The 57,671-nt window shown below is 50.6% G+C and carries 28 protein-coding genes (2 of these 28 running past the window's edge); 7 read left to right on the forward strand and 21 right to left on the reverse strand.

Annotated features, from left to right (window positions below; genetic code table 11):
* Positions 1-832, reverse strand: partial view of an extracellular solute-binding protein gene (locus tag BM412_RS19120; protein ID WP_091221855.1) — the 5' portion only. It extends 779 nt beyond the left edge of the window; the window shows 832 of its 1,611 coding nt (coding positions 1-832); it begins with the start codon at positions 830-832; its stop codon lies beyond the left edge, outside the window.
* Positions 833-1,252: 420 nt separating this feature from the next.
* Between BM412_RS19120 and BM412_RS19125 the strand changes: the two genes are divergently transcribed.
* Positions 1,253-2,107 (forward strand): manganese catalase family protein, encoded by an 855-nt coding sequence (locus tag BM412_RS19125; RefSeq protein WP_091221858.1) that lies wholly within the window; start codon positions 1,253-1,255, stop codon positions 2,105-2,107.
* Between the two features lie 255 nt (positions 2,108-2,362).
* Positions 2,363-3,337, forward strand: a complete 975-nt coding sequence (locus BM412_RS19130) for a stalk domain-containing protein (protein WP_091221862.1) — start codon at positions 2,363-2,365, stop codon at positions 3,335-3,337.
* Between the two features lie 66 nt (positions 3,338-3,403).
* Here the strand turns inward: BM412_RS19130 and BM412_RS19135 are convergent, their stop codons facing one another.
* Positions 3,404-5,776: an immune inhibitor A domain-containing protein gene (locus BM412_RS19135; RefSeq protein WP_091221865.1), complete on the reverse strand. Its 2,373-nt coding sequence runs from the start codon at positions 5,774-5,776 to the stop codon at positions 3,404-3,406.
* A 403-nt stretch (positions 5,777-6,179) separates the two neighbouring features.
* On the opposite strand from BM412_RS19135, the gene BM412_RS19140 reads away from it, so the two are divergent.
* Genes BM412_RS19140 through BM412_RS19150 form a run of 3 tightly spaced genes read left to right on the forward strand, consistent with a single transcriptional unit; the run spans position 6,180 to position 9,810 of the window.
* Positions 6,180-7,619 (forward strand): spore germination protein, encoded by a 1,440-nt coding sequence (locus BM412_RS19140; protein ID WP_091221867.1) that lies wholly within the window; start codon positions 6,180-6,182, stop codon positions 7,617-7,619.
* Complete coding sequence (locus BM412_RS19145; RefSeq protein ID WP_091221870.1) at positions 7,616-8,716, forward strand: GerAB/ArcD/ProY family transporter; 1,101 nt, start codon at positions 7,616-7,618, stop codon at positions 8,714-8,716. The genes BM412_RS19140 and BM412_RS19145 overlap by 4 nt, the downstream gene beginning before the upstream one ends.
* Positions 8,713-9,810 (forward strand): Ger(x)C family spore germination protein, encoded by a 1,098-nt coding sequence (locus BM412_RS19150; RefSeq protein WP_091221872.1) that lies wholly within the window; start codon positions 8,713-8,715, stop codon positions 9,808-9,810. The genes BM412_RS19145 and BM412_RS19150 overlap by 4 nt, the downstream gene beginning before the upstream one ends.
* A gap of 36 nt (positions 9,811-9,846) precedes the next feature.
* Here BM412_RS19150 and BM412_RS19155 read toward each other — a convergent pair whose 3' ends face one another.
* Positions 9,847-11,931 carry a glycoside hydrolase family 43 protein gene (locus BM412_RS19155; protein WP_091221875.1) on the reverse strand — a complete coding sequence of 695 codons (2,085 nt, stop codon included), beginning with the start codon at positions 11,929-11,931 and terminating at the stop codon, positions 9,847-9,849.
* A gap of 290 nt (positions 11,932-12,221) precedes the next feature.
* On the opposite strand from BM412_RS19155, the gene BM412_RS19160 reads away from it, so the two are divergent.
* Entirely contained in the window at positions 12,222-12,716 is a 495-nt protein-coding gene (locus BM412_RS19160) for a pyridoxamine 5'-phosphate oxidase family protein (protein WP_091221878.1), read from the forward strand.
* 333 nt (positions 12,717-13,049) lie between these two features.
* Here the strand turns inward: BM412_RS19160 and BM412_RS19165 are convergent, their stop codons facing one another.
* The 13 genes from BM412_RS19165 to BM412_RS19225 all read right to left on the reverse strand — a co-directional run bounded on the left by BM412_RS19165 (position 13,050) and on the right by BM412_RS19225 (position 46,094).
* The gene (locus tag BM412_RS19165; protein WP_091221883.1) at positions 13,050-14,942 is read right to left on the reverse strand and encodes a heparinase II/III domain-containing protein; all 1,893 of its coding nucleotides are present in this window, start codon (positions 14,940-14,942) and stop codon (positions 13,050-13,052) included.
* A gap of 76 nt (positions 14,943-15,018) precedes the next feature.
* Positions 15,019-15,906, reverse strand: coding sequence for a carbohydrate ABC transporter permease (locus BM412_RS19170; RefSeq protein ID WP_091221886.1), 888 nt, complete (start codon positions 15,904-15,906; stop codon positions 15,019-15,021).
* Between the two features lie 21 nt (positions 15,907-15,927).
* A complete protein-coding gene (locus BM412_RS19175; protein ID WP_256256450.1) occupies positions 15,928-16,827 on the reverse strand; it encodes an ABC transporter permease in 900 nt (299 codons plus the stop codon).
* Positions 16,828-16,899: 72 nt separating this feature from the next.
* Complete coding sequence (locus tag BM412_RS19180; RefSeq protein ID WP_091221889.1) at positions 16,900-18,681, reverse strand: type 2 periplasmic-binding domain-containing protein; 1,782 nt, start codon at positions 18,679-18,681, stop codon at positions 16,900-16,902.
* A 110-nt stretch (positions 18,682-18,791) separates the two neighbouring features.
* Entirely contained in the window at positions 18,792-20,468 is a 1,677-nt protein-coding gene (locus BM412_RS19185) for a response regulator (protein ID WP_177245926.1), read from the reverse strand.
* A 4-nt stretch (positions 20,469-20,472) separates the two neighbouring features.
* Positions 20,473-22,275: a sensor histidine kinase gene (locus BM412_RS19190; protein ID WP_091221895.1), complete on the reverse strand. Its 1,803-nt coding sequence runs from the start codon at positions 22,273-22,275 to the stop codon at positions 20,473-20,475.
* Between the two features lie 183 nt (positions 22,276-22,458).
* Positions 22,459-24,612: an alpha-amylase family protein gene (locus BM412_RS19195; protein ID WP_091221897.1), complete on the reverse strand. Its 2,154-nt coding sequence runs from the start codon at positions 24,610-24,612 to the stop codon at positions 22,459-22,461.
* Positions 24,613-24,864: 252 nt separating this feature from the next.
* Entirely contained in the window at positions 24,865-27,342 is a 2,478-nt protein-coding gene (locus tag BM412_RS19200; RefSeq protein ID WP_091221900.1) for a glycoside hydrolase family 2 TIM barrel-domain containing protein, read from the reverse strand.
* 42 nt (positions 27,343-27,384) lie between these two features.
* Positions 27,385-28,515, reverse strand: coding sequence for a right-handed parallel beta-helix repeat-containing protein (locus BM412_RS19205; RefSeq protein ID WP_177245927.1), 1,131 nt, complete (start codon positions 28,513-28,515; stop codon positions 27,385-27,387).
* 68 nt (positions 28,516-28,583) lie between these two features.
* Entirely contained in the window at positions 28,584-29,774 is a 1,191-nt protein-coding gene (locus BM412_RS19210) for a glycoside hydrolase family 88 protein (protein ID WP_091221905.1), read from the reverse strand.
* Between the two features lie 308 nt (positions 29,775-30,082).
* On the reverse strand, positions 30,083-36,046 hold the full coding sequence (locus BM412_RS19215; RefSeq protein ID WP_091221908.1) for an InlB B-repeat-containing protein: 5,964 nt from the start codon (positions 36,044-36,046) through the stop codon (positions 30,083-30,085).
* 312 nt (positions 36,047-36,358) lie between these two features.
* Positions 36,359-37,141 (reverse strand): squalene/phytoene synthase family protein, encoded by a 783-nt coding sequence (locus BM412_RS19220; protein WP_177245983.1) that lies wholly within the window; start codon positions 37,139-37,141, stop codon positions 36,359-36,361.
* Positions 37,142-37,553: 412 nt separating this feature from the next.
* Positions 37,554-46,094, reverse strand: a complete 8,541-nt coding sequence (locus tag BM412_RS19225) for a S8 family serine peptidase (protein ID WP_091221911.1) — start codon at positions 46,092-46,094, stop codon at positions 37,554-37,556.
* Between the two features lie 375 nt (positions 46,095-46,469).
* On the opposite strand from BM412_RS19225, the gene BM412_RS19230 reads away from it, so the two are divergent.
* On the forward strand, positions 46,470-47,648 hold the full coding sequence (locus tag BM412_RS19230) for a helix-turn-helix domain-containing protein (protein WP_091221913.1): 1,179 nt from the start codon (positions 46,470-46,472) through the stop codon (positions 47,646-47,648).
* A 125-nt stretch (positions 47,649-47,773) separates the two neighbouring features.
* Here BM412_RS19230 and BM412_RS19235 read toward each other — a convergent pair whose 3' ends face one another.
* The 5 genes from BM412_RS19235 to BM412_RS19255 all read right to left on the reverse strand — a co-directional run.
* A complete protein-coding gene (locus BM412_RS19235; protein WP_091221915.1) occupies positions 47,774-51,388 on the reverse strand; it encodes a carbohydrate-binding protein in 3,615 nt (1,204 codons plus the stop codon).
* Positions 51,389-51,465: 77 nt separating this feature from the next.
* Positions 51,466-53,061: a glycoside hydrolase family 43 protein gene (locus BM412_RS19240; protein ID WP_177245929.1), complete on the reverse strand. Its 1,596-nt coding sequence runs from the start codon at positions 53,059-53,061 to the stop codon at positions 51,466-51,468.
* Entirely contained in the window at positions 53,061-54,983 is a 1,923-nt protein-coding gene (locus BM412_RS19245; protein ID WP_091221920.1) for a DUF8034 domain-containing protein, read from the reverse strand. Before BM412_RS19245 ends, BM412_RS19240 begins: the two co-directional genes overlap by 1 nt.
* Before the next feature lie 24 nt (positions 54,984-55,007).
* Complete coding sequence (locus BM412_RS19250) at positions 55,008-55,907, reverse strand: aldo/keto reductase (protein WP_091221923.1); 900 nt, start codon at positions 55,905-55,907, stop codon at positions 55,008-55,010.
* Positions 55,904-57,671, reverse strand: partial view of a right-handed parallel beta-helix repeat-containing protein gene (locus BM412_RS19255; RefSeq protein ID WP_091221924.1) — the 3' portion only. It continues 167 nt past the right edge of the window; 1,768 of the gene's 1,935 nt are visible here — the last part of the coding sequence; its start codon lies beyond the right edge, outside the window — the gene reads right to left on this strand; its stop codon occupies positions 55,904-55,906. The genes BM412_RS19250 and BM412_RS19255 overlap by 4 nt, the downstream gene beginning before the upstream one ends.

Consider the following 57,671-nt stretch of genomic DNA (forward strand, 5'->3'; position numbering starts at 1 on the left):
ACATCTTCTGAAGCAGTGATAAGGGCTCTTTCATTTCCGGCTGCACGATACCGCGCTGCACCTTGCCGTCTTTCTCGATCCAGTTGAGAGGGAACGCGTCATAAGCCCAGAACAGGCCTTGCAGGTTATAGCGGAAATCGCTATCGATTTCAAGTCCGAGCGTATCGGCTTTTCCGTTGCCGTCCGGATCATTCTTTACGAATGCCGTTGCAATATTGTAGACGTCTTCGATTGTTTTCGGGCGTTCGAGACCGAGCTTGTTCAGCCAATCCTCCCGGATCCACAGATGGCTGTAGCCATTCGTCGAAGGCATCTTGATTGGGAAGCCGTAAATTTTGCCATCATGCGTAACCGGCTCGAACACGCGCTTCGTTTCGCTCTCGATGATGCTCTTCAACAAATCGGATGCATACTCATCGTAGATGGAACCGATCTCTTCAACGGCTCCGGCTTCCATCAGCTGCTGCATGTCTGATGCTTGACCGACTTGGAAAATATCAGGAAGATCGCCGGAGGCCATCGCCAGTTTAAGCTTCTGATCGTAGGAAGTACTGTCGGACAGCATTTTGTAATCCACGGAAATGTTTAATTGATCTTTGAACAATCGTGTCCAGCGGTTGTCAGCAAGTTTTTCTCCGGTGTTTTTTTCCAGCTTTGCTACGTTCTCGTCGTTTGGATTCATGTTGCGGCCGAATGTGTACGTGATCGCTTCCTGAGAATCTGCGGTGTCCGATTCATTGGTTGTACCGGTATTGCCTCCGTTGTTCGAAGAACAACCGACAACGAGAACCATTACGAGTGCCAAACTGGCCATCCACAACTTTTTTGCCATTCCCAAGCCCTCCCCTAATTCATCCAAAGCCAATCTGTAAGATTTGACCGGCTCGCATCTGAAGCGCTTACAAGGTGCGTTCGCAAGGCTATACTACCAGATATTTACCATGTATACAATTATAATTTTATCTGTATTTGTATTGTATACAATAGCTCGAAACCCGCTTGTCGACTGATGTTTTCTTCGGTGGAACGGCTTCGAAAAAGCGTGAAACTTGTTGATTTTTCGCCAGATCTACATGCAGTCGCATCATGCAATTTCCGGCCAAAAAAAAAAGCAAGAATCAAGTTTGAAGCTCACTCGATTCTTTGCTTTATTAGCTCCATCCCCAGGAGCCGAGTTGGATATTATTCCACGCAGCTGGAAATTGTATCAGAGTAGTTCCACATTTCCGTTTACGAAGGAGTGAAGCTCAGCATGTACTACTACAAGGAAGAATTAATCAATATAATCGAACCGGACCAACCGGATCCGGCAGCGGCTAAAGTATTGCAAGAAGCGTTAGGCGGCCAATTTGGCGAAATGAGAACCATGATGCAATATTTCTTCCAGAGCTCGAACTTCAGGGGGAAGGATACGCAATTCCGGGACTTGCTTCGCGGTGTTTTCTTAGAAGAGATAGCACATGTCGAACTCGTGCAGAACACCATTAATCAATTGTTGAACGGAGCCGGGCTTTCTGTCCCAGGCAATGCCGGAACGGATGCGGCGCCAATTGACGAGGCGATCAAACATGCGAATCCGCATCATTTTATTATGGGTGCCAAAGCCTCATTGCCTGTTGACGCCGGCGGTAACCCTTGGAACGGATCATGGGTTTACAGTCATGGGAATTTAATTGCCGACTTGCTGAACAACGTTGTCTTGGAATCGACGGGCGTTCTTCAGAAAACAAGGATTTACGAGATGAGCTCGAACAAAACGTTCCGTGAGACGCTCGGATTTCTGATTGTGCGAGACAATGCCCATCAAAATGCGTTCGCGAAAGCATTGGAAACGCTTGGCGTCGAATGGGGTAAAACCTTCCCCGTTCCGAATTACGACATTAACAAATATCCCGAGTGCCGCAAATATGTAGACATGGGCTATCACAATGCCCAGTTTAATTTCAGGCTTGACCCGACGCGGATCGGTGAAATTTTCTCAGGCACTACCCCGAGCCGTAACGGAGGGCAGCTGTCGGTTACTGAGCCTCCTAAAGGCTTCCCGGTGCCTCAGATGCCTGACATGCCGAATGAACATAGCCCCGGCTTGTATGATATGAGCCATTGAGCAACGAAATAGTCCCAATAGTCCATAAAAAAGCCCGGTACAACTTCATTGTACCGGGCTTTTGCTTGCACCGGAATTTTCATTTCCTAAACGTAATTTATCTCTTCTCGGTCATCTGTACGCTCATAACGAATCCAACTCATCTCTTCGATACCCAGAATCTCCTTCCGTATCGGAGAATTCTTCCAAACTTTTTCGTGAGGTTACCCGTCATAGCTACGTGCATATCACAATAAGCTTACGGAGGTCATTATCATGAAGAAAAAAACCGTTATCGCTGCAGGATTAACCGCAACCATGACGTTAGGACTCGCTGCCGGCGTATACGCATCTGGGCAATTGACCCAAGTAAAAGCATTCTTAAATCCGTCCGTAAACATCAGTATTGGCGGGAGCCAAGTCGAATTAAATGAAGAGGACGGCTCGGCATTGACGCCGCTTATTTATAACAACCGAACGTATTTGCCCGTTCGCAGCGTAGCCGGACAATTCGGTTACGACGTGTATTGGGAAGGATCGTCACAGACGGCATATTTCACCCCAAACAGCGAGTTTCTCGAGTACCGTATGGATGAGCAATTGATTTTGGACAAATACGGCTACTCCTTGCAGATTCCAGCATCGTTTGGCGGCAAGCTCCGCCCGACGGTTTGGCCGGCCGAATCGATCGCGGACGGAATGAAGTCCGGAGCCTTGTCGGCGAATGCTCTTAGCGCGATCGACTTGCTTTACTTGCCGCAAGATGCAGCATCCCCTGAAGCACGGGTTATCGCTACCGTAGAGGTTGTTGATCAAGCAAAATGGAATGCGGCTGATGGCCACGATGCAATAGATTCGGTATTGGGAACCAAAGGCGAATATGTATATGTCCTACGTGGCGCAAAAGAGAATCCGTTCGGAGCAGGTACTGCAGATAACGCCGGCTACAAGGAGATCGTCGAACATCTATCGGCAAGAGGATATGATCTGGTCCTCTCTCCTGCCGCGTTGGCCAGTGCGGATATCGTTTCTAAGCTGGTCGGTTCCTGGACCGAATCGCGCAAAGGAACCGTGATGGAATTGACCGCGGACGGCGTCTTCTATCGTGCGGGCCAACCAGTAGGGAACTATTTGATCATGGACTCGTCCCATATCCGTATCGTTGCAGACAAATCCGTTAGTACGGTCGAGTTCATCGTAAACGGCGATACGCTTGAGATGGCCGGTCAAACGTTTACTAGAAATAAATAGACCCAAATGACAAAAAGGGTGCTTATCCTAACCGGATTGGCACCCTTCTTTATTGCTGTTTCTACTTTATTTAAAAATCAAGACTTTGCCGACCGTGCCATCCGCACTTTCGCCCACCACACGGAACTTTAATCCGTATGTCGGAATGTTACGTCCCGCATCGATTAGACCAGGGTTCGAGAAGTCCGCATCGTCATCAAACAATGGGTTGCGAGCCGTAAAATTGTCTTTCATCGTAATGCCTAACAGGTTTTTGTAATCCAAGAACATGGCATTTGTTTTATTCAATCCAAATGCAGCGTCATGGACTTGGTAACGAGAAGAAGCGACCGCTTTATCGCTCCAGTTCATTGCACGCTGATCCGCGTCGACAACGCCTAGGAATCCGTCGCCGGGGTGAGCGCCTGTCCAGTTATTGTCAAAGGTTTCATCCACATACCAAACTACTAGGCCTGGGTCATAACTCATGAGGCTTGCGCCGCGACGGATGTGCCCTAAAGCCGCATCCACCCCGTTATGGGATCTCCATTCTAATAGATAGTAATTTGTAGAGAAGTAAGTCCCTTTATCTTTTGCGAATCCTTGGAACGTAAACGCTGAATTACCTTCCGCGTCATCAGATAGAATCGTTTGGCCGTCAGATGTGAGTTGGATATCGTCCGCGTAGAATCCGCGTTGAGCGACATAGGGGTCTGTCCAATAGTTAAACTTAATGCTCACTTGTTTTCCTGCATATGCGCTTAAATCAAATGCTGCCGGTATCCACCCGCTTGATATACCTGTAATCCCGTGACCAGGATTTTGGTTGTTCGGGTCGCTGTCCTTCGTGATGTTTCCCTGAACGGAAGTCCAGACGTTAGTCCCTTCTTCTTTCACTTGAACAGAGGCATAATCCCAATCTTCTTCAATGTCGTACCAAGCTTGGAACGTTAAAGTCGGATGCGCGGCATTTGTCAGGTTAACCGTTGCTGTCATCGAATGTTCGATATCATTTCCTGAACCACTATAATATTCATAGGTCCCGCTTGTTGGAACATTCACGTGATTTTCTTTATCCGGTAAATTCACGCGTACCGCGTCATGGTTGGTTCCTTTGGTGGAAGCTTCATCCAGTAGAACCGTTGTTCCCGCGCTCGTTACATCGTTTGCATGGATAGTGGTTCCGCTAAGCCAGTTTCCGCCGTGTAATTGCTGCAGCATTTCTTTATCATACGGACTGAATCCAGATGGTTCTGTACCAGGAACGGCTCCTGCCCAGCTTCCTGCTGACATGATGGACCAATAGGCAACCGGTTCACCAGCACCGGTGTATTGCGTGTCATATTCATCCGGCAGGCCCAAATCGTGACCATATTCATGAGCGAAAACGCCTGCAGCCCCGTCTTCCGGTTCAATCGTGTAATCCCAAGCACCTAACAATCCACCAAAACGATTGCTGTTGGATTTTCCGCCCGGAACCGCGACCGGACCCGCAGCAAGTTTCGAGCGGTGTGACCAGATCGCATCCAAGCTTAAGCTTCCGCCGCCCGCTTCTTCGCCTACTCCGGAGTGAATGACCATCAAATGGTCAATGATGCCGTCCGGCTCATTGTAAATGCCGTTTCCGTTGTAATCGTCACGATCCCATACGTCGTAGTCGGCTAAGTTAATGGAAGGATCTTGAGCGGCTTTTTTAAGCGCTTCTTTCACCAGGCCCCTGGCGTTAATATCGTCGCCATCCGGCGTTGGATAGTTCGCTCCGTAGTACGCGGCTGGATAATCGGCTGTGTACCAGCCCGCTACCGTTCCTTCTACGGTATAGCTTCCGCCCGACTGGGCTTCATAATATTGCTTCATGGAAATCATATGTTCACCATTTGGCCCCGTATAGCCATTTGGTCCGAAAATCATCGTTTGGAAATGTTCATGGGTGTACTCTTCATAGAACATATCCGTTTCTTCTTTGGTAATGGAGCTTTTCGGGTAATCCGGGAAATCGATCGCTAATACCAGCACTTTATCCGTACGGATACCGCCGTTATAGACTTCTGCTTCAACGGTGTCGACCGTCGATTTTTTGGCTTGCCCTAATTGATTACCCTTGCCGTTCACCAATCCATTAGCGTTGGAATTTTTCGATTTATCTCTCAGCACTTCCAGAACATCGGAGTCGAACCCTTTTGGTTTTGCTGCTTGATTTTTCGCTTTTAAAAAAGCCGTCAACGCTTGTTCGGCTTCCGCAGGACTTGCATCCTTTCCGATCTTCCCTTGCTTTTTTAGCATCTCGATCAGTCTTTCGTCATTGGCCACCCCTAAATCAGTCGTTGTCCATTCCTGAATTGCTGCATGTGCTGCATCTGCTACCTGTTTATCCGCATGAGTACCGACGTTAAATAAAGTGCTTGCCACAATGGCACTGGCGGAGATACCAGATAGCAATTTCCATTTTGTTTTGGGCAATTCTTTTACCCCCTGGTTATATGAAATAGACTACTAGGTTAGTATACAGTAGACGCTTTGTAGAAAAATGCTGTGTGATGTCGAATATAAATCCCCCCAATTATGCTTCACTGCGCTTGCTCCATTAAAGGAACTCCCTATAAAACGATGTATTTATCTTAGGAAAAACAAAAAAATTCCCCCAACCTAGCCCTCTGAATTTATATCTTCGGGCGGAAGACGAAGGAATTAAATTGTGGTGGATGCGATAGTTGATGCTTGTTCATGTCTCAAGAACTATAGTATTGGGACTATGTTGATCATCTCCGTAAAGCACAGCACGAGCTCGACACATTGATCGTTTTTACATATTACTGGAATCAATGGTTAACCTAAGAAAATCAGTGGTAAGGAGGGACGATCTGTGAAGCCAAATCAAACGATTGATGAGACGGAGCAAACTTTCAAACAGTTCTTCTCCGAACAAAGCGATTTTCAATCGAAACAGCTGTTCATTGCGGGAACGGAGTATAGGCTGTTTTATTTCGACACGTTGGTTGATTCCTCCCTTATTCAAGATTTCATAATGAAGCCGCTGCTTCTCCGCCCCAAGGACCCGGTCCGCGACGTTGTGTCGATTCTCGACTATACGGAATCCGAGAAAACGGAGGACGCGATTAAGGCATTGATGTACGGTAAAGCCGTGCTGCTTCGTGGCGGAGAAAGTACGCTTTACCTGCTCGGAGTGGATTTAAAGAAGGAGCGCTCCATTAATATTCCGATTAATGAGCGGGTTCTACGCGGTGCGAATGAAGCGTTCATTGAAAATTTAGATACGAATATCAACCTGATGCGCAAGCTGATCAATTCGACGGATTTCATCGTAAAAACGTATACGGTCGGAAGGCTTTCGCAGACGAAGATAGCTGTCATGTATATCAAATCGATTGCGGACACAGCGATCATCGAAGAAGTGGAAAGAAGGCTCAGCAGTATTGATATGGATTATGTCGAGGCACCGGGATTTATCGACGAGCTGATCCGGGACAAGAAATTCACCATGTTTCCACAAATGCTGATTACGGAACGCCCTGACCGCGCACGTGCCTATATGATGGAGGGAAAAGCCGTCATTGCAACTGCAGGATCACCGGACACGATCATCCTGCCGGTGTCGTTCTGGTCTTTTTTCCAAAGTCCGGATGACTACCAAATTAGCTGGCTGTTAGGCACAATCTTTCGGCTTTTGCGTATCTGCTGCTTTTTAATTACGATCGGCCTTCCTGCCTTCTATGTATCCGTCAGTTCCTTCGATCAGCAGCTGCTGCCGATTAATTTCGTGAATACGCTGCAGAGCTCTCTGAAATACGTCACGTTTCCGCCGCTAGCCGAAGCGCTGTCGATGATGCTCCTGCTTGAGATTTTAAGAGAAGCGACGATTCGGCTGGCGAGTCCCGTCGGCCAGACGATCGGCGTGGTTGGCGGTATCGTAATCGGAACGGTCGTCGTGCAGTCCAATTTGGTTTCCAATACGGCAGTTATCATCGCCGCATTAACGGGGCTGGCCTCTTTTATCATGCCTTCGTACGAGATGAATAGCGCGGTTCGCTTGCTAAGCTATCCCGCGCTTATTCTTTCCTCGTTGTTCGGCCTGCTTGGGCTCGTCTTATTCTTCATGATCATTTTTATCCATTTATGCCAGATGGATACGATGGGGCTCCCCTATTATAAGCCTCCCTTCTCCTTCGGCGATATGAAGGATACACTATTTCGCGCACCGATTTGGAGCTTGAGTAAGCGGCCGGAAAAAACGGCATCGAAAAATCGAACAAGGATGCGGAATCCTAGGAGTTGGAAACGTTGAAGAAGGAAGCCAGCATTACCGGAAGACAGTTGTTCTCGCTCGTGGTTATGGCGCAGCTCGGAACCGAGGTATTATCCCTGCCCCATGTAGGTTCCGGAGTTTCCGGTCATGACACTTGGCTGTCGGTCCTGCTAAGCGGACTTGCCGCTCAAGTAGGCATCATGCTAATTTGGTGGCTCGGCAGCCGTTATCCGTCACGCAACTTCTTTGCCTATGTCCCGCTTATTGTAGGCAAACCGATTGGCTTTTGCGTCAATTTGGTGTATGGATGCTATTACGCCATTTCCGGGCTTCTGGTGACATTACTCTATACCGACATCCTAAAAAGATGGTTGTTTATTATTACGCCTACTTGGATCATCTTACTGTTGCTTCTTTTTGTATCCGGTTATGCGGCAACGTCGACGCTGAAGAAGCTTGCCTTTTTATCACAATCCTTTATGTTCTTTGCTTACGTCAGTTTTTTGCTAATCGTATTTAGCGCAATCTACGGCATTGACTTGAAAAATTTGCTGCCTGTTCTGCATCGCGGCTGGTATCCGGTGATGAAGGGAGCCTATACCGCCTTTAGCGCTTATGTTGGTTATGATCTGCTCCTATATGCCTATCCGTACGTGCAGACCAAAAGCAAAAAGAAGCTGCTTCTTGCGATGACGATGGCGAATGCCTTTACCTTAATCTTCTATGTTGCGGTCTGCCTGATCTGCTCCATGAGCTTCAGCGTGAAACAGCTCAACCTTATTCCGGAGCCGCTCGTTTTCATATTAAAAAACTATCGGCTTGAAATTCTGCAGAGCATTGATATCTTGTTCCTCATCTTCTATGTATGCGTGATTTCGTCAACGGTTTATGTCTATTTTTTCATGGCCGCTAAAGCCTTCCTGCATCTACGCAGTCAGGGTCTCGGCAAACAGCATGTTTGGGTATGGGCTATAATAAGCCTTTGCTTCATAGGAGGTTTCTTCATGACCAAACGCATGGACATTTTGAGCTTATCCTCGGTGCAAGATCGACTCTCCATCATTTTGATTGTTCTTCTGCCAGTCGTCCTGCTCATGATTTCCGGGCTTCGAGGCACCGGGAGGAGCCAAATATGAAGAAAGTGTTGACTGCGCTGATCTTCTGCCTGCTGCTGACAGGATGCTGGGATCAGGATAAGCTAAAGAACATGCTTTTTGTCGATGTGATCGGGCTCGATTACGCAGATAACAGCAAGCAGCTTAAGGCAAGCTTTGTTACTTCCTCGCTTGAGAATGCCAATACGGGGGGAGGCAAACCGAACAGCCTATATCTAGAGGCGAAAGGTGAGGACCTCTATGACGCCGTGAGATATGTAAATAAGCAAAACCCCGGCATTCTTTCCGTTCAGCAGACGAGACTGTATCTAATAAGCTCCAGATTCGCCAAAGATCAACCGCTGGACTACCTGAATATTGCCGGACAATTTCTAAATAATCCTACTTACGCCCATCTAGCATTGTATGACGGCGATATTTCGAAATTGCTGGAGAAGAAGAAAGTGAATGATCAAACCGTAGCCGATTTTCTGGTTGGCTTAATCGACGATGAGAATAAGAGAGGAACGTTCCCCAGAAACAAATTACTCAAATATATGTTCGAGGGAAGTGCGTTCATAAACGACTTTACGCTCACCCGATACGAGCCTTATGAGAACGGGGCTCGTCTTGCAGGTACCTCGTTGTTTCGGGATGGAAGGTATACCGGATTTAACTTGAATGCGGAGGATACCCTGCTAGCTTATCTCATGGATGGCGCAATAGGCAGAAGTCAACTCCTTGTCGGTAAAATCGGCGGAGAGAGTTATTCGATTCTGGTTAAGAATGCTAATTGCGATTACCATATTATCCATCATGATGGCCGCATTCGCGAAATTGAAATCTCGTTAAAATTGGATGTTAAATTAATTAAAAACGGACTTAAATTGAAGAAACACACGAACAAAATGCTCTCAGAGATGGAAAAGAAAATCGGAGATGACATCACGCCGAAGGCATCTAAAGTGATTGCCGCCTTGCAGTTGGCCAACTGCGACTCCCTCCAGCTCGGACATCGGGTTGCTGCCTATCATCCGATGCTGTATGAAGGAATGAACTGGCGGGAGGAATATCCGAAGATTAAGATAAAGCCAATCGTAAAGATTAAGATCCTCAATACCGGGATTTTGGATTAACGGTGGCCATGAACCATTTCAGCAGCAGCAAATGTATTAGGCAAGCTCGGTAATCTCGATTCCTGAAAGCTGTGCCTTTACTGAGAATCCGAAGCCCAGCTTCTTTCCGCTGCCGCTCTCCCCTTGATATATCAGATACTCGTCCAACAGAATAACGCATTTTGTCCGGGTCTGGCGCAGTTGAAGCGTATGCACGTCTCTAAAATCAAAGCATGCAGGCAGTTCTGCCTGCAGCAATACCTGACCGTTCGCACCCTCCACCTTAACTTCATGTTTCGCGCGGTCCAGCTTAAATGTACATTCCCGGCCGAGCAAACGGTTTGGCGTCTCTGACAGACACAGCTGGAACATGCCTGCCGAACCGCCATCCTCGAATTGGAGGTCAACACTGAACTGAAACTGCTTGCCGAGCAGCTCCTCTTCCATCCATAACAACGATGGTGAATCGGAGGCTGAGCAGTATAAAACACCTTCTTTGAGATGCCATGTGGCGGCATTATCTTCTTCCTCGTCCGTCTGAAGCATGCCGATGAAAGCTTCCATGGTTTTCGCGTTCAATTGCACATGCGGCGTGACGGCAACTCCGGCGAACTTCGCACGGGTGTAATGAGTAACCAGCCCTATACGTCCGGATGATACGGGGAACCGTCTTGTCAGCGCGGGCACATCATCCACGAGCACCTCAATTAGCTGCCCCACCTTGCTGATCGTAAGCTTATGGAACACCGAGTAGCAGAATTTCGGATCCAGCTTGGCCCGAACTGGTTCATCCTTCAAACCGTTCACCACCGAGAAAACGCTCAGTTCCTTCTTTCCCACATCCAGCAGCACTTGTGTATGATTGCGCAAATCGGTATAGCCGATATACGCGCCGTACAACCCGCCCATATGGTTGGCTTCCCACTTGAGGTTCAGCTCATATACAAAGTGATTAAACGAATCCGTTGACAGCGCCGTCCCGATTCCTACTAGACTATCCTGCAGCGCTTCGTAACCGCATGCCGACCAAACTCCTGAATCGATCCTCCATCCCGTGGACAAGCTCTCCACTTGTGATGTTTCGAACAGATCGCGGAATACAGGCATCGCCGGCGCATCCTGCGTTGTATGCGAAGGACCTGGCACCCACATCCTATCGCCCTTCCATAAGAGCGGATCGATCCGCATCTGGCGCTGCTCCTTATGGGGGATCAGCTGTTGACGGTTGTCCCGTCCGTGGTAAACGATCCAATCATCCACATTATTCGGGGCCTTTATTACGGAATGGTGACCGACGCCTTCAACATCGTCATTGCGGCGCATCAGCGGTTCGTATACGTGCTCGCTCGGAACCTTTCTCCACTCTCTCCCGGAAATGCCGCTGCCTTTGTCAGCGGTCATCGAATATCCGATGAAATAATAGGGCTTGGTAAAAGCATTACCGCTATACATGACGTACCCGAACCCCCGACGGTTCAGATAGCATGCGCCTTCGATCGTATGCCAGTTTCGGCCATCGCCAAACCGGTTCTCTTCGTAGATTTCCTCATCGAGCGTCGGTTTGACGACAAGCTCGGGCTTGCCCTCAGGCGTGAGAGGATCAAGCAGGCGATCAACGAGAATGACCGTTCCTGGACGGTCCTTATCGATGCCCATCGTATTGTTGTCCGAGTAGAACAGGAACAAGCGCCCTTGATCGTCCTTTACGACATGCGCATCGATGGTAAAGGTGTCGTATAAAGTCTTGACATAGGTATAAGGCCCTTCCGGACGGTCAGATGTCGCAACGAGCAGGTACTCGTAATGAGGATCGGTTTCGCCGAGGGCAACTGAGGATACATACATATAGAACACACCGTTAAGGTATATGACAGCAGGCGCCCAATAGCTCTCGCGATCAGGCAGCGAGAAGGCATACCCCAGCTGCTCCCAGTCGACGAGATTGGAGGAACGCATAACCGGCACGCCAGATCCTCCGGTAGCAAAACAATAGTACAACCCGTTGTGCTTCAATACATACGGATCGGGATGAACCGAGGCGCGAGCTCCGGCCGCTTCGGCACCTTTATACAGTGGATTCTCGTAAACTCCGGCATGCCCGGATAACGGTAGTCCCGTTGTCAATTTGCTTAATTGCTTCATGAATTTCCCATCCTTTCCTTATGCACTGCATACGAAAAAAAACGCAGCGTTCATTTCTCCCATCGAGGAGCTATTCCCTCCGAACCGATACCGGAAATAACACTCTTTCTTTATAGAAGCGAACGGGAGAAAGGCTGGCAGAATCCGATATGTTCAAAGTGTATACGATATTATCAACTTTGAGTAGAGCGAGGTTCTTCAGTGCGGATAATTGAATAAAGAGCAATATCGCTTGGCAAAAATAAAAAGCAGTCTAATGAATATGCGACATAATGAAAGGTGGCCTGAAGATGGAGCCAACTGCAAACAGCCAAGAAGCGACAGAAATAGTACGTGAATTAATCAAAGACATTGACATCGCGATGTTAACAACGGTATCGGAGGAAGGGTTGGTTTCCCGTCCCATGAAAACCCAGGAAGTCGAGTTTGACGGCAACCTTTGGTTTCTAACGAAAAAGAATACCGGAAAGTTCGAAGAACTGCTCCATAATCGGCAGGTCAACGTTTCCTATGCGGGAAAATCATTCGTCTCTATTCGAGGCGAAGCAGAACTCGTGGACAGTACCGAGAAAATAAAAGAACTTTGGAGTCCGGCATACGAGAAACTGCTGGAGTCAACCTATGACGATCCAAATCTCGTGCTAATTAAGGTAGTAGCCGAAACCGCCGAGTATTGGGATACTGGCAACAAGTTTAAGTTGACGAAGTTCCTGTTCAGTAGACTATTAGGCGGAAATACTGAAGGTACGGATATCAATCAGATCGTGAAATTAAACCATGCGTAATTTGCTTCAAACACGATTTAGGCGCTATTAATGCTTATAGGGAAAGAGGGTAGTAAATACGACATCCAGCAGTGGCCATCAAGGTGCAACCGGAATCGACGCATAACGAAGAATAAAAAAGCAGCAGTCAGTTGCAAAGGCTGGCTACTTCATCTTTAGCAACTGATCTGTTGGCAAAAAAAGGACTTTCTTCTCCATCTATGATGGGATGAAAGTCCTCTTTTTTACGTATGGGAAGGAACCCATTCTAAGATCAGCAGCCTTCATTTGCAGCGTGCCATTAGCAGTCGTGGAATAGCGACATCGAGAGCGGCCGCGATAGGCACGATCGGATCAGCCGCGATCGAGCGAGACGGCGATCGTTCTCTCGCCGGCAGCGACCGGCTGCCGTTCCTCCAGCACGATGCGATACATGCGGTCGCCCCAGTTTCTTCTCAGTCGGCTTTCCATGTCATCGATCTGCTCGATTCGCGCGCGAAGATGCTCGGCGTCGTAGCGGATGACCGCCTGTTTGCCCGGCGCATAAGTCAGCAGGATCTCGCCGCTGCCCTCGCCTCCGATTATAGGCTCGCAAGGTGTAATTAGCGAGTGGAACATCTCCGCCGGAGCGCCGTCCTTCATCGTAAATACGTCGCCAATCGTCACAGAGGGGACGCCGTCCCGATCCAGCCGAACCGTACGCTCCCAAGCCGCGATCCCTGCTTCCTCCGGATAAGCATCGGCAATATCCATTCGCAGCTCGGAGCGGCCGCCTTGCTGTGAGTATTCCGCATTGCGCGCCTTGTACCTCCCGCCTTCATGCTGCAGTACCCCACGCACCGTCGGCAGGTTATGGTACTGCGATTGCAAATACCAAAGCTCATAGCGCCGCGCGCTGAACGTCTGCGCCTTGTACTCCTCGGTGCCCAGATCGACGAGCAGCGGATAGCCGTCGGCGAACACGAGGAAGCTGCCGACGTCGTTATGGTTATGCGCCTCCCCGTTGTTGCCGCCTTTGGCCGCGACGTATAAGCCTTGCTCGGTGCCTTCCTGCTCCCTTGCGGTCATCACTTGGGTAACGCCGAACCAGGCATCCCGCATATAAGGCGCCTTCCATTCTTGCGCGAGCCTCTCCTTCTCGACGAACAAATCGCGCGTATAGGCATAAAGGTTAAACCAAATTCGCGTGCTCGGATCGCCGCTTGGCGGCATGCTGGCCCCGAGACGGACGAGCGACTCATCCCCCGCGCTAACGCCGTAGCGATATACGCCCCCGCCTCCCGGATTCGCCTTTGCATCGCAATCGGCGAAAGCGACGTAATAATCGCCATGAATGTGTACTTTGGGCATATAAGCGCCAATATCCTTAATGATCTGCTCCCCGAAAATGTCGAAACGTCCCTGTGACGCCAGCGACAGCATCTCCAGACATTCATAAAGGCCGCCCGCCGCCGCGATCCAATATGACGGTCCTTCATCGCAGCAGCCGTCTGCGGGATAAGTCGCGATGAACGCGTCGAGGCTTCGCAGCACCTTGGCGATTCCCGCGCTTCTGACCTCCGGATCCTCCTCGATGAGCAGGAATCCTGCCAGCACCGGGCCGTTGCACCACGGATTCCAGTTGTTGATCCGCTCGCCGGGCGTGAAGCCTTGCCACCAGTAATCGTCGTGTTCAAGGTAAGGCGTCAACACCCGCTCCTTCGTCTCCCGGACGATACGCTCGTTAATTCGCGGGCTGATCGCGTCGAACTTGCTACCAAGCAAATAGCGGGTCCATAGGAGAAGCCGCGCCGTTTCCACAGATGACAGCTCGACTCCGTATTCCGTACTGCTCGGGATGCTCTCTTGCTTATCGAATTCCTTCCAGTGGCTGCGATGGCCAGGAGGCACCCAGGTCGTCTCCTCGCAGATGGCGAAAATCCCGTTTAAAATTTGATCCATGTATTTGCTTTCGCCTTCCATGCATTCGGCGACGACGAGAATGCCGAGCACGCTTCTCCGTTCGAAGTAGGCGAGACTGAGGCGCGACAAGTCGCCGCTCGTCCAATAGGCGCGATAGTCCGATACCTTAAGTGCCGGCCACCCATATTCCGCATAACGGTCCGCTTGCCGCAGCCAGCTCTCTCTTTTCTCAGCGGAGATCGATCCCCAGCCTTCGCGGTCTTCCGCCTTCGGAAAAGGCGCGTAAGGCCCTTCTCCGAAGCCAAGCTCCTCAAGTCTTGACGAGCCGTAACGTTCATTTAACATCCTTCAATCTCCTCCCCTTCTTGAATAAAGAAAACCGCCCTGCTCCGAAGAAAAGGACGGCTTACCTGGCAACGCCTTACTCCTTGACGCTTCCAAGCGTCATGCCGCTCATGAAATACCGCTGCAGGAACGGATAGACGCACAGCACCGGCACCATGCCGAGGAAAATTTGGGCCGCGCGCACCGAGCGATCGTTCAACTGCGATAACAATAGAATCATCGCAGGGTCGGATATGGTAGACATATCCATCCGGACGACAATGGTCTGCAAGTAGCTGGCAAGCGGATAGTGGATCGGATCGTTCATATAGATGAGCCCGTGGAACCATTCGTTCCAATGCGTGACGATCGCGAACAGCGTTACCGTTGCGATCGACGGCATCGAGAGCGGCACGATAATGCGCCAGAGCGTCTGCCAATGTCCGGCGCCGTCGATGAACGCCGACTCCGACAGCTCCTTCGGCAAGCCCCTGAAGAAGTTGAGCATCAGAATGACATTGAATACCGGCAGCGCCCCTGGAAGGACAAGCGCCCATATGCTGTCTATCAAATGCAATTCCCGTACGACCATATAGGATGGAATTAATCCGCCGTAGAACAACATCGTGAAGACGAAAATCCAGGCATATCCCGTCCGGAACTTCAAGTTCGCCGCTTCCTTGGACAGCGGATAGGCCGTGAGGATCGTTAACAGCATGTTAATGGCGACGCCAAGCGCCACGCGCTGCGCCGATATGCCCATCGAGATCAGAAACTCATCCTTCCTCGCGACGAATTCGTAAGCCTTCATCGTGAAGTCGACCGGCCATAAGGTCACTTTGCCCGCTTCGATCGCGGCGGCCGAGCTTAAGGAAACGGAGAAGACGTTAACCAAAGGCAGTAGACAGATAAGAGACAAGACCACAAGCACCGTATAGTTGAAACCTACGAACAGCTTGCGACTCCATGTATAGGGTTGAATCATGACTAACCTCCTTGCCGCTTATCAGAAGATGCGATAATTCGCGAAACGGTAAGCCGCGATATAAGACAACGAGATGAGGATGAGCGAGATCACCGACTTGAACAGTCCAACGGCGGTCGCCACTCCATATTGGGCACTGGCCAGTCCGATCCGATATACGTAAGTGTCGAGAATGTCGCCGGTTGAATAGACGGCCGGACTGTACAGGTTGTAGACTTGGTCGAAGCCGGCGTTCAGAACGTTGCCGAGCGCGAGCGTTGTTAGCAAAATCGTGACCGGAAAGATCGCGGGAATCGTTACGTGAAGCGTTTGTTTCCATCGGTCAGCCCCATCCAGGACAGCGGCTTCATACAGCGAAGGATTGACCGCGGTGATGGCGGCCAGGTAAACGACCGTTCCGAACCCGAATTCCTTCAATACGTCTGTTCCCGCCAGCACGTAAGGGAACCACTTATCGTTGCCAAGGAAGAACACTTTATCAAACCCCAGCCACGCGAGAAATTGATTCATGATCCCGGACGTCGGAGAGAGCACATCCAGCAAGATACCGGCCATAATGACCCAAGATAGAAAGTGCGGCATATAAATGATCGTTTGGACGGAGCGCTTGAAGTACTTGATCCGGATCTCGTTCAGTAGAAGCGCGGTTATGAGCGGCGCGAACAGTCCGCCGACGATTTTCATGAATCCGATGAATACCGTATTCCTTAGAACATCCCTTGTTTCGGACAAGTGGTAGATATACTTGAAATGTTCGAATCCGACCCACTCGGAGTGAAAGATCCCTTTAACCGGAATAAAATTCTCGAATGCGATAACGATGCCGACCATCGGGCCGTAGCTGAATATCAACGCAGCCATCAGACCCGGAACGAGCATCAGATGCAGCGGCCATTCCAATCTCCAATTTCTGCGGCTCAATCGATTCCCCTCCTGCCATGATACAAAGAAAGGGTAGCGGCTAGCGGTTAGCCCCTACCCCCCTCATACGTCTTATCGAATCTGACCGCTTGCGTTGACTTCGTCGAGAATCTCCTGACCGCCGGATTTCAGCCAGTTTGCCGCCCACTCGTCGAAGTAATCGAGCGGCTTGGAGCCCATGATGATGGAGGTGATCATCTTGACTTCTTCGTCGCGAAGCGAAGGACCTTTGGCGATCATCGTCGTCGTCGGATTGCCTACGTATGCCGATTGGAAGACCTGGTTGTTGTCGCTGTACTGGCCAAGGAGGCTGAATACCCCGTCAGCAGACCAAAGTTTGTTCGCAGCCCACATGGTTTTGTCGCCGGCTTCGAATTTGGCCACCTGATCGTAATATTGCTTCTGTTCGTCGTTCAGCGTGGATGTGTCGCCGGATTGCTTAGCTGCTTGAACCGCGGCAGCCGCTTTCGGGTTGTTGCCCGGCATGCCTCCGCGTACCGGAGAAAGACCGAAGACGCCGAAGTCCTTGCCGTCTACCGTAACCGTGTGGTAATTTTTGTCGAAGTTTCCGTAGAGCTTTTCAATATACGTGTTCAACATCAAGATAGGAGCTTCCGGATGTTCGGCCTTCTTGCTTACGACATAGAAGTGCGAAGGCAATCCGGTCATGCTTTGCGAGAGCGCCGGCTGATCATCGGATGATACGAGCGGATAGATGCCCCAATCCGAGCCGGGAACGTCATTGTACATATTATTGATTGGCCAAGTCGGCACCCAGAACGCGCCGAACGTCATGCCGACTTTGCCGGATGTGACGAGCTCCGCGGACTTCATGCCGTCGATGACGCTGAATTCCGGATAGATCGCGCCTTGCTTGAACAGGTCGGCCAGCTTGCCGAGAGCGGTCTTCACTTCCGGCTGCGTGTCTGCCCACTGTGCCTTGCCGTCCGCGCCTTTAATAAAATTCAGACTCGTGGCCGAGCCCTTGGTCGGATTAAACGGATAGGCGTGGTAGCCGTTGAAGAAGCCGTCAAGACCGGACCAGCCATTGAATAGATTCAAGTCGAGGCTTAATCCGTACGTATCGTTCTTGCCGTTCTTGTCCGGATCCTTCTTCGTGAACGCCAAGGCGATATTAACGACATCCTCCATCGTCTTCGGTGCTTCAAGCCCCACATTGGCCAGCCAGTCTTTGCGAATATAGATGAGCTGAGTATCGGTGATATCTCCGCCGTCTGACGGAATACCCATGAGTTTGCCGTCCGCCGTTGTTGCCGCTTTGAGCCTCACGCCGTTGTTGGCTTCCATCGAGCCCTTCGTCATATCGGAAGCGTACGTGTTATAGGCATCGGTCAAATCGGCGATCGTGCCGGCTTCTACGAGAATCTGGAACTGCTGAGCGTCGACTTCCATGAAGTCCGGCATATCGCCGGATGCCATCGTTACGGCAACCTTGTTCTGATACTGCTCGGCGTTTACTTTCCATGCGTTCTTCAATTGAATGCCAAGATCTTCTTGGAACGTCTTGACCCAAATGTTGGAATCGTAGTCGTCGCCGGGCGGCAGCTCCGCGGCCGAACTGACAGCGCGCACCGTCGTGACTTCGATCGGCGGATCGTATTTGCCGGTTGGGCCGGTTGGAGTGGTTGCTGCCGGGCTTGCGTTTGCATTAGTGCTTGCATTGTTGCTTGCATTGTTGCTTGCGGTTGCGTTTGGCGTACTGTTCGCGTTCGAAGCTTTGTTGCCGTTGTTGTTGTCGCTACATGCTGTGACAGTAATCATGATAAGTAGTAATGAAAGTATGGCCGAGCCTTTCACTTTCGATTTTGCTTTCGCTTTCGTATTTGTCGACATCAGCTGCTTTCCCCCCTAAATTCTGCATCAAAATGTGCTACGCTTTCATTATGCAGTCAGAAAGGCGCCAAGAATATAATAAAGGAATTACATTCCTTATCCTTTTATATCTATTTCAGCGAATCACGGTATTCCTGAGGGGTCAACAAGGTTGCTTTTTTGAATAAACGGGTGAAATAGGACGGCGAATCGTATCCGATCCGCATGCCGACTTCATGAATTTTAAGCGCGCTCTCGCCGAGCAGCCGCTTCGCTCTATCGACTCTCGTCCTCGTGATATAGTCGCTGATGTTATGCCCCGTCTTCTGTTTATACAATCTGGAGAGGTAAAAAGGCGTCAAGTAGACGTGCTCAGCCAGACGGTTCAGCGTCAGATCCCCGTCGATGTTCTTCTCCACGTACCGATGAATCTGCTCCACGACCTCGCTCGTCTCTTGCTCGTTTCCACCATCCATGCGTTCGAACAACAAATCCGCCAGCTCGCGGAAGAAGTCGGAAGCTTCCCTCCACGAACGATGCTCCCGGATCGAGAACAGCTTGCCCGAGATGGCCTGTCCGTCGGCTGCACCCAGCGCCTCGAACCGATTCAAATGCGGGATGAAGATCGCGGCAAGCTCGTAGTACACCTCGAGCGGCAAGCCCGCCTCCAGCGTCGCCGACTCGCCTACGGCTTCCGAAATCCCGTCGAACAGCAGCTCGAATTTCGCCCGTTCCTTCTGCATCAAGTATTGGTCGAGCAGCCGGATGCGCTTGACCTTGCTTCGCGCTTCCTCGTCTCCGCTTGACTTCGCCCGGTCGTCCGACAGCAGCATCTGGCTGCCGAGTCCAAGCCCGCGGCCGAACAACTGCGACAGCCGCTCGTATTTAGGCGCAAGCATGTCCCATTCGAACGGCTCGCCGGAGACGACGAAGGAACACGTGAGCTTCAAGTAATGGCTGCAGGCGGTTTGCACGGATTCGAGCATCCCAAGCAAGTAAGCGTGCAGGGCGGCTTCCGGATTGGGATCCGAAGCGGAGCCTGCGCGCAGCTGCGGTTTACCGGCAATTGCCTGACGATACCCCGACTCCGTCTTCGGCTGCAGCAGCCAAATCAGCCGTTCGTGATCGCCTCTGAAGTACGTCAATTCAAATTCATGCGCGAAAAATTCTTCGAAGATGTTATTGATCGAATAGGCGAACAGCACTTTATCGCCTCCCGTCGCATCCTCGCGCCACCGGTCGATCCGGCCAACGGCCATGACGACCGGCAATTCGGGATCGAGCGGCACTTCGAACTGCGCGAACCGCTCTTTCCGGACGGCGAACGAAGAAGCCTCCCCTTCCAGCAGACCGGACAAATACTCCTTGCGCAGCGCCGGCAGGGCCAGCTTAAGCGACGAACGAGCGCTCTCGATCAGTCCTTCGTAGGTCACTTCCTCGTCAATGACGCGGATGGCTTTCTCGACCGAGGAGATGATCGGATCGTCTCCTTCCGTCTTCAGGACGTAATCGATCGCTCCCCCGCGGATCGACGACTGGATATAATCGAACTCGTTATAACCGGTTAGGAAAATCGACTTGCAGCGCGGCCAGAGACGCAGCACCTCCTTCTGCAGCTCGATGCCGTTCATCTCCGGCATCTCGATATCCGTCAGCAAAATGTCGATGCGCAGCTTCCTCGCGATCGCTGATGCTTCCATGCCATCAAACGCCTGATAGACCTCCAATGGATATTCGGACTGCAAGAATAGCTCGCTTAAACCTTCGACGATAATCGGCTCGTCGTCCACGATCAACAGACGGTACATGCTGTCACTCTCCTCTCGCGTCATTGGTATTTAAGGGTTCAGCAGTTTTGCTCAGGGACTGGGGCATCGGCAGCTTCAGCGTCGCTTTCATGCCACCCATTTCGCCGCGGGCGACGGAAACGCCGAACTCGCTGCCAAACCGAATGATCAAGCGGCGGTGAACGTTCAGCATGCCGGTGTACTCCATATCGGCTCTCTGATTCACTAGATTCGCTTCGATCGACTGTAAGTCGGCGTTCGTCAGCTTCTCTCCGTTATCCTCGACCGACATGAGCAATTTGCCATCTTGCTCGATCATCGTCACGGCTATTCTGCCGTCCCTGCGCTTGGTCTCGAGCCCGTATTGGTACGCGTTCTCGATGAACGGCTGCAGGATGAGCCGCGGAACGCGCATGTCGCCGCAACCTGCGGGCAGTTCGCCGAACTCCACGGTAATGCGGCTCTTGGCGAAGCGGATATTCTGAATTTCCACATAGGTGCGAGAGTGTTTAATCTCCGCTTCGAGCGGCACATCGTCGGAACCGTTGCGAGTAATATACTGAAAGTATTCGCCGAGGTGCTGGCTGAACTGGATGACGCTGTCATTATCGTTCATCTTCGCCAAGCGGTATAGAATAAAGTAAGTGTTGTACAAGAAGTGCGGATTGATCTGCGACTGCAGCTGCTTCAGCTCCGATGTCTGGGCGCGCAGCTTCTGCTCGTAGACTTCATGAATCAGCACCTTCAGATTGTCCGTCATCATATTGAACCGTTGGAACAAGTAGAGGAACTCATCGCGTGTCTTCGGCAGCGGAATCGGCTCCATCATCCCCGCCTCCACCTTGCGGAATCCGGTGATCATCCGATGCAGAGGCTTGCGAATGAGCTGATACAGCCAGTAAGAGTAAGCGACGATAAAGATGAGCGAGACGAACGACAACAGCCATAGCAGCATTCGGTATTTGTCGATCGGCCCGAGCATTTCGGCCGCAGGCACGTAGGCGATCAAATAGTAGCCGAACGTAGGCGAGCGCTTATAGGCGACAAAATAGGAGCTGTTTCCAGCCGAGATTTGCTTATAATCTTCGTCGGCGCTTCCCTCGGGACGGTTTTTCAAGTAATTCGAAAGTTCTTTCGTGAGTTCTTCGTCCGATTGGTTGCCCAAGATCCAGCCGTTCTTCGGATCGACCAGCATGGCCCCCGAATTCTTGTAGTCGGAGAAGTTATGCAGCGACTGCTTCATCATCTCCTGGTTGATCTCGATCGAGAGGGCGAAGGTTTCCTTCATATTCGGCAGATCGGAGCCCGGATAGGCGATCGCCATGAACAGCCGGTCTTTCCAGAAGTAATGGCCGACGCCCCGAAGTTTGGATACGGTAGCGACTGCCTCATAGTCGGGATTAATCGTGTCGCTGATCGTTTCGTCGCTCGATATCGTTCGCTTCAGCGTCAGAATATGAGCGTTTACGGTCTTGATGTAGAGGCTCGAGTTCTTGATCAGCTGCAGTTTTTCCTGAATCCGCTGCACCGTTTCCGTCCATACGCCGATCGTCATCGTATTGCTGATAAATGTGGCATGCTGGATATCTTTGTCAAGCGCGTATTGCTGCAGCAGCCCCATCATCCGCTCATTTTCGACCTCGAGCGAGTTGAGGTAGAAATCGACCTTCGACTTGAGCGATTTCGACAATTCCTCGCGGACGCTCTTCTCGCCCAGCTGGTTCATCCCGAGACCGATACCGTAGATCGGAACGACCACAAGCAGGAACGCAATGATCAGCTTCGGAAATATCGTCATTTTCCACTGTGGTTTCCGAAAAATTTTCATTTCGAGCCGTTTCTCCTCTCCGATGTCGAACAATCGTATGATAGTAAATCAGTCCCATCACCTAATTATAAAGCGCTTTCGACAGGAATACGACCATATATCTCCAACTCCAAGCGTTCGACTCTTCCGGAAAACACATGGCAAAGGGGCTGCCGCATGGCCAGCCCCTTTCGATTCATATATTTATTTTCGTATTAAAAGAACGCCGACGATCTCATTCAGGTCCATCTCGCTCATGCATAAAGTCACTTTTCCGCTATCATCGGAAGTCGAAACCTTTGTCGTTTCGCCCTCAGAGGTATGACGGAATTCAATAACGGCTTCGAAAGCTCCCTCAATGGTAAGAGTGCCAGGCGCAAACGGGATACAGGCCAGCTCCGAGCAATGTAAGATATCCTTATCGTCTTGTGCGATAAGCGCCCAGTCCCCCTTGAATCGGATACCGGACACTTGCGGAAAAACCTTCTCGTCGCCTGACGCATGTCGTAATGCGAGGGCGGTTATCCGGTCTGGGCCCGCATGCGATTCCACCCGACCCCATGACCGGATGGCCGGCTCGCGGCTCACATCTCCGAAATCGGCATCCAGCCATAATGGCGTCCATCCGCTTCCGCTCCTGCGCCACTTCTCGAGCGCAAGCCAGCGGAGCCGCTGCGAGGCGGTCATCGCTTTGCCGGTACGATCGGTAGCTCCGAGCGTCAAGCCGTTGGTGCCGACAACGGCCGTGTTGAGCAAAATCCGCTCCAACGTGTCCCAATAATAGCCTGTCGACGCATTGATCAACATGCCGCGGCGCGCCGCGAGTGCCGACCACATGCAGCGCTGATTGTGCCCGAGAGCCTCGTATTCAGCGCTGTCTCCAGCGTCTCCCAGATCATCGATATTGATTACGTCGAAATAATCGTGAAGCAGCGGATGCAGCCCATAATAAATAATCGTGATATCCGGCTTTGCTTCCTTAGCCGCGTCCGTGATGATCTTGAGCAGTTCCGTGCAAAGTCGTTCTCCCCGGAATTCCGGTCGACGCGGCACGCTTACGTCCGGTCCCGGCAAGCCATAGCCGAAGTCCAACTTCAACGCTACGGGATTCAACCGGCTCACGATCGACCTGGTCCGTTCCGTTAGAAACGACCTGGTCCGCTCCGAGCTGGGATCCAAGCAATAATGATAAGACTGGCCGTATATCGGATCGCCCGACCAGCGCCAGAGCCTCGGCTTCCCGTCCGCTCCGCAGAGCAGATCCTTATCGGTCAGACCGAACTCCTCAGGCCGGTCAATCCAGCCGATAGACTGCCATACCGCAATTTCGAAGCCTTCTTCCTGCATGTGCGCAAGATCTCGGTCAAACTCCGGAAACCGGTTATAGTCCGGAATTCCGCTGCTGTCGCAAGTCTCCCAATACTCGTCGAGTACGATCATATCGGCAGGAGCCGATCGGGAAATCCGTTCGGTAATGGCCCGCAGATTAAACTGCCCTTCCTTAAAATCGCCCCATGTGCATACAAACGATTTCGCATGAATGGACGATTTCGGAGCGTTGACCGGAAAGGTTTGATACAGCCGGTCGTAGGCATCGAATCCATTCGCTCCCCAGGCAAGTCTGAGCGGCTCGCTCCAGCTACGATTGAGCAGGTCAGGTGCTTTCCACAAATCCTCCCTGTATAAATACTGCATACAAGCGGTGGCGGACTTTAACTGCAACGATAGCGCCGCATCCGGGATCTCTCCGGGTCCGAACGACATCCATCCGTCACCGCCTCCCATCGCCGCGGCATACAGCGGCCTCGGGTAAGCAGCCGCATACGACGTACCCATCGCATCGCCAAAGCTGCCGAGAGGCAGCAGGGCATCGCCCATATCAAAAAAACGCCAAAAGCTGCGCGTCGGATTCGAACCTGCGCACGGCAGGCAGTACCCTTCCGCCTTCCAGTTCGGCCAGAAAGGCTTGGTCAGCGATGGCGCGGCCCTGCGCTGCATGTCCGTCATAAGCTTCGTTCCGAAATAAAGTGCCACGATAGAGGCCGGCCGATGCCATACCACTTCCAGACCGGCAAATCGGATTCCCCATGCTTCGGCAATCACCTGAAGGGAACCTCTGCCAAACTCGCCGAATTCAAGCGCGATCTGATAGCTAGAATCCGAAAAAGCTGACACATTCGAGGCAATCGCATCCGTATAAGAAGTCAATCCGGTTTCATCCGCCAACTCGAAAGAAGGAAGCAGACTTCCTTGCCACACGATGCGGCCGTCCCGTTCAAGTACGGCCTGATCCTTATCGGTTTTCCAACAAAACGACATCTGCTCTGCAGCGACTTGAACGTCCGGTAATTGTTTCACTTTATCCTCCCATTTCGTAACGCGTACGTATTTGCATCCTTCTATATTGAATGGTGGCTCAGGCCATGGATATAGGCTATAAATGACTTCTCTTGCATTTTCATATCCGATTCCCGGCTCAGGCTTTGATGCCGCGCTGTCGATTACATGACGGGAAAGCTAAGCGTAGTTTGGGGAATCGCCGACTATTGAAGAAAGGCACCCTAGCAGGTGCCTTTCTCATAGGTATGCGGTTCGCGGAATGCACGCAGCCTAGTCTGGCTTGACGCAAGGCAACGTCCAGCTCGCGGCTGCCAGCCCCGGAGCCGATGCCTCAATGCCAATCGTCCCCGGATCCCGTCCCGCCCGTACGACGGCTGCGGCGATTCCGCGGTAGGCACGGCAGCTCGCGGAACGGTAGCTCTCGCTGCTCGTCGCGTCCGCCGAGTAAACGCCGAGCAGGCTGCCGCTGCCTTGTACCGTGACGGAAATCGGATGTGCGGCGTCAGGCACAAGGTGGCCATCCTTGTCGACGACAAGGATGCGCAGCTCCGCGAAGTCCCTTCCATCGGCGGACAACCGTTCGGCGTCGCAGCTCAGTTCCAGCCGTGCCGCGCCTCCTGCGGTGACCAGTTGGTCCTCGCAAACGCGCCGCCCTTCGCTCAGGCCGACTGCAACGAGCGTTCCGGGAACATAATCGACGTCCAGCTCCATCGCGCGGTAACCTTCCGAATCCTTCGCCAATACCCCGAGCGAGCGTCCGTTCAGGAACAGTTCCGCCTCGTCGCAGTTGGTGAAAACATATACCGTCTTGCATTCGCCTTCGTTCCAGTTCCAATGAAACTGCGCATTCATGTAGGCTAACGCTTCACCGGCAGCGGGAACGGGTTGCTTGACGGCAAGCCGAACGAACGGCTCTTCGCTCCAGATGCTTCGGCGGTAGTGGTACTCTCCTCGCGCCGTGCCGACCGAATCGATGAGCCCGAACGCCCAGCCGCGTCGACCTCCTGCGAGTGCGGAGATATCGAACGTATTGCCCAAAGCGGAGTCTTCGCCGAGCACGTCGGCGCCTTCTCCCAAATAATCGATGCCGACCCACAGGAACTGTCCGATGACGTAGCGATGCTGCATAATGCGCTTCCAGTGCTCCGGCTCGAATTCCGTCTCTGAACCGAGCAGCGCAAGGTCCGGACGCTCCGCGTGAAGGCGTTCGTAGTACGCGTCGCCTTCCCGGCTGGCGACATAGTTATAGCCCGGCACATCCACCAAATCCATGATGCCTTCTCGCAAGCTCAGCAAGTGATTGCCTTCCGCGCAAACGGTAACGGGCCGGGTGTCGTCCTCCTCCTTGCAGATCTCGACCAATCTGCGCAAGATGGGGATTCCCTCGTCGAAGTAGAGATCCGGAATCTCGTTGCCCACGCTCCACATAATGACGCTCGGATGGTTACGGTCTCGCTTAATCATCGCCCTAAGGTCGGTCTCGTACCATTGGTCGAAGTAGAGCGAATACCCGTAGGTGTTCTTGCCGTACGGCGAGTCCGAGTAGCCGCGGTCCCAGCCTAACCGCCATTCGTCGAACGCTTCGTCCATGACCATCATGCCGAGGAAATCGCACGCATGGTAAAATTCCGTCGGAAAAGGGTGATGCGACGTGCGGACTGCGTTGCACCCGGCTTCCTTCAGCATGGCCAGCCTGCTCGCCCAAGTACGCGTCTGAACCGCACCGCCGAAAATCGCCGCGTCCTGGTGCAAGCAGACGCCTTTGATTATCGTTTCGATTCCGTTCAGTTCGAAGCCCTCGGCGGTAAACGATAACGTGCGAATGCCAAGCGGGGTCAGGACGTCGTCCGCCGGCTCGCCCTCGACGAACAGCACGGAGCGGAGCCGGTACAGGTTCGGCTGGTCCGGACTCCAAAGATCGGGTTTCAACACGCGCAGCCGCTGCTCGAACCGATGTTTGCCGAACTGCGGCACGATCGTCTCCGCCTCGGATACCGCCACTTCGCGGTCTTCCGGATCAAGAATCGTCGTTCTCAGCCGGCAGCTTTTGCTGATTTCGTTATTGTCCGCCATTCCCTTCCCTTGCCAGACAAAAGCATTCCACTTCGTCTCCGGATAACGCCCAACGGAGATGTTCGTTGCGACTGAGATTGAGGCGCCTTCCGGGTCGATGGACTCCGTTCTTGCGACAACGCCCCATATGTCAATGTGCAAGGGGGCGATGACAATTAACTGCACGCGGCGGAACAGCCCGTTTCCTTGATAAGATCTGCCGAACGGCTGCAGAGAAGCATCCACTTTGACCGCAAGGATATTCTCCTCCCCGGCGGGGAGAAGATGAGGCGTAAGATCATGCCAGAATGGCGTATATGCATAGGGATGCGTCCCGAGGCAGCGACCGTTCACCCACACCTCGGCGTTCATCGCGGCTCCGTCGAGCATCAGGTAACATTTCTCCGCATCGGCATGCCGATGCGAAGACGCGAACGGCAATCGGTACCACAAGACGCCCGAGCGAACGTACCCGTTCGCCGGATAAGCGGCGTCGAAATCCGATTCCGCCGAATCGTCGTGCGGAAGCTGCACGATCCGCCAAGCCGCGTCGTCATAGCCGGCCGCTTGCGCGCCCGGAGCGTCTCCCGCATGGAAGCGCCAATTTTCCTCCAAGGATGCAATGCTGCGGTAATCGGTGCCTTCAAGCATCCGCTCCACATACGAGATGGTAGATTCTATTCTTCTATTTGTCATGTTCCAAAGACTCCTTCGCGCGGTCTCTCAAGCCTACTCTCGCTATGCCGGGAAGCGATCTGCGCCTTCCGCCAGCCAGACGTCCCCCGTCTGCCGGCCCGCTCCCGTATCGCGGATAAGATTATCCTTCAATTCGTTGTCGATAGACCCGGCATTCACGAAGAATCCGAATCCGTCGTTGTCCTCGATCACGTTGCGGAGCCACTTGTTGCGATTCGCCCCGTTGGACGCATTCTCCGGGCGAAAATAGACGCCGCTATTCCCGTTGCCGCGAATGACGTTGTCGGCGAACCGGTTGTCGGAATCCTTATGTCCGATAGAGATCCCCGACACGGCGTTATGTTCCAGCACGTTGCGCTCAAATTCGCCGAACTGGACGCGCCAGCAGATGAACAGCCCCGCTGTACCGTTGCCGATGCAAGTATTATCCTTGACGCGCGAGGAATGCGAGCCGGCGCCGGGATGCAGCCCCGATCCTGTGCAGCCGCGTACGTCGCAGTGCAGCACCGAGATATTTTCGGTAATCTGCCAACTTATGCCATCGCCATTGAAGTCGCGCACGAAGACGCGCTCGATCATGCAGTCGCGTGCCTTCTTCAGATAAATCCCGCCCGCTCGGCAGCCTCCGATCGGCTCGTTGGCCGCCTTGTTGCCGTCGATTGCAAGGTCGCGCACGCGAACCTGCTCGACGTCCACCGCTTCGATAATCGGGCAGGCGTTCGTTGCCATGCCGCCGTCGTCGGCTCGGTAATCGCGCTCAAGATGCCGGTCGAAGCGCAGCACATTGCCATCCACCGCTGTAATGGTTGCCGTGCTTTCGTCCCAGCCCCATTTTTGCGACTCGTCGAATATTTGTAGCCCCATCCCTACGCGGAAGCCGCTGGCATCCGCCACCTCCACGCGCAGCTCCCCGTAGTCGGCGTCGACGATGAACGGGCTCTTGAAGCCGTCCGTCTTACGCAGCACCGTCTCTGGTCCGGCGCCGGCCAGCGTGACCCGATCCGTCAGGCGAATCGGTCCGTATATGTCATAAACGCCTTTATCCAACCGCACGATGCCTCCGCCGCGGCTGGTCGCTTCATCTACCGCCATCTGAATCGCCATCGACGTAAAACCCGGATAGTCGCTTTGCGAACCTCCCGCAGTCACTTCGATCGCGCGATTGCGCAGCATCGGATCTCGCAGCCCCATCTCTCTCATCCTCTCGGTTTCCTCGTTATATAATATTCCGATATCGTCGTCTACCAGAATAGCTCCTTGCGTCCCCGCAGCTTCGCGAGCGCTTCTACAAAGAAATAATCGCCATAGATCAGTGATTCATCGACAAACACACCGCGCGAGTAGTAACCGGTTGCATGCCTCAGCAGGCCTTCATGCTTGTCGCCCCAGTCCGCATAGCGGTCGCACAGCGACCGGACGATCCGCTCGGCCGATGTCCGGCACCAAGCGGCATCTTCGACTCCTGCTCCTCCGCCCTCTTCCATAAGCTCTGCCAGCTCCAGCAAACCGGACGCCGCGATCGCCGCCGCGGACGAATCTCTCGGCATCGACTCCCGGCCGGCTTCCGGCAGGAAGAAGTCCCAGTACGGAACACCGTCTTCCGGCAGCCGTGAAACGAAGAACCGAGCTACCCGCAGCGCGGCTTCGCGATACCGGGCCTCGCCCGTGTACCGATAGCTGAGCGCGAAGCCGTACAGCGCCCAGGAAGCTCCGCGCGCCCAAGCGGAATCCGCCGCGTAGCCTTGCCCGGCCAGCGACTCGATCGGCGCCCCGGTATCCGGATTGTAGCGGATAATATGGCAGACCGAATCGTCCGGACGAAGAAAATCGCGCAGGACGGAATCGGCATGCCGGATCGCGAGGTGCTTATACCGCGGATCCTTGATCTCGCGTCCGGCCCAATACAGCAGCGGCAAATTCATCAGGCAGTCAATGATCGCCCAGCCGGTATGATCCTCCTCGTCCCAGTTCGGCCAGGCGCGAATGAACTCGCCTTGCGGATTGTACCGTCCGGCAAGGAGATTGGCTGCGATGAGCGCATGCCGCTTCGCATCGGAATCTCCCCCGCGCCCTGACGCCTCAGCCAGACGATGCTGGGCAACGCTGCTCAAGCTGAACATGAAGCCGACGTCGTGATGCAGCAGGTCGTAAGTCTGCAGCGTCTCCGCGAGCTGACGCTCGCACGCTTCGGCCACGCGCCGTAGCTCCTCATCGCCGTTCTCGCGGTACGCAAGCCACAGCAGCCCCGGCCAGAAGCCGGCGACCCAGTCGTGCGTCAGCCCCTTAACGTATCGTCCGTTTGTCGTTCCGTTCGGAAAGGCCGCTCCGATCGTCCTGGCGCTCCGGCCTATTTTTGCTTCTGCCCGGCTCCAAGCCTCATCCGCCCAGCTCAAATCCCGTTCCAAACCGTGGTGCAACTTATGCTCCGTCATGCTTCCAGCCTTCCTTCCCTGACTGCGAAAGATTGTCCTAATTCTCCGGCTTTGCCGTATGTATTTATTATAAAATCACGGCGCTGCCGAACCTTATAGTAATATTTAAAGAATCGCTGTCTTTTCATAACCTTTTAACGGGTACCAATGGTGCGAGGGCGAAAGTGGGCTTTGAAACATAACGCGGGCTTGCGTGTTCGCGGGAGAAAACCTCCCGATGATCGCAAGCCCGCGTTTTTTTTCAACTGAATCCTTACCTTTACGGCCTAGCCTAACTTGAAGATCCCATGTAACTGTTTGCTCGGGCTCTAGTCATGGTAGAGGACGATGTTGTCAAAGTACCCTTTGCCGCCGGCGGCAGTCGCGCCGACCTTTAACATCAGCTGCACACTTCCGGTAACACTCGCATCGCAAGGACCGGCAGCCACAGCGACGTTGTCCAGATAGAGCGTAAAGTTCCATTTCGTGCCGTTGTGGGTAAACGCCACTTTGAAATGATGCCACGAATCTTTGGTATAATACGCATTCCCCCAAGTGTTCCACGGACGCAGATTCAAATCACTGCCCTGCGCCGGGCCGTCACTGTCATAAAACCTCGAGCTCCACCCGAGATAGAGCGCGTTTCCGGTGGTTAAGCCGCTGCCCATAAAGTCATATTCCAGGGTGTAGCCGACGTTCGGCCCAAGCGTAAACGCGGGGAATTGATACATGCTATTGCCGTCAGTCTGAGTGATCTCAAGCACCTTGCCTCCCACTCCGCCCGGTGCGGCAACAATTGCGCTGCCGGTGCCGGCCCATCCGAGAACCTCGCCGGGAGCGCTGCGCGAGTCAAAATTCTCCTCAAGCAGGACAGTTACCGGCTTTTCGCCTTGATAGAGCTCGACGTTGTCAAAGTAGTTATTACCGCCGGCCCCGCCGACCTTCAACATCAGTTGTTGGTTGAGAGAAGCCGCGCCATTCACGTCGTTTTCGTCTACGAGCACGCCATCCAGGAAGAGTCTTACGGTCCACTTCGCCCCGTTGTGCTTAAACTCCGCTTTGAAATGGTGCCACTCGTCTTTCGTATACGGCTTAGTGACCCAGCTCTGCCACATGCGCAGATGCAGCTTGCTCGAATCGCTGCCGCCGTCGCTGTCATAAAATCTCTCGCTCCACCCGAGATAGAGCGCATTTCCGGTGCTCGTGCCGCTGCCCCTAAAGTCATATTCCAAGGTGTAGTCGATCCCGGGCTCAAACGCGATCGCGGGGAATTGATACAAGCTGTTGCCGTCGGTTTGAGTAATCTCAAGCGCCTTGCCGCCTGCTCCGCCCGGAGCGGCGACAATCGCGCTGCCGGTGCCGGCCCATCCGGGAACCTCGCCGGGAGCGCTGCGCAAATCGTAGTTTTCTTCATACAGGACGGCATATGGAACCTCAAGCTCCTCAAACGCAGCCGTTACGACGGCATTCGCGCCCGGCATGAGGAATACGTGGCTGCCGCCGGTTATCGACTGCTCCACGTTGTTGATCTTGAGCCAGGACAGCGTATAGCCGTCGTCCGGGGCAATGGTCAAGGTGAACGTTTCGCCTTCGGTAGCGGTTGCCTTGTCCGCGGTGACCGAACCTCCGGCGATCTGACCGGGTACCGTGATGCCGTGCGGCGTCTTCACGACCTCTTGCTGACCCCGATAGAAGAAGAAGTTGTCATAGTACGCTTTGCCGCCTTCATCGCTAAGGTAGCCGTTCTTCAGCTTCACCGTCTGGCTCCCGATAGCGGTAGCGTTAGCAACGGGGCCGTTAGCCATAAGGACGTTGTCGATGTAGAGCGTAAACGACCATTTCACGCCGTCGTGCCTGAACTGCAATTTGAAATGGTGCCACGCGTTTTGGGTATACGTCTTCGCGCTCCAGGTGCTGGCCGAACGCACATTCATCAAACCGTCCACCGGGGCGTCGCCGTCGAAAAGCCTTTGGCTGTCGTTAAAATAAAAACTGGTTCCGTCGATTCCGCTGTCTCCCCTAAAGTCATATTCAAGGGTATAGTCGACGCCTGACTCAAAGGAGATTCCGGGCAATTGATACAGGTTATTGCCGGCGCCCTGCGTAATTGCAACAGCCTTGTCGCCTTCGTCACCCTGTGGACGGGCGACAATCGCTGCTCTGTCGCCGGCCCATGCTCCTCCGCCGACACTGTCTCCGGCGTCGAAATTCTCATCATACAAGACGGCGTATCCGTCGTCGGCCATGATCCCGACGAACGAAACCGTCACGGCGACATCCTCGTCCGGCATGGCGAACAGGTACTTGTTAGCGCCGAGACTGGTCAGTCCGGCAGCACTGCCGTTGACCTTGAGCGAGCCAAGCTGCATTTTGTATTCGGGTTCCGGAGCAACAGTGAGGGTAACCAGCTCGCCCTCTATCGCCTGAGCTTTATCAGATGTGACGTTTCCGTTCTCCATCTGGCCGATCGTAACGTTGTGCGCCGCAGGCTCCGGATTATCGCCCGTGGTCACCATGACGAACACCGGCTTTTCAGTGACTCTTACGGTCACCTTACCGCCCGATAGCTGAGACTTTATGGATGTGGAGGAACCGGTATCGCTATTGCGCACCAGCTCGACCAGCTTTACGTCCTCGATATCATCCAGAGGTAGTGCGGAAAGATCAAGCTCGTAATCGACATAGTTGCCGTCAATATCGCCCTTGGAGGTTCCCAGCCAGAGCGCATAGCCCTTGCCGTTATTCTTGTCTTGCTCGTCAATCCCGGCGTTCTCGTCATCGAAGCCGAACTGAAGCACGTTCAACGCGTTTTCGGGCGTGGTATTGTTATTGGTGAAGGCGTTGCCCGATGAATCCCACGGTTCTACTTTTTTGGTATAAGTGGGGGTCTCCACTTCCTTCTCGAAGCGCATATCGCCCAGCCAGTTGCGCATGGCCGTTACATAGTACCATGCGGGTTTCTTGGCGTTCGGACCTTCGCCCAGCACGTTTTGAGTATCCAGATACCCGCTGGTATTGAATTTACCGGCGGTACCCGTTCCTGAACCGCGCAGCATGAACTGCTGAGCACGATCCACGCCCCAGGACGCGAGGAGGAGGAATTCCCTGACCATCCAGCGGCCTTGTATCTCAAAACCGCCGACTACGTCTTGCATGGTTACCGGATCGTTCTTACCTGCGAAGCTCGGATAAAGAGCCGGATTCAATTCGAGCTCGGCGTTGACGCCGGGATAATAAGACTGATTCGCTTTGGCGGTGGTCGCCGTGCCTTGGGCGCTGTCCCAGCCCAGCTCGGAAAGCCACACCTCGGCGTTAGGATAATACAATGCGCGAAGATTCATGACCCACTTCATGCCGTATTCAAGAGGAACGTCCTGGTTCCACGTCTGTTTGGTCCACTGATCTTCTTCGGGCGCCACGCCGCCGATCGCTCTGCCGTTCGCGACGTCTTTGGAGTCGGGTGTGTAGTGGTGCACGTTCAGTACGTCTACCGGGAACTGCTCGAACCTGTACAGGAAGTTTTCCGGTTCCTCGGGATTTTCCTCTCCCAACAGGGCTTCCTCTCTGGTGTAGGGCTTGTTCTTCTCGGTATCGTGTTTCCTGAAGTACGAACCCCCCTCGAATACATAGTTGATATCAAGGTAATCGTCCGCGGTTCTGTAGGTCAGGAACCACTCTGTCATCTCTTCCAAGAACTTGAGGTCGAGGCCGCCCACGCCTGCTATGGACAGCTTGGCGTTGGGGTCCGCGTTCTTGATGCCCACGCCGGAGTAAGGCTTGCCGGTAGCTTCTTCTGTGTAGATGTAATTCCCGCTCCGGGACTTAACATCGATGTCCGTATCGTGTATCCACGACTTCATGGCGTTCATGTGGCCGTCGTAGTCCGCGCTCGTCATCGCCGCGAACTCATAGCCGCTCACGCCTTTAAGGTTCAATTCATTGCCGTTTTCATAAGTCTCGATCAGGTTCAACCCGATTTCCTTGGAGGTGCCGGGGGCGACGTGCACCAGATCCGGATCGATGGTGCCGCCCTCTTGCGTGCTCTTGGCGCTGCCGTATCTTGCCACGTGCTGCCATAAGCTCATGGCGTGGCCCAGATAGGAATCGGGATTCTCTCTGTCCCCATCGCCCTGGTAATTAGGCATGTTGTACGCGGGATCCGTTCTTTCGGCGTCTCCGACATGCAGGTTCTGCAGGCACAGATATACCAATGCGCCGGCGGCCTTCATATTTCTGTAGAAAGCGTCAAAACCGCCCCAGGTGTTGACGAACGCCACCAGCGGCCTTTCCGGATCGTCGATCATACGCGGATCGTTGTCGCCGGCGCCCGAGTCGTTTCCGACCATATATTCCGTCCAAGCCCAAGTGTGGTATTCCCTCGTCGTTCCGCTGACCGGGACGACGTTGCCACCAAGGTCGGGGTCATTAAAGAAGCTGTTGGTGCCGACAAACGTACCGAAATCAAGGTTGAATTCGGGTACCGTCTGAGGTTCTTTATCCCAGTCTATAGGGACGATATCCCTTTTGCCGGTATCCGCGATCAGCGGTTCTAGCGGCAAGCCGAGAATAACAAACTCGGAAAGGTTGACGTCGCGGTCGACCGTAATCGTATCGTCCGCGAAATTAACATATTTGTACGTACCGCCGCTCAGCTTTTCGATTTTGAGTTTCGAAGCGTTCTTAATCTCATTGTAGTTGTAGCCGCCGCCGAAGCTGGCCGGGCTGGCGAGGTCCATTCGCACCCAGCTGTCGTCATTGTTCATCGCGTAGGTGAACAGCTCCACATAATGGTCACCCACATAGGCGGACACCTTGACGGAACCGCCGGCGACCTGCCACTCGCTGGTTTGGTCCGCTATGGCGTCTGATGTGGGACCGTACTCCGCGCCGTCAAAGAACCAAATTTCCTGAAGCGTATGCTTCTGATTGAGTGCGATCTCCAGCTTGTTGCTGCCGCCCTCGCCCGTTCTCCATACGCTGTCGTTGGTCGCAAGCGCTTTCTCTTCGTCGCTGAGTACGGGCCGGTAGCCGGACGGACTCGCTGCGCTGATCTGCTCAAACGTCGTGAAGTCCTTGTAGTTCTCGTATCCGTCGAACAGCAGGTAAGGCGATCCGTCGCCCTCAGCTTTGCCGTCGTTGCCCAGCCAAGACCTCTGCACCGCCGCCACCGTGCTGCGGGTGATAGGCTTGCCGACCATGACGAAGCTCGAAAGGTTTACGTCGGTATCGAAGTTTCTGTATACGTCTGCTCCTTCCCACCAGTGGTATTTATCCTCGCTCACCTTCTCGATTTTGATTTTCGAGACCTTCTTGATTTCATCGTACGTGAGGCTGGTATGGTTGGCGAAATCGCTGAGATCGCTGAGATCCACCTGTACCCAGCTGTCATTGTTGTTCATCTCATAGGAGAACAGCAGCTCGTACCTCTGCGCGTCTTCCAGATAGCCGTACACATTGATAGACCCGCCGATGACCTCCCACTTGCTGCCTACGCCTTCAGGATCGTTCGGGACGTCGGGAACAGGATTAGCCGGATCCGTAAAGTTCCAATAAGCCGAGGGGCGGTACGCTCCGCCGTCAAAGAACCAGATCTCCTCAAGATCATGCCGCTGTTTAAGCTCGATCTCGAGGACTCTGTTCGTGTCCCATGCTCCTCCGGCTCCCGATCTCCAGACCTTGTCGGTATTGCCGTTCGGGATCAGCTTGTCCTCTTGGCTAAGTATGGGCCAATAGCCGGACGGACTCGCTGCGCTGATCTGCTCGAACGTCGTGAAGTCCTTATAGTTCTCGTATCCGCGGAATAGCAGATACGGGTTGCCGGGGGTCGTATCCTGACCTTTTTCGCCCAGCCAGGATCTTTCCACGCCGACGACCTCCGTGTCGCCAATGGTGATCCATCCGTCGTCGGTGACAGCGTTCGCCACCTTAACGGTCAGAGGGCCGGACTGGGAAATCAGGCCGCCTTTTTTGTCCTGCGCTTTGCTTATAAGCGTGTATTCACCCGGCTCGTTATATGCGGTATTAAATGTAAAGGTTTGAGAATTGCCTTTTTTGATCTGTTTGATGTCCCAGGTGTTCGCTCCCGCGACAATGCTGATATTGTTGTAGGTTCCCTTGCTGCCGTTATTGGAGGCGGTGACCGTATAGGTTACCGTTTCGCCAGGTTCCACGGATGTTTTATCCGCAGTCACGGACACGTCGATCCCCGCCGCTGTGCCCGCAAAAGCCGGAATCGGGATGCTCGTCAACATCATGACCACAATAATCATTACTGCCAATAGCCTTCGTTTCATCATTGTTCCCCCTTATTGAAATGGTGGTCCCAAGTGTGTCGGACAAAGTGCTCTTGTTCCAAGTTCCAAGTGGATGAACTGTAGATCCGGGCCGGAAACCTGCGAATATCCCTCCTTCCTCGCTCTCGATGACGAGCCCGATGCGTATAAGGTAACACACTCTATTGATGGTATATATTGTATTTCATTGCCTTTCGTTTACTTTTAATAGCTTTACGGAAATTAGAGACATAAACATCCGCGGCCTGATTTTATATAAAAAAAAAGAAGCCGGCGTATACCGACTTCTCATGCGATCGCTAATTCGTTTAATTAACCAGTCACACGGCTCACGATTTTTAATACTGTATCTCTTGTTAATTTGCTTCCGCCGGTAGCAATAAGGTTTACTGTAGCATGAGCTAATGCTAAAGGTATTTTACAAAATTTCGACGCCGGACCGTCTTTCAAGTCTGCCACGTAAGAATCGGCTTGTTGTAAATTGCGGCGCGTATATTGTTGCATCTCCTTAAATCCCCAGCCATCGGGAAAGAAATCAACCCCACGTTTAATATCCTCATTTCTATTTCGGAGAATATTGACGGCCTGCAGTCCTCGCCCGAAAGCAACCGCCTTCGTTAAATCGGATTGAGTGCCGTCATGCCATAACCAAAGTTCTGAAAGCATTTCTCCAACCATACCGGCCACGCTGTAAGTGTAACGATCCAAATCTTCTTCCGTATGAATAGTCCATCCGTTCTGAACCCATTCGGACATTTGTAAAGCCATCTTTGCGATGTACCGATTTACGATGGGTGCTCCTGAGGAAGGACAAAGAGCCACCCACTCATCGAGTTGCATCGTAACTGCTGGCAATGCTGCCCGATACGGCGATAATAATTTTCGTATGGCTTCAGTAATATGTGCGGTTTGGAATGCATCGTGTACTCCAATTAATAGGTCCACTTTCAATTTGTCGGAGATTTCTTCGTGATCCTCTATTTCATCTATTGCCCGCATACACAGATAAGCAGATGTCACGGCCTCCTTCAACCCAAAATCCATCTGGCTTATGGGAATGTAAAAAGTGCGACTCGTTTTTTTCAACATGGTCATTGCATCATTCAAGACATCGTTATTAATGATAATTCCCTCCAAGCATTGCATTAAAGTTACTGATATCATAATAACACAATCCTATTATAAAGGTTGCGGAGAACGTAGGCGGTACGGTAGGAAGAACTAGGCAGCTGTAGTATTGTAGTGTGCAGTAGTAGGTGTTGTGTCAGAATTACTGAGAGAATGAAAGTCAAAAACATTTCTTTATCAAGGGCGACTACTGAATTATTGAGACTGGTCAGATCATTTTCCAGCTAGAGAGGGCATATCGTCACAATTATTAAGAATATCATCTTTTCACTAGTTGATTAATTATGCATCGCTTCATGATACAACAAAATGCCCCCGGATTGACGGGGGCATTCGCGTGATCTGCTTATAATAACTTTGCATGTACCGTTTAATGCTTTTACAATTCCATACCTAGATCAAGAATCACGTTCAGAGCACGAAGGATCATCGTGACCGACTCAGCGCGGGATGCCGTAGCATTCGGTTCGAATTTACCGTCTCCCTTACCGCCGATAATTCCTGCATTGGCCAATTGATTGATAGGCTCTTCAGCCCAGCTTCCCTGCGTGTCTCGGAACTTCGAAGCGTCTGTTACAGAGCTGAGGTTCATCACCTTCGAAAGAATAGCTACGATTTCCGCACGGGAAATCTCGTTGTTCGGCTTAAAGGTGCCGTCACTGTAACCGTTAATGATGCCGTTCGTTTTCAGTGCAGCTATTGCGCCTGCCGCCCAGTTTCCTTCCGCATCGGCGAAGTTATCCAAACCTTTGGCAGTGATGCCCAAAGCCTTCACGAGCATGGTTGCGAACTCTGCGCGCGTAACGGATGCATTAGGATGGAACGAACCATCCGAATAACCGGTTACGAAACCGATCTGCGTAGCCAATGCAACGGCTTTCGCGCTCCAGCTTGTTGCAGCCTCGTCTGTGAATGTGATCGCAGGAGCGGTTGCAAGTTTGGATTTGATTGCTTCTACGAGTTTCACTGCATCGACAATGTCAGACTTCAATACTGGCTTTTCCGGTGTTGGAACCGGTGTTTCAGTTGGATCCGTTGGTTCAGTTGGATCCGTTGGTTTAGTCGGTTCAGCTGGTGGTGTTGGTGTTGATAGCTTAGACCATTTCGCATACAACATGGTATCCGCTGTTACTGTATCCGTTGCAAAGAGCCATGGAAGCGTACCTTCGACATCCCTATACCATCCTCCGAAAGCATAACCATCTCTTGCCGGAGTTGTTGGTTCTGTAATGACAGTGTTATATTCCACGGGAATACTGGCTACTGCACTTCCGCCTTGGCTGTCAAAGGTAACCGTGTAGCCATTAATTATCCATTTTGCATATAACGTTGTATCTGCTGTTATTGCATTCGTTGCAAACTCCCATGGAATTGTACCTGCAGCATCCTGATACCAACCTCCGAACGTATAACCCTCTCGTACTGGAGCTGTCGGTTCTGTGGTTACAGTGCCGTAATCTACTGCCACAGTATCTACTAAACCACCGTCTTGTGTATCGAATGTTACGTTAAATTTATGAAGCGTCCATGCTCCTAAATAAAGCGTTTTATCCGAATAGATGGAGTTTGTGAAATCCCATGGATTTGTAAGTGCTTCATCTGCGTACCAGACGAAATCATAACCGTAAACATCCGGTTGCGCGATTCTGCGGGTTACGATTTGATCTTGGACGGCAAACGGAGCATCGACCGGAAGTACGAAATGTACCGCATAGCCGTTAATTACACTTTGGATCAGCGAAACATCGGCATAACCTTCCGCGCTGATCATGATATTGAAATCTGCCGCTTTCGTGAAGAGACTCTTATCTAACGTAATCGTACCTGCAGCAGCATCTACACTATAAGTCGTGCTTTCTATAGGAGTACCGGCAATAGTAATGCTTGTAATTGCACGCGCCCAGTCAGCGTCGCTGAAATCAAGCGTAATGTCGTTACCGACAGCGTTATTCCAATCATCCGTTGTAACAAGGGACGCGGCTAAAGCATATTTGGCATATAGAGTCATTGGCTTCGTAACAATGCTTGCAAAATCAAATGGCACTGTTAAGTCTGCATCCGTATACCAACCAACGAACTTATAGTCGACCTTGAGCGGATCCGCCGGTCTTATTACGTTTCTCGTTACGATTTGAGATGCTATGGCATCACCGCCATCGGTTTCAAAATTCACCGCATAGCCGATGACTTGATCCACAACGATTGCATCTGCGTAACCTTCCGATGAAATCGCCACATTCACCTTTTGTCCAGCTGTAAACAGGGACTTGTTAAGCGTGATTGCTTGATCGGAGATCGTGTAGTCTGTATCGCGAACCAATTTTTTAGAACCGATACGAACTTCACTAATATTGTTTTTCCATACTCCGTCATCCGTGAAACTCAAGCTAATATCGCTGCCGACCGTGTTTCCAAGGACTTGCTTCTGGACAGTCGGAGGCGTTTTAATCCAATTCAGATACAAAGCTGCATGATCATTCAATGGTACATTAGCATTGAACATATTTCCTTTTGTGCCTGCTGCATCAAGATACAGCAATGGGCTTACGGAAAGAATGCCATTGGTTACATGTAATAATGGGCCGGATGTAACCGCCCCCGAATTGGAGTCAATTACTGTTGTCATATTCGGCAAGCCGGCTTTTCCGTTTACAAGCGAATCCCTGAAGTAGATGTCAGTCGGATTCTTCAACGTTCCGCCGTTCAAGTCGATATGACGTCTGTAACCAACCTTTACATCGTTGATCGACAGCGTCGTCGTACCGTCAATGGCTGTAACCTTCAATTGATAGCCGTTATTCGGGCTTGCTTTAACAAGACTCGGCGCTTCGCTGAATGCAAACATTTGACCTAGACTCGTTTGTCCCGCTTGTGCCGCCGCTGCTGCTGTAGCTGTCGTAAAGGAAAGCTTGCCTACATTACCATTCGCTACAAATTCATACGTGCTTGGATCTAACGTATACGTTGTAAGCGTCGAATCCGTTGTGCCATCACTCTTGATCTTGTAGAAGGAAGCTTCAATTTTCTGAATGCTCGCCTTGCTCGCTAACCAAGGAATATTGGCAGCATAATCCGTAATGCTAATATCCAGATTCCCTTCGCCAAGTACCCAACCTCTCCCGCTGACACCGCCATCCGTTCCGTCGAACTTCAGACCGTCCGGTTTCGCCGTATCCACAGGAGCATAGTTTTGTGTAAAGCCCATTTGCCATTTGGCATAAACGGTTACATCTGAACTTAACCTGGCAGCTGGATCCCAATAACTCGTACCTGCCGGATCGTTAAACCAGCCTATAAAGTTATATCCGGCTCTTGTTGCAGAAGGATTTTTAAGCGTCGAGTTCGCTACAAGGTCAACTCCGTTTCTGCTTTTTCCCGGCGTATGTCCAACCGCAATGGAATTAACCGGAGCACCGCCTTGACTGTCAAAATTAACGGCGTATCCAACAGGTTGCATAGCACTATAAATGGGATCAGAGCCTGCAGTAGTTAGCGGGTAAATCGTTCCCGAGTTGGCGCCTGTTGAATTGAACTCAAACTTATACAGCTGCGGCAAATAATTGGCTCCGCCCGGATTAATAGCCGAAGCTGCAACGACAGGTGTTGCATCGGTTTTAAATAGATCTGCCTTAAAAGTAATTTGCCCTGGCTGGCTGATGTCGTAATATTTATTGCCACTGCCATCCAACAAATTCGTGATATCTATTCCGGTCGTGAAGTTTTGTGTTTTCACCACGACTTTATTGATACCGCCACGCCAATCAGCACCACTTGCATCTTCTGTAAAGGTAAGGGTTAAGTCCTTGCCGAGATGGGCTTTGGCCGGATCGGTTACGATTGGAATGATAGGCGTCGGAATCGCTGCAGCCCCGATCGTAAAGCTAGCCGTTACATCTGTATACCCTGCTGCTTGAATCTTGACAGCATAATTACCGGCTGCCGGGATAATTGAACCCGGTAATGTAATCTTAGAAGGTACGAAAATTACACCTTTCATGGGATCGAAGTAATAATAGCCCGCTGTGATTGTTACTTTATCGGTTATATCTGAAGCGCCTAGCAGGATCTTCATAATCGCGCTTCTCCAAACAACGTCATCCATAAATACAGCGTTATTTGGTATTAATGAAATGGTCGCACCATTTTGCAAGTCACTAAGCTTTGGCAGTGTCGTTACAGACGTTGTTTGCGACGGACCTGCAAAATTAAGCTTAGCCAGTACTTCTTTCATACCATCACCTGCATTGAAGGAAATGGATCCTCCATACGGCGTTGTAATGGTAGTTGATTGTTCCACCGTAAGCTGTGGCGTCGGAGCCGTTATGATACCGTTATCGATTGCGTTCTGATTCACTTGACCAAAGTTTTTGAAGATGTAGTAGAAGTCATAATAGTCGATTCCATAACCGGAAGCGCCCGGTTTCTTCCAATACACATCGGCATTTCTATGGTCATTCAGGAATACTGTTCTGGATGCCAGATTGCCTGGTGTCGGGTTGTTAAGTGAGTTCAGGCTCTTGTAATTCAAATAAACCTCGGTTTCTGCAAGGAGATCCTTCATGTCAATCACATCATCGCCATTGACATCGCCGGCTAATAAAGAAGGCGTTTGGATAGAAGGGATATCCTTGTACTCCCCCGACATATAACCATACTTAGTTGAACCAATTACAGGGGTTTTAAGATAGCCCTTAAAATGTCCAGGCATTGAAATCTCAACGGAATATGGTTTATCGCTTACATCCATTGTAACGGCATAGGTACCGGTAATATTGCCTGAATATTCAATCGCGTTGTTCGTGGATGTAGGATTATCGGTAACAAACTGTTTGCCGGTTTGATCAGTAACCGTAACCTTTGCACCTGAATCCTTCGTAATATTTGTGAACGATCCGCTAAGCGTATTCTGTCTGAACGATTCAGCAAACAAACCGCCTGTGATCATGGATTGAGATTGTCGCAAATAAGGTATATTAGCTGCGAATGCCGGAACCTTGGTAGCTGCACCGGACATCGTCAATTCTGTAAATGCGACATCATATGACCATGGTCCGGAAATCGGATCAGGGCTTGTATACGTTACATCTGCTTCGATAATGTTCATATCCCCATCAAGAGCGCCAGCCGCACTAATTCCAGATAGCGTTACATCAGTGGACTTCCCTGCAAGCCGCGAATCTGAGTAAGGCTGACCAACAGTCAGAACAGTCGTAGGGTCAATTCCTTTGCTGAGCAAATAGTCTCTATATTCATCTGTAAGTTTGATGTTTGTAAATGTATAAAGATTACTATTAAACGTAAATTTACCGCCCGTCATGTTGACGGCATGCTTCAAAGCGACGGTGGATTTGAACGGTTTATAGGCATCAACCACAGTCTTATCTTGATTCTGGGTACCCATATCCGCATTTCCAGAAGATGTATAGGTGATATATGGCGAGCCTTTTTTAATGAAATAATACTGCTGCAAAGTAGAATCCGTATCTGCTGCACCGGCATAGTCGCTTGGATAAACCCAGAAATTAGTGCCTTGTGCTGTGAGGTCCTCTGGACTAACACCAAAATGGAAACGACCTTTCGAATCCGTCTTGAAGATTACAGTCGGCCAATAACTATCTTGGTAACCCCATACCGCATTCAAGCCTTGATCTACTGGCACGGGTGTTCGATTATCCTCTGGACTTCTTACCAAGGTTTCACCGTTATTCTTCATGATGTCGATGTTATTATCATAAACGGTTCCATAAAATCCTTGAATCTCTTGCCCAGGCTGATAGCCTGTCGGATCGATTTCATAAATCCCCGGCTTGGAATCACTGTCCATCTTAATCGTAGGTGCTGTCAAATCCACGTACAGCGTATCTTCTGCTGTGTAACGTTTGCCAGCTGTGTCCGTAGCAATCATCTCAACGGAATAAGAACCTTCCGTAATAGTCGCCGGTATGGTTGCTATTCCGGACTGATCTAGCGATGATCCGTCATAGGACTTGGTAAATGGAAGATATCTGCCTCCCTGAAGCATAGGTATAGGACCATAAATGACACCTGGACCTACCCCGCCAATACTCGCACTATTTTGAACGATACCTAGATATTTACCGCTCTTATCTTTCAATACCAGGTACATGTTTTCCATTGCACTATTAACAGAGAAGGAATAATACGAACCGCCGGATCCGGCTGTATCCGGGTTCCAGTTCCCGGTAATGGAGAAGGGAAGCGTAAAAGCCTTTATGTCTACACTCATACTGAGGCCTTTTTCAGCTACAGTAACCGTAAAGGGAACGCGGTAAGACTCCGATGAGTCAGCGGCGTTAACAAGATGAATATACCCTTCATAAGTACCATCAATCGCGTTTGAAGGAACTGTAATTTGGGCTGTTGTTTTCACTTTACCGCCTGCGCCAACCGTAATGGATGTCACAGATTTGCCTCCAGCAGCGAAATCAATCTTGACATCGTTGCCGGTCCCCGCACCTACCGGATGAGAAAGAGCAAATTTGGTGGTAATAAATTCAGTGCTCAATTTAAAGGTTTTACTTCCTGTACCCTTATTCGTTACGTCAAAATCTTTGGACGAAACCACGTCATCCGAGCCGTCCGTTGCACCCTCTCCTCTGCCTTTAAAGCCGAAGAAAAGGCTGCCCGTCAGATTATCCACTTGATGAATAGTCGTATAATCCGTGGGGGTATCATAGGTAGAAGCTTTTTCCAGCACTTGAATATTCACGTTAGCCTGAATAGCGCGAGCAGGATCGACAACGCCGGCACCTACTTGATATACGCTATACGTCTTCGAAGCCGTGTTCATATCCTTGGCTGTATTCATTAGAGCTGTCTTAACGTCGGCAGGACTGTAATCAGGGTGAGCAGCCAGAACCAACGCCGCAATCCCCGCTACATGAGGTGTAGCCATGGAAGTACCGGACATTTGCATATACTGATTCGTATAATCAGGCGTACCGGTGTCTTGTGGCTCGTAAACGTCGTATGGAGCTGTGGACAGAATGTCAACGCCCGGAGCGACGATATCCGGCTTAATCGTCCAATCCTTCACGGGTCCCGTGGAGCTAAAGCTTGCCAATTCGTCCCCATTCTTTACGAGCGGCGCATCCAATGCAGCCGGGAAAGTAATGGTGGCATGGTCGGGATCAGCCGCAATCGCCTTCGCGAGTGCTTCCCCCTGGACTCGCGTCAAGGAAACGGAATACGCATAATCCATACTCAGGCCTAAGTAATTCGGAATATAACCTTCTGTATCGGCATCATCAATATGATCCCAGATCATCATAGCTGCTGCGCCTGCACGATGCGCATTCGCGATTTTGGTCTGCATAAACTCGCCGCCGCGCTTAACAAGGGCGATTTTACCGGTCATTTCTTTTCCGCTATAGTCATCCATCGTACCTGGACCGACATCAACGATCGGAAGTGTCTGTCCTTTATATTGATCGTCGCTTTGAAGGAAGCTTCTTCCAAATAAACGAGCTTGATAAGACTTCGTGCCGTTCTTGAGGGTCATAACCGGAATATTTTCCGGATACGTACTGGCACCGACGGTTATTGCAAGCGCTGAAGTTCCCGGCGAGCCAACAGTAGCTTGACCAGGACCCGCATTACCTGCTGCAATTGCACAAACAACACCTTCGATTGTGGCGTTGGTAATGGCAATGCTTGTCGGATACATAGGATCGTTCACCGTATTTCCAAGTGAAAGATTGATAACATCCATATGATCTTTAACAGCTTGATCAATACCGTTCAATACACCATCCGAGGAACCGCTACCACCCGGACCTAATACACGGTAACCATAAAGATCAACCTTCGGTGCAACACCGTTAGCCGAATAGACAGCATTATTCGTTGTCGTATTCGCAGCTATTGTCCCCGATACATGCGTGCCATGTTCCGTTATGTAGTCCTTATAGTTCGCTGTAGGACTTACAAGCGGATTCGGTTGCTCCTTTGCAGCTAACCAATCCCGATAGGTGGTTTCCATAGGGTCTAGGTCATCCACGAACGTTACATTACCGGAAACATCGACTGTATTATTGACAAAGTCATGTCCGCCTTTATAAACGGGCTTTAAATCAGGATGATTGTAATCGATCCCGGTATCCAAGACACCCACTTTAATTCTTTCACCCTTGCGAGGGCCTGATTTAATAATACCTGTATGGCCTGCGGCTTGAAGCTTATCAATGCCCATCCAAGTCAACGCCGCAGTGGGCTTGCCAACGCCGACAGAACCGCCTGTATCTGCAGTGGATGCCGAGCTTTGTTCAGGTACATCGAATTGTACAACAGACCAAACGGAAGCAACTTCCGTATTTTCGGCAAGTTTGTTTACTTCACTTGCAGGCAAAGATAGAGATACGCCGTTAAATGCCTCGGAATATTCTCTGGTGATTCTCATACTCGTGTTGACAGATTTACCGCCAACGATGGATTTCGTGGGCTGTGTGTTTACAAAGCTTTTAAATTTCGCGTGCGAATCTTTCACTTTTTGTTGCGCTTCGGCGTAATCATTCGAAAATGCCGTGCCGTTTACCTTAGCACCGCCGCTGGCCATAGATTGCTTGATGATTTGGATCTTAGCCGGATCCACTTTGAATTGAACGATAACGTTAATCGGCTTGGAGCTGCGCAAATCCTTTGGATCCACATGGATTTTCTGTGCAATGTCCGATCCGGTCAATGTATTTATGCTCGCTTTTTGTTCGGGAGTTAGACTGGCGAGAATGCGATTTACTTCATCTGCATTAAATGTGCCAGTGCTTTGTTGCTGCTGCGGCGGCTCATTTGCATCTGCAGCATGTACGCGTGATAGACTTTGAGGCAGAACGCCGTTAAATAGCATTGCACCTAACGCAATTACGGACAGCACTTGTTTTGCTTGTTTTGATTTCATTTTCATGATGATCCTCCGTTTAACTATTAATTGCTTGTTTCGTGTCTCACAGTTTCCTGAATTTTCAGGTCCTTATAGCTATGGCGTTTCATTGACATAACAAAAACAATAAGATACATTCGCATATGTGAAATTCTAAGATGCGGATTACTCGCAAATCTCTCTTATTGTCCAAAGTTTCCTATTAAACTTTCGGTATGCCTTGAAAACACTCCATAAAAAGGCCCGCAGTTCCCCCTTCTCTAAGCTAAATAGAGTATACAATGTCGACCAAATCCGACTGGATACATATATAATGTTTTGGATACGAATTTAGCTGGAATATTTTATTATAGTAAAAGATAATGCGTTATCGCGTACATTAAAGGTGGTGTGCCCGTTTTGTCTCAACAAAACCTCCGGCAGAACGATTCCTTTATAGAAAAGTCAACAAGCTTAGCCATTTCGATCGGTACGAGCGCTTATGCTTTAGATGATCAGTTGCAAATTACGTTTGCCTATCAAAGCTCTGATATTTCCCAAGCGCCTGATAAAAACCAGAATCTCTCTATGCTGATCGATTCCCTGCGTTTGAATCGCCAGCAAATCGAAAAAACGTCGAATGGCATTAGCAGGTTTCCTCTAACCTTGAATCGAAGCTTTTTAGTTCTGAATTTTGAAGACAACACTCCGAATCCCTTCTTAGTGTTGGGGCCGATTGAGACAAAGAGCGCAGAGAGAGACAATCATATTGTCAATTTGATTTATTGGTTTTATCACCCGCAGGCAGAAACGGTTCCGTTTCCTTTGCCGTTTGGCATGCAATGGAATGAGGTCTCCAGACTAGCCAATCTATCGCTCGTCAATATCTATTATGAGAACGAATCGCTTTATCTCCCTGCCGAAGTATTCGCTTTAATCAAATCTAAAATGGTCGTCGGTGATAACAATGCGATCGAAGATATTTTCAATACCAAAATTTATGTAAATTACTTTATCCGTATCGTTCAGGCCAAAGCTGATCAATTACGTTCCCTTAAAAATCATTTCATATTAGCCTGCTCAGCCCTGTCGCAAGTTGCCATCGACAACGGCGTTGAATATACGTACGCCAGAACGATTTCCGAAGAATATAGCCGAATTGCAGAAACCTTTTCGTCCAGTAATGGATTTATTACGCTGCTTAAAGAAGTAACGATTAAATTCACCTCCGCCATTACCCAATTCTCCAGTCAGGTCCACTCGAATCTTGTCAAAGACATTATTCAATATTTGCGCTCTCATATGTTTGATAAGATTACGCTGGAAGATGTGGCTAAGAAATTCGATAAGAATCCATCCTATATTTCAAGTAGGCTGAAGAAGGAGACCGGCTTAGGGTTTAACGAAAACCTGAATTATCTCCGAGTTATGGAAAGCAAGCATCTACTGTTGCAAACGCGTAAATCCATCAGTGATATTGCTATAGCCGTCGGCTTCAATTATCAGAATCATTTTGCCAAAGTGTTCAAGAAGTTCGTCGGCGTATCGCCAATGGATTTCCGTAATAACCAATTAAAGGAGTCGAATCCCGCCCGATAGCGCGTCACCAAATGAAAAATATTCATTACCTTATCAGACAACAAAAGACCCCCATCGATATGGGGGTCTTCACATTAGCCTCTGTTTCACACGTCTTCATTCATGGTTTCAGTAAAAATCTGCTCTTAACTTATCTCAATATAATCCAAGTTGCAGCAAGCCTTCGTGCCATTTGCCGTTTTATCGGCACTGTCGATTTGCAGCTTGACACTACCACTGATCGGTAGACTAACAGTCAGTGTGCTGTAAGTGGACCAGCTCCCGGTTGAAGGAAATATTAACGTTTGTACCTTCGAACCATTGACGTACAAGCTTGCCTGGTTGGCGGTTGTGTTACCGTTCGAGAAACGGATGGAAAGTGTATTGCCTGAAACGACTGAAGCAAAGCTTACATAATCTCCCGTATTGTCAAAATAGCCAACATTTTTACCATTAGAAGCAGCCGCAAGATTTTCAATCGTTACACCACTCAGCGTCGCATTTTCTGCTTCATATCTGGTAGGCGTTCCGTTCGTGAAAGTGAACGTATCCAGATTACCATAACCACTACCGCTGCCTTTAGCCACGACATACAAATCATGAATACCGCTGGCACCAGAAACACCTATCGATTGGTTTGTATACGTCGTCCAGCTTCCAGTACTACTCAAAGTCATTGTTCCGATAACAGTTCCTGATAGACTGTCCAGACGCAATTCCAGCTGCTGACCCGCATTGGAGAGAGGAACGGCAATGCTCGCTTTAAACTGAGTCATACCTGAACCGAAGTCGACATTTTTGTAAGCTAGCCAGTCGCCGCCGTCAATCCAGCCGACGTAAGTACCAGTGCCACCGCTTGCCGTCTGCACTCCTTGTGAAGATGTGGAGCTTTCGAATTCAATCAATGATGCAGCTGGAACGACATTGTACACATTAAACTCACTCATCGCCCAATAATTCGTTGTACTGCTGCCGGTTTGCACGATTTTAATATATCTGGCTGATTGTGGGCTGAAGTTAACCTCCATCGTGCCGGATGAACCGGTTCCGCTGGCAATGGAGCTGCCCCAATTTGTACCGTCGTTTGACACATAAATCGAATAGGCAACCGGATAGTCGTTATTGAACAGATTCATTTTGATCTTATTGAAAGTTTGACTAGCCCCCATATCGACTTGGTACCACATTCCGTTTGTTTGCAAAGCCCCAGTTGACCAATAGGAGCCAACACTACCATCGAGTGCAAGGCCCGCCGGCGTATTCGAGAAGCTGTGCGATGCAGAAGCCGTCCAGCCGTTCCGATCCAATTGGCCTGATGCCAATGGTGCAGCGGTCACCAGAGATACATCGTCTATAAAAGCTGCATTTGCTGTTCCCGAATCCTTGTACAGTTTAATCGTTGCAATAGTATTATTAGGACCAGTTGTAAATGTGACAACTGGATGCGACATCGGCCACGTAGTACTTGTTACCGTCTGAGGTGTCACAGAAGCTCCGCCAAAGTTTTCAACCGTAAGGCTCACCGAGCTGCCTGCTACCGCCTGATCCATACGCATATAGGCAGCTGCTTGGTATCTTGTATTCGGCTGGAGCCCTGTAATCGTCTGCTCAACAAGATCACCTGTATTCAATTTAATCGAGTAGAACCCTGTTTCAACATTATGGCTCCAGCTAGGGCTTGAATGGAATACTTCGGCAGTGTTGCTGCCGCCTTTGGTCCAACCATTTAATGCATCGTAGTTTAAGGAACCGCCCCATAACGCGGACTCGAATCCGGAGTTATAAACTAAGTTTTTCATCGGCCAGCTGGAAGGCGTAAAGGTCGGTTCGGTCGGCGGATTCGTTAGATTGCTGCCTGCTGTCCAATCGCTGCCGCTATACTCGAATGCGCCTGCATCGGGAGCAGTTCCAACAAACCCGTCCGTAATACCCGGCAAAACGAATCCGTAATCCTTGGCTGGCGACGAAGATGTAAGATGGAAGTCGGCTGCTGCTGCATTAACAAATCCGGGGCTGCCATTGGATTCAATATTATTGTTTTTTGTTGCGTCATTCGACACAACGAAGGTTTGAGCTGAAGTGATATTGTTCACACCCTGCGACATATAAGCATGATGCGGGACGCTTCCTCCCCAGGACTGAATGTACATTTTCCCGGAGTTATATCCCGTATTATTCAATACGGAAACGAAATCGTTTGGATCATTGGATAAAATTGCGCCATTAGGGACGTTATAAATCACATTCTTAAACAGTGCCGCGTTGGAAGTCCCGTTATCTAGGTATAAGCCATACGTGGTTCCCGTGGAGTTATTGATAATATTATGATGAAATTCCGTGTTGCCTAGATCATTATTATAAGGATGAATGAAACCTCCGTCACTGTTGGAAACTTTGTTGTCGTCATAGAAGTGATTATATTGGAAAATGCTTCCGTATCCAGTATAAGCCACGGCTCCTGCTGCACAAGCATAAATGGAATTATGGCTGATCAAGTGGCCTTTCCCACTAACCACCATTCCTGAATTATTCAAGCTCGCATAAATATCGTTATTAAAGATCTTGCTCCCCTCTCCGCCCACTGCCACCAGCATCGAATCCGAGGTATTAATTGAACTGTTTTTCAAGGTGTTGAATTTGCCATAATGGTTTTTAACCGCACCTAACATAACAGCCGTATTAAAATTCTCACTGGCATCATAGAAAGGATAGTCTAGTGGAGGATTAGTATCGAACTTTATCCGATTAATATTTCCATACTTTGAAGTGATCCGGTCAATCGTGATGTGTTGCGCATCAAGTGCATTGACAGCGCAAGCAGTGAAGTTAATTCCCTGGATGGTAATATATTGATTCGTTCCAAGATCAAACCCGTTTTTTCTGGCTTTAAGTTCAACGGTATGATTTGCAGGAGAATCTCCGTTCGGTGCCCATAGATATAGCGTGTCCGTTGCTTTGTCGAGACTCCATTCTTTGGCGATATCAAGACCTACCCTTGCACCGGCCAGATAAAATTTACTTCCCGTATTCGCACCCCATGATGCTAGAGGGCGATATCCCGGCAGCATCCACGAATACTCATACCCCGTAGCTGGTAATCCCATTGGGTCATAACTTATTTTATGCGTTGCTGCATCGTAACCTGTAATTTTCCAACCCAGTACATCCCAACCATCGTACGTATCCCCTTTAATTACGCCGCCTGTCCAATCATTCGATGAACCGGGAATCGTATTCGAAGTGATATAGCCGTATCCGATCGTACCGTAGGACGCCCAGGATCCGGCATTTGGCCATCTAGCCAGATCCATTTCGTTTCCATCGACGAATACTTGCAAATCATAAACGCCTAACGGCGATGTAACGCCTGTCTTTTTATAGACATTTCCACTATCCAGCACCCATCCGCTTGTCCCTATCACATCCGCACCGCTAATCGTAACCGATTCATTATTATAGTTCATATAGGTAATCGGATTTCCAGGAGTACCCGAATTGGCAGGCGTCACTGACTCCCTATAAGTTCCGCCTCTTATTAAGACGGTATCGCCCGCTTGTGCAACACTAGCTGCTTTTTGAATGGTCTGGTACGGTGTCTGCAGTGTTGATCCGTTATTGGTGTCCAAACCATTAGCAGCATCCACATAATAAGTTGTTGGCGTAGCATAAGCACTTGAAATATGTTGAATAGAAAAATAGGAGGATAATATTACTAGACATATCAATACAGAGCATACCTTCTTGGCAATATACGTTTTCATTATGATCTCGCAACCCCATTCCACATCGTTTTGGTAGGACGGATCTTACTGAATCAGTTCAGCTACATTGCTTATTATCAGAGTGGCTGCATCGTAAAGGAGCTGAATTGAGCAAAACCCTCTGTCTCTCCGTATACCCCTTTGGCATAGAGGCCAATTCGCGGCGCAGTGAAGCACAAGAAGCGGTTGCTCCGTTCAGGGTACAGAAATTCCGCTGATAATGTGATGCCGGTTTCTTCGAAGACTAGGCCTTCTAACGAATAGAGCAGCGTAATGATCTGAGTTTTCGGCTCTAATCGGATTTTGAGCCAAAGCCGCTCGCCGGGCCGTATAGACAGGCGCCATGTTCCAAGCGTTGTCTTTAGCACTTTCACATATTGTCCCACCTCTAAATAGAGGCCTTCGTGTTCTTGATTCTCGTGCAACCGTTTCACGTCAAAAGACTGGCCCGCCGTCTGACCGAGCCCGTTTCGAACATTGAAGAACAGGAACGCATCTGTGTCCCGATACATCGTCATCCCCGCTTCCTCGCCCCTGCTCTCAGGGTGGAAGGCAACCGTGGCCGTCGCCTCAAATCCAAAACTCTGCCAGCGTCTCGTTACTATTAGAGTCGATTGGAGTGAGAATGGGATAAACGGTTTGCAAGCTATCCGAAGCCCTTCGGAAGACAAAGAATAACCTTCTTCAATAGGATGTCGTACCCATTCCCAATCGGGGGAAAGCTCGGTACCAGTAAACTGATCATGTAGATTACAAGTCGGCGCTTGTGCCACCTCGCTCTGCGACAGCACGATAGACACGCAGGGTTCACCTGCGTCTCCGACCGTGAACCATTCATCATCCGTCCATTGCACCGGCTGAAGGAACGTCTCCCTGCCAAGCGGGCAAAAGCCTCCTGGCGTTAATGGTCGTCCTCCGAGATGGAACATCCACCAGTTGCCTTCCTCATCTTGAACAAGCTTGCCATGTCCCACCCGCTGTATTGATTTCTCGGAGTCACGCTGCATAAGCACAGGATTATGCGGACAAGGCTCATAAGGCCCCCAAATCGAGCGGCTCCGCGAAAGCGTTTCCATATGTTCGAAAAAGGTACCCCCTTCAGCAAGCATGAGGTAATACCATCCGTTTCGTTTCAAGATATGCGGCGCTTCAGGGGCAGCGCCTCCCGTTCCCGGCCACACCTGCTTAGCTTCACCGACGAGGCTGGTACCGTCATGCTTCATTTCATGCACCCAGCCGCCGCCGAACACTAAATAGCGCTTCCCATCGTCATCGTTGAAGATCGACGGATCAATAAAATGATGATTGAGCATAGTCACCTCACTGTAAGGCCCTTCCGGTCTGTCGGCCGTAAATAGCAGCGTCGTGCAGCGCGGCTGTCCGTGGTAATAGGGAACGACTACCCAGAACTTGCCGTTATAATACGAGATATCCGGTGCAAATACGCCGAAAGAGTCCGGCATCCCGGTTAGATCGAGCTGACTCTTCCGCGTAATGACATGACCGATCGGCTTCCAATTCGCCAAATCGCGGGAATGGAGAACTTGAACGCCAGGGAAAAACTGAAACGTCGACGTCACCATATAATAGTCTGAGCCTACCCTGACTATCGAGGGATCCGGGTTATCTCCGGGGAGTACCGGATTAAAGACTTGCTGAGTGGCATCGATCATCATAGCTTGCTCCTTCCGCGAATAATCTGTTGCGGACTTGGCCAAGGCAAGTCGTACGAAGGTTCATTCACGTAACGCTCCATCGATAAACGCAGCGTGATGCCTGTTCCAGCAGGCATGGAAACGTGCAGCCATTTTCCGTTTACTTCTACGGATCCCAGAACTTTGCCCAATTGGTCGATTATTTCTCCAAGCCCAAAGCTGTGCTCGCCGAACACACCTGCCTGAACGATTAACTCCCGGTCATCGAATGTGCTCGTGTTGACCAAATGCAGCGTCATGGAATCCGACTCCAGCTTCTCTACTAGGGCTGAAACTCCGACAGGTAACCCAGGGCGTTCAGCCGTCGCGTCAAAATATCGCACGCGGCCATGCTGCATCCCTCCATGAGAAATATGCATCGGCCCTCCCAAAGTCAGCTGAACAAGACCTTCAAAGTAGAGCGGACACATCTCCTGCCAAATGTGAATGGCGGAGTACATCCCTTCGCTATAATGCTCCGTCCAACTGCGTGGATCGCCTTCCGGTGATCGCATCTTGGCCAATTGATTACCGATCATCTCGAAATTGGCGCTAAGAATTCGTTTCGGATAATCCGGATTGAATCCGCGGATATATTGAAACCATGGCTGCGTATTGCCAATGTAATGCTTCGTTTCGCGGCCTGTTCTTGGATCTCTCCCGGAAAATGCCGGCACAATAACTTCGTTCCAGTCATGATCCTTCGCGATTCGCTCGACGCGATCCAGATCTTCGTCTGCCATCGACATCGTCCATAGATAGATCGGATATTTGGGCAGCGCTTCGCGAAAGTCCGTCCAGCCTGAATCAAAATGCTTATAAGGAACAAGCCATTTGCCGTCTTGCTCTCGTCCCAGTTTCCAGTTAGCGTCTAACTGCTCCCTCGCAAGCCACAGCCCATTCATATCCCCGGTTAGCAACACGGTATTCATGCAAGCGTTCGTCAACGGTTCAATAATAGTCATAAACCCGTGCGGCCATCGCCAACCGTAATATCCGCCCCACCATTTGCCGTCATTATACTCTCCGATTTGCCCTGTCAATCCGATGTTGTCGGGAATAATCCCTCCGTTTAATCGTGTCCGATCCTGCCATGCATCCACGTATTCAATCACCCAGTTTTTCAGCTTCTGCTCCCCAGTGTGAAGAAACGCATGCGTGATCAATCCCGTTGCGTTCAAATTAAGCGGAACATCGCCGCGGTTCATTCGTTCGTTCATCATTCGGATGATGTGCTTATAGATGCCGTCGTTCGACCAAGCGCATTTCATGCTTTCGAAATCCACGCCAGGAATATCCTCATATGGGGCTAAATAATCGTCGAGGATGCCACGGTGCGTGCTCCAATCCTCCTCATCGACTTCAAAACGCGGTCCTCGGCTCCCATTTAGCGGCGAGCGGATTAGCTTCCTATCGGAATCATAGTTTGGAGCTTCCGGATCTTCCCCTGTGTACATGCGCGCAAAATTAACAGCGCGCTGGCGGTCCTTCAGCGTCGCTGGCCCCGCCAACCCAAGGAAATAGAGATATAGATAGCCTTCTCCGTGATGCATCCAGTCATAGTAGGCATCAAATTCCCTGTGAAGTTGACCGTACTCTGTCCACTGCCAGGTGATCCCGTCCCAAATTTTACGCGACACTTCATAAAGCTCGCTGCTTCCGCCAAGCACATAGAGCAGTGTCAGGTTCATAAAGCCTTCATAAGGATCGTCCGATCCGTCCATACCCGGCCAATGATCAAACCAAATGAGCGTCCCATCCGGATGCGTGTAACGTTCGACGAATTCCTTAGCCGCCTTGTTCAAGGTTTCGAATAGCAGTTGCTCCTGAAGCGCCCATTGCGGAGGAACGATACGTGTCTCCGCGCATACTTTAGCCATCACGTTAATGCTTGATGTCATTACATTCACTCCTCTAACTAAGAACTAGTCAAACAATGGCTGACCTTGGAACAGATCATAGACGCGCTGAAGCTCTTCCTCTTCCAAGCCCCTCCCATCGCAGTAGGAAAGGTTGGTTCGAAGAGAAGTCCGCGAGGATGTTCCCGTTAATGTCACATGAATAGCGGGTTGGCTTATGCTAAACCTCATGGCCGGTTCAATAAGGCCCTTTGGCTCCGACCTGCGCAGGAATTGCAGCTGGTCGATGCGGCTTTGCGCTTTACGCGAGATTTCCTCTTCCAGAAAATGAGCGGGAGCATCGGCCAGCATGCCCAGTCCCAGAACGCTGCCGTTGATGACGCCGATACCGGTTTCCTGCGCAAAGGGCATCACTTCATCCTTTGCCGTATGGTCGATCAGCATATAACGGGTATAGAATTGAATGGCATCGAAGCTGCCAGTTCTCATATAGTCCATGAGCAGTGGCAGAACGCGCGTTGTTACGCCTGTAAAACGGATTTTCCCATCCTGTTTCAGCTTCTCGAGAGCAGGAACAGTTTCGTTCATAATGAGATCGACCGGTTGCGATTCCACATCGTGCAGCTGCAGGATATCGATCCAATCGGTTTGCAGCCTCTGTAAGCTCTCTTCAACGGAACGGATCGTGCTGTCGTAATCGTAGCGATGATCCGAACGGACCGCTTTCGATGCGAGAATAACTTTATCTCTGCGCCCGATAAGCGCTTTGCCGATCCGGCGTTCGGATTCGCCCATGCCATACTTAGGCGCGGTATCTATTAAATTAATTCCGGAATCGATTGCCTCGTGCACGAGGCTCTGCACCTCCGCTTCATCCGTCCTGCCGAAGTCTCCTGCAAGCGGTGCACCGCCAAGGCCGAGCTTGGAGACGCTAAGGCCGGTTTGACCGAATGTTGTATAAATCATAGAGTTACCTCTTTCACTGATTGATGTAAACGAGGAAGATTGCGAATACCGTTAGCTTCTATTAACGCACTGACAGGTGTCGTTTGAATGGGCTCCCAAGGGAAATCGCTCTTCAGACCGATCAAGCTCTGATCGATCGGTGTAAAACCGAGCGCCAAAGCAGGCGAGTCCGAACGAAGTCTGAAATCTCCATTCTCGGCATCCACGAAGAGCGGATCCTTGCCGAGTACGGTATGTGCATCGTGTCCATAAGCCGCCTTCCAGTTCTCATGAGAGAAAACGGTACTTTTATCGCCCATAAGTACATTTGTTGAACCAATCGGCTCGTAAATGAGATTATGATCGAAGCCCGCAATCCTCTCCGGCAGCTCACCATCATAAACAGATGTATAAACGGGATTCCCCGCAAAACCTTCGGGAAGGTGTTCAAAGCCATAAATCGCGGTCGTATTATTGTTGTATAGGATATTGCAGCCAAGTTTCAAACCATATGAGACTTCGGCGAATTCTTGCATCCAGATCGCCCATGTCAGACCGTTATTCGCAACAATGTTATTACATACCCGATTTTCAATGCCTTTCTCCATAATGCCGAAAGCATGTCCGCCGTGTATTCCATATACGATGTTATTCGTGACTGTCATGTAATCCGAGCAGTCATCCAAATAGATGCCGCCGAACCAGTTGCGCCAATGGTTGAGATTAACAAAGTCGTGTACGCAGTTATGATCGTATACATTCCCCATACCTACTCCCCAAGATTCAATGCCTGCTCCGTCCTCGGAGTTCGTCATCACATTGGAGATGTCATTAAACAAGATCCGATTATTTCGGGTATAAAGAAAATCATAGCGATTGTCTCTGGTCACCGGGATCCCATAGATAGATCCATGATTTTCGAGGACTCCGTAACGATCGCCTTTCATGGAAATGCCATATCTCGGCGCTTTCATAATGCGATTATTAGAGATCTCGTTGTCACCGCTTTGATGAAGCTGTATACCGGAGCCTCGCGTCAGCTCGAATTTGCCGCTGTCGTAGATAAAATTGTTGGATACGATATTGAACTTATTGACATAAGCATCTTCTGCAGACAGAAACGGTCCTTGGTCAAAGGACCAACCCGTTAAATAAACCCCGTTTAACCCGGAGCCTTCAATCCAGTTTCCATAAATCTCGTTACGCTGCGCGTGCTTGTTGAGCCATATTCCACACACACCGGCATTCATGAGTTTGCAATTCTTAACCGTAATAGATTCCGCATTTTCCATATAAATGAGACCGTGCTTTGTTTCTTCACGCTCTGCGTTGCCGTTTACAAAATCAATGGAGTCCACATAATCAAAATGCTGGACAGTATCCGTTAATTGAAGCTGCAGCCCGATGATTTGAATATTCCTTACCGGAGCAGAAGGCGAGCTTCCAGTCAGCCGGAACATATCTGTCATGGTAGGTGCGTTAATGATCGCGCTGGAGATTTCCCCGCTTCGCGGCCAATAGAACAATTCGCCTGCTTGTGTATCCAAATACCATTGCCCTGGACCTGTAAGCGCGCTACTTGCGTAACGAATCCCCCATTCATCGTGTTCGATTAAGGATTGAAATGACCAATGACGACCAACCTTCGCTTTATAGACACTAAATTTTATGTGCTCCCAGTTTGTAATTCGTTGTCCTCCGTAGAGAATCGGCTTTTCGCCTGTGTAATTGCGGTACTGAACTTTAAATCCGTTTGAACCGCTATCTCGTTCGTCAAGCACGAAC

This window comes from Paenibacillus sp. BC26, from assembly GCF_900116125.1.
Taxonomy (GTDB): Bacteria; Bacillota; Bacilli; order Paenibacillales; family Paenibacillaceae; genus Paenibacillus_Z; species Paenibacillus_Z lignilyticus.

Excerpts from the sequence above, each read along its gene's own strand:
- BM412_RS19225 (WP_091221911.1), bottom strand. The coding sequence starts at position 46,094 with ATGAAAATGAAATCAAAACAAGCAAAACAAGTGCTGTCCGTAATTGCG.
- BM412_RS19155 (WP_091221875.1), bottom strand. The coding sequence starts at position 11,931 with ATGAAGCAATTAAGCAAATTGACAACGGGACTACCGTTATCCGGGCAT.
- BM412_RS19185 (WP_177245926.1), bottom strand. The coding sequence starts at position 20,468 with ATGTACCGTCTGTTGATCGTGGACGACGAGCCGATTATCGTCGAAGGT.
- BM412_RS19215 (WP_091221908.1), bottom strand. The coding sequence starts at position 36,046 with ATGAAACGAAGGCTATTGGCAGTAATGATTATTGTGGTCATGATGTTG.
- BM412_RS19160 (WP_091221878.1), top strand. The coding sequence starts at position 12,222 with ATGGAGCCAACTGCAAACAGCCAAGAAGCGACAGAAATAGTACGTGAA.
- BM412_RS19150 (WP_091221872.1), top strand. The coding sequence starts at position 8,713 with ATGAAGAAAGTGTTGACTGCGCTGATCTTCTGCCTGCTGCTGACAGGA.
- BM412_RS19200 (WP_091221900.1), bottom strand. The coding sequence starts at position 27,342 with ATGACAAATAGAAGAATAGAATCTACCATCTCGTATGTGGAGCGGATG.
- BM412_RS19210 (WP_091221905.1), bottom strand. The coding sequence starts at position 29,774 with ATGACGGAGCATAAGTTGCACCACGGTTTGGAACGGGATTTGAGCTGG.
- BM412_RS19180 (WP_091221889.1), bottom strand. The coding sequence starts at position 18,681 with ATGTCGACAAATACGAAAGCGAAAGCAAAATCGAAAGTGAAAGGCTCG.
- BM412_RS19170 (WP_091221886.1), bottom strand. The coding sequence starts at position 15,906 with ATGATTCAACCCTATACATGGAGTCGCAAGCTGTTCGTAGGTTTCAAC.
- BM412_RS19250 (WP_091221923.1), bottom strand. The coding sequence starts at position 55,907 with ATGATTTATACAACATTCGGTCAAACCGGCCTTAGCGTCTCCAAGCTC.
- BM412_RS19235 (WP_091221915.1), bottom strand. The coding sequence starts at position 51,388 with ATGAAAACGTATATTGCCAAGAAGGTATGCTCTGTATTGATATGTCTA.
- BM412_RS19240 (WP_177245929.1), bottom strand. The coding sequence starts at position 53,061 with ATGATCGATGCCACTCAGCAAGTCTTTAATCCGGTACTCCCCGGAGAT.
- BM412_RS19130 (WP_091221862.1), top strand. The coding sequence starts at position 2,363 with ATGAAGAAAAAAACCGTTATCGCTGCAGGATTAACCGCAACCATGACG.
- BM412_RS19190 (WP_091221895.1), bottom strand. The coding sequence starts at position 22,275 with ATGAAAATTTTTCGGAAACCACAGTGGAAAATGACGATATTTCCGAAG.
- BM412_RS19205 (WP_177245927.1), bottom strand. The coding sequence starts at position 28,515 with ATGCTGCGCAATCGCGCGATCGAAGTGACTGCGGGAGGTTCGCAAAGC.
- BM412_RS19220 (WP_177245983.1), bottom strand. The coding sequence starts at position 37,141 with ATGACCATGTTGAAAAAAACGAGTCGCACTTTTTACATTCCCATAAGC.
- BM412_RS19125 (WP_091221858.1), top strand. The coding sequence starts at position 1,253 with ATGTACTACTACAAGGAAGAATTAATCAATATAATCGAACCGGACCAA.
- BM412_RS19245 (WP_091221920.1), bottom strand. The coding sequence starts at position 54,983 with ATGACATCAAGCATTAACGTGATGGCTAAAGTATGCGCGGAGACACGT.
- BM412_RS19165 (WP_091221883.1), bottom strand. The coding sequence starts at position 14,942 with ATGTTAAATGAACGTTACGGCTCGTCAAGACTTGAGGAGCTTGGCTTC.